Consider the following 44,022-nt stretch of genomic DNA (forward strand, 5'->3'; position numbering starts at 1 on the left):
GTCCGGCTCTGCCCTGTACCTGTTTTTCTTTGCAATGCGGCACAGGATCCCGTAAGGACCCGCATCCACAAATGGAATCGCGGCTTGCGGCTCCGTTGTTGGATTTCTCCACGGGCCTGTGCTGGACGACATCCCGGCCTGCGCCATCCACTTTAACCTCATGAAGGAGACCCCGATGTCGATCACCGCTGAAGAAAAAGCACGCCTGATGAAAGAATTCGCAACCAAAGAAGGCGACACCGGTTCCCCGGAAGTCCAGGTTGCAATCCTGACCTCGCGTATCAACACCCTGACCGAGCACTTCAAAACCCATAAAAAAGATAACCACGGCCGCCGTGGTCTGCTGAAAATGGTTGCTCAGCGTCGGAAGCTTCTGGACTACACCAAAGGCAAAGACGAGGCCCGCTATCAGGATCTCATCAAACGCCTGGGCATCCGTCGCTAAGACACCGCCCGGACTTTGGTTCAAAGAGCGCCCGTTCCCCAGAGGAGCGGGCGTTTCTTTTTGCCCACCGTCCGTGGCATCGGCTTGCCTTTTGGATCGCGCTGTGTTTGCTTTGTTATAACATATCAATAAAGGAGTCACAGATGTCCGATCCCCGCCTCCCCGTCACCGTGCTGTCTGGCTTTCTCGGCGCGGGGAAGACCACGCTGCTCAATCACATTCTGAACAATCGCGAGGGCCGTCGGGGGGCGGTGATTGTCAATGATATGTCCGAGGTGAACATTGATGCGGATCTGATCCGCGAAGGCGGCGCCAGGCTGAGCCAGACCGAAGAAACCCTGGTGGAGCTGTCCAATGGCTGCATCTGCTGCACCCTGCGCGATGACCTGCTGGCAGAGGTGCGCCGCCTCGCGCAGGAGGGTCGATTTGACTACCTGCTGATCGAATCCACCGGCATTTCGGAACCGCTGCCGGTGGCCGCGACATTCGATTTCCGCGATGCCGAGGGCGAGAGCCTGTCGGATGTGGCGCGGCTTGATACGATGGTGACGGTGGTCGATGCGGTGAACCTGCTGGGTGATTTTTCCAGCCATGACCTGCTGGCGGAGCGCGGCGAAACCATGGGGGCGGAGGACGAGCGCAGCCTGGTGCATCTGCTGACCGACCAGATCGAATTTGCCGATGTGGTGGTGCTGAACAAGGTGAGCCTTGCGAGCGCCGAACAACGGGACGCCGCCCGCAAGATCATCCGCAGCCTCAACGCCGATGCCGAGATCATAGAGGCGGATTTCAGCGTTGTGCCAGCGGACAAGATCCTCGACACCGGGCTGTTTGATTTCCAAAAAGCGCATGAACATCCGATGTGGGCCAAGGAGCTTTATGGCTTTGCCGATCACGTGCCGGAAACCGAGGAATACGGCATTGCGTCGTTTGTGTATCGCGCGCGGGCGCCTTTTGAGCCGCAAAAGCTGCATGCAGTGCTGAACGGCCCGCTGCCCGGGGTGATCCGCGCCAAGGGGCATTTCTGGCTTGCGACCCGCCCCGATTGGGTGGCGGAATTCTCGCTCGCCGGGGCGCTGTCGAGCGTCGCGCCGCTGGGCACATGGTGGGCCTCGGTCCCGACAGAACGCTGGCCCAGCCACCAGCAGGCGCAGGACTATATGCAGGCGCATTGGCAGGAGCCCTTTGGCGATCGCCGCCAGGAGCTGGTCTTTATCGGGGCCGGGATCGACTGGCCCGCGCTCAAGGGTAAACTGGACGCCTGTCTGGTACCCGTGGCCACCGCAGAGGATTTGCCGCGCTATTCGGGCCTGCCCGATCCCTTCCCGCGCTGGCGGCGCGGCACCGAGGCGGCGTGATCATAGGGCGGGCGAACATGCAGGCAGGCATGGGGCGGCGGATGCGCAATGCCAACCGGGGGGCGGTGCCCCTGCCCAGCCGGCGCCGGCAGGAGGATCCGATGGCGGCCTATGACCGGCTACCGCCTACGCTCCGGGCCTGGCTGCGCGAGGCCAATCTGCCCTGGTCGCCGCGCTCCTGCCATCGCATCTGGCAGGCGGCGCGCAACTCCGGGATGACGGATGCCGACGCGCTGGCCCGGCTGGACGCGGCCGAGGCCAGGACTCTGGCCCGCACAGGGCAAAGATGAGACGCGAAACGCCTCCTGTTCAGCGAATACTTTCTTTCTGTGCAAAACTCATGTATGGGCGGATCTATCTGAGACGATGTGCCCGGACCCCGGCACGCGAAATAAAGATAGCATAGGGGGTCGGCGGCAATGGGGCCGCCATGAAATAAGGAGACCCGGGATACGCCTGGGAGTGCTCCGACTTAGGATACGATAGATGTTCAACGTAACAACGAAAACGATGCAGTGGGGCGAAGAGACGCTTACGCTGGAAACCGGTAAGGTTGCGCGCCAGGCAGATGGCACCGTGATCGCGACCCTCGGCGAAACCTCGGTCATGGCCAACGTGACCTACGCCCGCGCCCAAAAGCCTGGTCAGGATTTCTTTCCGCTGACCGTGCATTATCAGGAAAAATACTACGCCGCCGGTAAGATTCCGGGCGGCTTTTTCAAACGCGAAGCGCGTCCCACCGAAAAAGAGACACTGACCGCCCGTCTGATCGACCGTCCGATCCGTCCGCTGTTCGTGCCCGGCTTCAAAAACGAAGTTCTGGTGATGTGCACCGTTCTGTCCCACGATCTGGTCAATGACCCCGATATCGTGGCGATGATCGCGGCCTCTGCCGCGCTGACCATTTCCGGCGTGCCCTTCATGGGTCCGATCGCTGGCTGCCGCGTCGGCTATGAGGGTGGCGAATACGTCCTGAACCCGACCGTCGATGACATGCACAACCTGCGTCTGAACCCGGAGCAGCGTCTGGATCTGGTCGTCGCGGGCACCAAAGACGCCGTGATGATGGTGGAATCTGAGGCTTACGAGCTGACCGAAGACGAAATGCTCGGCGCTGTGACCTTCGCCCACGAGCAGATCCAGCCGGTCGTTGACCTGATCGTCTCGCTCGCGGAAGAGACCGCAAAAGAGCCCTTCGACTTCACCCCGCCGGACTATTCCGAGCTCTATGCAGCCGTCAAAGCTGCCGGTGAAGAGAAGATGCGCGCCGCCTATGCGATCTCCGACAAGCAGGAACGTGTGTCCGCTGTTGGCGCCGCCAAGGAAGAGATCATCGCCTCGCTCACCGAGGAACAGCAGGAAGACGGCAACCTCGGCTCCGCGCTGAAGAAGCTGGAATCGGTGGTTCTGCGTGGCGATGTCGTGAAAAACGGCCGCCGCATCGACGGTCGTGCGCTGGATCAGGTGCGCGCCATTGAGGCCGAAACCGGCCTCCTGCCCCGGACCCATGGTTCCGCCCTGTTCACCCGTGGGGAAACCCAGGGTCTGGTTGTGACCACGCTGGGCACCGGCGACGATGAGCAGTTCATCGACGCGCTGCATGGCAACTTCAAATCCAACTTCCTGCTGCATTACAACTTCCCCCCCTATTCGGTTGGTGAAGTTGGCCGCGTGGGCTCCCCCGGTCGTCGTGAAATCGGCCACGGCAAGCTCGCATGGCGCGCGTTGCAGGCGGTTCTGCCGGCTCCGACCGACTTCCCCTACACCATCCGCGTGGTCTCCGAGATCACCGAATCGAACGGCTCTTCCTCCATGGCGTCTGTCTGTGGTGGCTCGCTGTCGATGATGGACGCAGGCGTGCCGCTGAAAGCACCGGTTGCCGGTGTGGCCATGGGCCTCGTGCTGGAAGACGACGGCTCCTACGGCATCCTGACCGACATCCTGGGCGACGAGGATCACCTCGGCGACATGGATTTCAAGGTTGCGGGCACCGAGGCAGGCATCACCTCCTTGCAGATGGACATCAAGGTTGCGGGCATCACGCCTGAAATCATGAAATCCGCGCTGGCCCAGGCCAAAGCGGGCCGTCTGCACATCCTCGGCGAAATGGCCAAGGCGCTGACCGAAGCCTCCGAGTTCTCCGAGCACGCGCCGCGTATCGAGACCATGCAGGTTCCGACCGACAAAATCCGCGAAGTCATCGGCTCCGGCGGTAAGGTCATCCGCGAGATCGTCGAAGTCTCCGGTGCCAAGGTCGACATCAACGACGACGGCATCATCAAGATCGCGTCCTCCAACGGCGAGGCCATCAAGAAGGCCTATGACATGATCTATTCGATCGTGGCAGAGCCGGAAGAAGGCGCAATCTACACCGGTAAAGTCGTGAAGATCGTCGATTTCGGCGCCTTCGTGAACTTCTTCGGCAAGCGCGACGGCCTGGTGCACGTCAGCCAGATCGAAAACCGCCGCCTGAACCACCCCAGCGATGTGCTGAAGGAAGGTCAGGAAGTGAAAGTCAAGCTTCTGGGCTTTGACGATCGCGGCAAGGTTCGCCTGTCCATGAAAATGGTAGATCAGGAAACCGGCGAAGAGATCGTCGAAAAGAAAGAAACCGCAGAGTAATCTGCCGCATCTTTCGCAAACACCAAAGGCCCCGTATTTTCGGGGCCTTTATTGTTGAACCGCAGGCGACCCCATATGATGGCCCGCGCCTGCGGTATTTCCTATAGGACACCATTCATGCCCCGTTTTTCCGTCTCCGACATCACCATCGTCACGGTGAGCTACAACAGCAGCCCGATCCTGCCGGACATGCTGAAGACTGTTCCCGACGGGGTGAAGGTGATCGTGGTCGATAACGGCGGCCATGATCGGCCCGCGCTGGACCGGCTGTCGGCGCAATTTGGTTTTCAGCTGATCAGCTGCGAGCGCAATTTCGGCTTTGGCAGCGCCTGCAACACCGGCGTCGCGGCGGCGCAGAGCGAATATGTCCTGCTGCTGAACCCAGACGCGATGCTGGCGGAAAACACGCTCGATCTGCTGCTGGAGGCGGCCGCGCGCCATGATGGGCAAACCGCCTTTGGCCCGGCCATCCTCTCGCCCGACGGGACACCCGATTTCAAGCGCCGCTCCGTGTTGTTGCCGCGCAAGGACTGGCTGCCCAAGGGGATGCCCACCACGGAGCGCGACGTTCCGGTGCTGACGGGATCGGCGATCTTTGCGACCAGAGCGCTGTTCAGCCGCGTTCCGTTCGATCCGCTCATCTTCATGTATCACGAGGATGATGACTGGTCGTTGCGCCTGCGCAAGAGCGGCGGGCGGCTGGTCTTTGTGCCCGACGCGCAGGTCCCCCATAAGGCCGGACATTCCTCTGGCCGCGATCCCGCTATCGCCCGGTTCAAGGCGTTTCACCTTGCCAAATCGCGCATCCAGACGATGCGCAAGCACAAGCTGCCGGTGCCGCGGCTGCGGGCCTACCTGAAAGGGTTTCTGGGCCTGTTGTCGCCGGAGAACCTTGTCTCCCCCCGCAAGCGCGCAAAGAATGTCGGCTTTCTGATGGGCGCGCACCGTCTGAGCAAGGCGGCCACCAGCCCGAAGGACCTCAAACCCCTGCGAGAGAGCCTGCCGGGGTGGAAAGTGAGACGCGAGCTGATGCGTCTGCTGCGCCAATTGAAGGGCCTGCCCCGCAGCATCTTTGAACGCTACATTGCCTCGCATTGGTATGATGCCTTCAAACGCAAGGAGATCAAGCTGCATGACGGGGAGCTTCCGGCGCAAGACAAGGTCGCCATCTATCTGATCTTTCCCAAGGACGGAGTGCTGGAAAGCCATGTCCGATCGCTCGCTTACATGCGAGAGGCCGGCTATGCGCCCTTTGTCGTGTCCAACTTGCCGCTGAGCGATGCGGACCGGGAGCGCCTGAAATCGCTGAGCTGGCGGGTGATGGAGCGCCCCAACATCGGCTATGATTTTGGCGGCTATCGCGATGGCTGTCGCGTCTTAGGCGATGATGTGAAGATGCTGAAGCGCCTGGTTTTGCTCAACGATTCTTCCTGGTTTCCGATCCCCGGCAGCCAGAACTGGCTGCGCGCGGCAGAAGAGCTGGGGCTTGATTACGTCAGTGCCAACACAAGCTATGGCGTGATGCGGGTGGATCCCGATCATTATCACGCCATCCAATGGAACCACGACACCAGCCTGCGCGATTTTCACTATTGCTCCTATGCGCTCTCGATCGGGCCAAACCTTCTGCAATCTCCGAAGTTTATCCGCTATTGGAAGGCCTATCCGCTCACCGAGAACAAGAACAAGGTGGTGCGGCGTGGCGAGATGGGGTTGAGCCGGCTGGCGGTGGACAACGGATTCAGCCATGGCGCAACCTTCGACATTCCCGCCCTGCCCGCGCTGTTGGATGCCTGCACGGATGAAGAGCTCAACCGCTATGCCCAGGGTCTGGTTTGTCTCGGCGAAGAGCGCATGCGCGACGTGCTGGAGGCTGTTCTACCCGACATGGATGCCCGGCGATCCGCCGGCGACAGGCAGGATGTGATCAACCTCCTGCTGACCACCTCGGCGCGCACCGGCCTCAGCTATACGATGCCGCAGTTCCTCTGGGAAAAACACGGGTTTGATTTCCTGAAGAAATCGCCGGTTTCGATCAGCAAAGAGGACTCCGACGTGATGCTGGCGCTTGCACAGAGGATCGCGGCGCAGCATCCTGCGGCGGGATATATCGTTGAAGAAATGCAAGCCATCCGCAGTCGCAAGAATTTCAGCACCGAAGATGAGCCCACCAACCGCAGCCATATGCAGGGATCCTCATGAGCTATTTCGCCAAGCGACAGCAACGAAAACTGCGGCGCGCCCGGCTTCGTGATATCGACGCAGGCACACCACTCAGCTACCGGGGGCTGACGGTTCCGGTCACCAAGGGCCACATGCCGCTGCCGGTCTATTCGCAGATCGCCGAGGACGCCTATGAGGGACCGGAGATCGCAGCGATTCAAAGCCTTGTTCGCGATGGTGACCGCATATTGGAACTGGGCACCGGCCTGGGGATCGTTTCCGGCCTGACGAGTCGCATGGCGAAGGGGTTGGAAATTCGCTCTTTCGAGGCCAACCCACGGCTCATCGAGCATATCCAAAAGCTGCATGAGTTGAACGGGATCACCGAGGTGACGGTGGAAAACGCCCTTCTGGAGCCGGAGCCGGAGGCCTCGCATCGCCCGTTCCACCTGCATCTCTATTTTCCGCAGGGCTCCATCGTCAGCACCGAGGGCAGCACCGAAACCATTGATCTCCCCGTCAAGGATTTCAATGCGGTGATGCGTGACTTCCGGCCCGACATGTTTGTCTGTGATATCGAAGGCGCCGAGGAGTTCCTGTTCCCCAAGGCGGATCTTTCGGGGCTGCGTGCGCTGGTTCTGGAACTGCATCCGGACATGATTTCGCGCAGCGCCGTAAAAACCATCTACGACACCTGCGCCCGTCATGGGCTTTATCCGCGTATCGAATATTCGTCAGAGCAGGTTGTGGCCTTCGAAAAGATCTAGGGCCTGCCCCGGCGGCTTAGGCTGACCGATGCCTCGGTCAGCCTGTGATCGTCTGAGAGGGTTTCCCCTCGCCCCTTAGCTCGGCGCCTTGGTCTTGCGCAGGTAGGGGAAGATGGTCTCAAACTCGCCGAACTTCGCCTTTGCGTCCTCGTTGGAGACCGACGGCGGGATGATCACGTCTTCGCCCGGGACCCAGTTTGCCGGTGTTGCGACGCCCTTGGCCGACATCTGCAAGCCATCCAGCGCGCGCAGGATTTCGGCAAAGTTGCGGCCCACGGTCATCGGATAGGTCATCGACAGTTTCAGCTGCTTGTCCGGGCCGATAATGAAGACAGACCGCACGGTGGCGCTGTCGGCGGGGGTGCGGCCATCGGGCAGATAGGCTTCGGCGGGCAGCATGTCGAAGGCTTTGGACACTTCCAGCCCGGAATCGGCGATGATCGGGAAACCGGCCTCGGCCTTGCCGTAGGATTCGATGTCGCCCTTCCACTTGCGGTGGTCCTCGGCGCTATCGACCGAAACGCCGATCACCTTGGTGCCGCGCGCTTCCCATTCCTTGCTCAGCTGCGCCACGGCAGAGAACTCGGTGGTGCAGACCGGGGTGAAATCCTTGGGGTGAGAGAACAGGATCGCCCAGCTGTCACCGATCCAGTCGTGGAAAGTGATGGTGCCCTGATCCGTTTCTGCGGTGAAGTTCGGCACCACATCATTAATACGCAATCCCATTTGATCGCTCCTCCTTGTGAATATCCAACAGGTGAGTCCTTGAGAACAAACCTAAGCTCTTTCTTGATCGGTTAAAGCCCATGACCCGGCCCCGACCGAATTTATTCGACGCCAGAGGCAGGAGAGCGAGCCCCCTGCCCGGGCCGAATCACTTGGCGTCGCGTTCCATGATCCATTCCACCTCCGGGGCGGGCACAAAGCGCCATTTCCGCAGCGGGCCTGCCATCACGTTCAGGTAATACATCTCAAACCCATAGGGCGCACCGCAGGGGTGGTGGCCACGCGGCACCAACACCACATCGCCATCGGAGACTGCCATGGTTTCATCCAACTGGCCATCGTCGGTATAGACCCGCTGGATGCCAAAGCCATCCGCCGGGTTCAGACGGTGATAATAGGTCTCCTCCAGATAGGTGATGCGGGGGAAGTCATCCTCGTCGTGGCGGTGGCTGGGGAAGCTGGACCAATGGCCCGCCGGGGTGAAGACCTCGGTCACCAGCAGGCTGTCGCAATAGTCCTCGTTCTCCATCGCGATATTGTTGATGTAGCGGGTGTTGGTGCCGGTGCCGCGCTCGGTCAGGGAGATCCCGTCGGGCCCGATCCGCCGCGCGGCGTGGCCGGATTTCCCCGGCGCGGCGCAGACGGCAAGGGTGCAATCGGTGGTGGCCTCGGCGCTCCAGTCCTGACCATTGGGCACATAGAGACAATGCGGCGGGGTTTTCTCAAAGACGCTCATACGCTCGCCCAGCTCGCCCCAGTCCTGGCCGGCGGCGTGGAATGTCGCCTTGCCTTCGACCATCACCAGGATGACCTCGGTGTCGCCGGTGGCCTCTGTGACCCGTTCGCCGGCGCGCAATTTATAGAGCGAAAAGCCCACATAGCGCCAACCCGCATCCGCCGGGGTGATCTGATGCACCTTGCCATGGGTGCCAAAGGGTTTTTTCAAAAGGTCAGGCATGTGTCACCTCAATCCGTTTAGGTCGGCCCAGAATATGCCCTGTCCCGGGCGTTTCGCCCTTGGTGCCATATACGCATGCGGACGTCTGCATAGATTTACGAAAAATTGCGAAATTGGGCGCAGTCTTGCCCGGCACGCGGGGCGCGTTGTTTCAATTCACCTTAGAAACGCTATGTTAGACCCAGTGCCAGGGAGTTGGGCTATGGATTTTTATGACGCCTTGCATCTGGATTTTTCCGGTCCCGAAAGCGCGGTGGAGGCGATCTCGCGGCTCACCAGCTCGCGGGTGGTGGTTGTGACCGCGATAACCTCGGTGCCGGATCCGGTGCTGATCTGTGAAAAACTGTTCCGGCTGGAGCGCTATTGCAGCAGTGCGACCCGATTGGCGTTGGAAGAGGTCACGGAGACCAGCCTGCGGCTGCGCCCGCTCGCCGCGCCGGTGGCGCGGGAGGTGCCGCTTCGGCTTGCAATTGTTCAGGCGCTGCTCCAGCGGGCCGGATTTCACGGCATCAGCGTCGCGCCGCCAGAGCTGCGCTGGCGGAAGGCACCGGCGCTGCCACGGCTCGCCACCAGCAAATCTGAACGGCTGACGGATCATGTCCATCAACTGATCAAGGCCGATCCCGCCCGCGCCTGGCGGATCGGCGAGGCGGCGGCGCATCTTGATCTGTCCCGCCGCAGCCTGCAACGCTATCTGCTGGCCGAAGGCGGCAGTTTTTCCGAGGTGCTGCGACAGGCTCGCACGGATGTCGCGCAGAGCCTGTTGCGCAAGCCCGGATGTCGGCTCGGCGAGGTCGGCTATTGTTGCGGCTATGCCGACCAGGCCCATTTTCAGCGCGAATTCCGCAGGGTCACCGGGCTCACCCCGCGTCAGTTTCAGACAAGCGCCCGCCGCTGACGCGGGGGGCGAGAGCGTGTTGCCGCCTTGCAGCGCCTAGTCGGAGGTCCCTTGCTGCGGGATCGCATCGACCGAATAGCTGCGCATCAAGACAGGCACCTCAAGCTCCTTGAGGGTCAGGTTGGCGGTATAGTAGTCGCCCTTGTCGATCTGCGCCTTGGCTTCGTTGAGCTGGGTGGTGACGCTGTCGATTGGCAGCAAGGCTGTCTGCACGTTCACGTCAACCGAGGCCAGGCGCAGCACGTTGAGTGCGTCATCGGTCTTTCCCTGTTGCATCAGATCTTGTGCCTTATCCAGCGCCGCCTTGGAGTCGTCGGTGGGTTTATACGTCTCGCTCAGTGACATGGCGGAATCGATCGGCAGGAAACGCGCGGCCAGCTCTGGCTCTTCGGTGTCGCCGATGGTCAGATCGTTGAAGCGTTTCTCGGACATGGTGAACAGCTTGACCGCCTGGTCGATCTTCTCTTTTGCGGCGGGGATGTCATTGTCAAAGAGAGCAATCCGCGCGGCATGAGCATCGCCCAGCGCCTTCACGGCCTCATCCGCGGTTTGCAGCATCTTGGCCTGCGTCGCATAGCCGGGCGCTGCCGCGGTGCTTGCATAGGCGGGCGTCAACGCGCTGGTGGACATGAGGGCCACAACGGCGAGCGTTTTGAGTTTGGTTCCAATCATCTTAGCCTCCTCGGGCTGCTGTGCATGAAACCTATATCGGTCGCGGGTGTTACCCTGACCTGAGGCAAATCATACAATTCTGTGAGGAAGCTCTCGTTTCGGTCTCGCCAGCTCACGCGGCCGTCAGAACGGCGCCTTGGCGCGGAATTTATGCGACACGCCGCCGTCGGGATGTTTGAGCCGCAGTTCTTCGGAGTGCAGCATCATGCGCGGATACTCCAGCGCCGCCCCGCTGGCATAGAGCGGATCACCGAGGATCGGATGGCCCAGCGACAGCATATGCACCCGCAGCTGATGCGACCGGCCGGTCTTGGGCATCAGTCTCACCCGGGTCTCTTGCGGATCGGAGCGCAGCACCTTCCAGTCGGTCTCGGCGGGTTTGCCGGTCTCGTGGCAGACCTTTTGCAGCGGGCGGTTGGGCCAATCGACGATCAGCGGCAGATCCACGGTGCCGGAGCGCGGCTCCAGCTGTCCCGCCAGCCGGGCGACATAGGTTTTCTTGGTCATCCGCTTTTCAAATTGCAGGCCAAGGTGGCGCTGCGCATGGGCGGTCATCGCAAAGACCATGACGCCAGAGGTATCGCGGTCCAGCCGATGCACCAAGAGCGCCTCGGGAAAGGCCGCCTGAATGCGGCTGATCAGGCAATCGGCCAGATGCGCGCCTTTGCCCGGCACCGACAACAGCCCCGCGGGTTTGTTGACCACAAGGAGCTGCGCGTCATGGTGCAGAATGTCGAGCGGGTCGCTCGGGGGGCAGTATTCGCTGGATACGGTCATGAGCGCTGCCTAGCGGGCAACGGCTGCGCTGGCAAGATCCCCGAGCGGGATCAACCGGCCGCCGCCACCGGCACCCGCCCCCTGCGCCGCAGTTGCCGCAACAGCGAGACGGAATAGATCACCAGCGCCGCCCAGATCAGCGGGAAGGCCACCATGCGGGCGCCGCCAAAGGGTTCCTTGAACACAAAGACCGCCACCAGGAAAATCATCGTCGGCGCAATATATTGCAGGATCGCGATGGTAGAGAGCCGCAGCAGCTTGGCGCCATTGGCATAGAGCAGCAACGGCACGGCGGTGACCACGCCACAGCACAGCAGCAACAGCGTATCATAGCGATCAGCGCCAAAATGCCCCTGCCCGGTGGCGCTGAGGTAAGCGATATAGCCCAGCGCCGGGATGGTGAGGATCAGCACCTCCAGCAGGAAGCCCTGATTGGGGCCGATGGGCAGGGATTTCTTGAAGAACGCGTAAAACCCCCAGGAAACGGTCAGCCCCAGGGCCACCACCGGCACGCGGCCGGATTCCACCGTCAGGATGATCACCGCCACCGCTGCCAGCGCCACCGCGAGGACCTGCGCCCGGGTCAGGCGCTCGCCCAGCAGCACCGCGCCCATGGCGATGGAAAACAGCGGGTTGATGTAATAGCCCAGCGCCGCCTCCAGCGCGTAGCCGGCGCCGATGGACCAGACATAGATGCACCAGTTGATCGAAATTAGCAGCGCGGTGACACAGCCCATGGCCAGCACCCGGGGGCTGCGCAGGGCCGCCTTCAGATCGCCCAGCCGCCGCTGCATGACCAGCAAGAGACCGGCGATCGGCAGCGACCAGAGAACCCGATGCGCCACCACTTCGCTGGGCGGGATATGCGACACGAGTTTCATGAAGAGCGGCAGGAATCCCCAGAGGAGATAGGCCGTAATCGCCAGGGCGAGCCCCTGCGGGGTATCCACGTTTTCAGATTTGCTGCTCATGGTCGGCCTCCCTGCCGGCGAATCAAAGGGTCAGACAGATGGCGACAACCACTTAACACATAAAGGAAAATCACTGTCCCGCCCGGATCTCCGGTCCGGCGACATCCGGGAATTAGCAGATTTGTCAGCGCTTTACACGATCAGACGTTAGGTCATACGATACGATGCCCCGCCGCCCGCAGGCCCCGCGCGAGCTCGGCGATATGGTCCGGGCCGACTTCGCAGCAGCCGCCGATAATCGTGGCGCCCCGTGCGACCCAATCCATTGCGTAGCTGGCATAGGCTGCGGGGCCAAGGTCGCTGCGGCGCGCCAAGGCATCCACGGTCGGCGCATCCTGCAAAAACGCCTCGGCGATGCCGTCAAACCCATTGGCAAAAGCCCCGAACGGCAGGCTGGCGCCGGCGATAATCTCCAGCGCGGAGGCCACGACCTCTGGCCGGGAACAGTTGATCAGAACCGCCGCGACCTCATGGCTGGCCAGAAGCGGCAGGACCTCTGCCAGAGGCTCGCCAGAGCGCAGCCGTGTGCCATCGGTATCCATCACCGTAAAGGCGATCCAAACCGGCTTGCCAAGCCCGCAGATCCCGCGCAGCACGCCCTCGGCCTCCTGCACCGAGGACACGGTTTCGGCCAGCAGCAGATCCACATGCGGCAGCATCCACGTTGCGATCTCGGCAAAGGCCCGGGCGGCCAGCGCGGGGTCCGGTTTCAAATCCGGGCGATAGGAGGCATAGAGCGGCCCCAGCGCCCCGGCTATGCGGCCCTCAGGATAGGCATCCCGCGCCGTTTTTGCCTGTGTTAGAGCCACTTCCAGCAGCGCAAACAGCTGATCTTCCTTCTCCACGCGTGCCAGTCGGCTGCGGTGCAGCGCGTAGGTGTTGGTCGTCGCCACCGTTGCCCCGGCGGCGAAATAATCGCGATGCAGGCGGCCAACCAGATCCGGCGCGTCCATCATCACCGATGTGGACCAGAGCGGCGTGGCCGCATCCCCTTTGCGCCGCACCAGCTCCTGGCCGATGGAGCCATCAAGGAGTGTTATATCTGCCATGCCCGTCGCCTCTCTCGTTCTGCGGATCTCAACGCGGGGGACCCCGCCGCAATACAGCCTGCGCTGACGCTGGCCCTCATGATGACCATAGCGGCCTGCCTTGGAAAGCCGGTGAAGCGCCTAACGCCGCTGCCCTACTGGGCGTGCTGCGGCAGCCCGTCGGCGATGTCGTAGTAATCGCCCTTGTCGGCCACAAAGATATGCTTTGCCAGCTTGAGCCCCGTCGGGTTGCTCACCGCGCCAAGGGCAAAGCTGGTGGTGTCCTCGTCCAGCGCCTTCCAGAACAGGAAGGAGCCGCATTTGGCGCAGAATCCGCGTTTGGCCGCCGCGCTGGAGGCGTACCAGGTGACCTCGCCGGTGATGGTCAGATCGCTATCCGCCACATAGGCCGAGGACCAGACGCCGCCGGATTGGCGACGGCATTGGCCGCAATGGCACATGGAGATGCCCCTGGGCTCTGCCCCGGTTTCAAAGTGGATATTGCCGCAAAGACAGTGGCCCTTGATCATGATGTGCCCTCCAGATTGGGTGTGCTGCTGGCCCCGAGAAGGACGCCGTAGACAATGAAACAGATCGCCAGGAGACGGCGGATCCAGACGTTGAACACCGCCGCCAGAGCTGCGCGGCCCATGCCCACGCCCAGCAGAGTAAAGCCGGTATAGCTGAGCGTCGTCAACGTCAGCGCGGTTGGCACGATCACCGCCATCTGCGACCAGATCGGCACATCCGGCTGCACGAACTGGGAAAAGGCGGCGAGATATCCCGCGACGCTCTTGGGGTTGATCGTGGCAACCGCAAGCGCATGCAGATAGACATGCCGCGCCGGGCGTTCGACCGCCGGGGCGGGCTTGGTGGCATTGCGCCAGCCGCGCAGGCCCTGAAAGATCAGAAACCCCGCCCCAACCAGTTTCGCGATAAAGAACCCGGTGGGCGAGGCCGCAATCAGCGCCGTCACCCCCAGCGCCGAGAGCAGCAGAAAGGCGCTCGCCTGTGTCAGGATGGCCAGCACCCCCAGCATCGCCTTGCCAAAGCCGAGGTTCATGCCGTTGGAGATGCAATTCACCGCATTCGGCCCCGGCGTGGTGACAAAGGCGACCCAAAAGAGCGCAAAGAGGAGCCAGGCATCAAAGCTCATGAGGGGGCCTTGGGGCGAGGCTGCAACAGGACAAGCTCACAGCCGCCCAAACACCGCGTCCAGGAGCGCGGCGAGCCGCGTTGCGTCCTCCTGGGTGAAGGCCGCGGGCTGGTTGCTGTCGATATCCAGCACCCCGATCACCGCCCCCGCGCCATTGCGCACCGGCAGCACGATCTCGGATCGGGTGGCGGAGGAACAGGCGATATGGCCGGGAAAGGCCTCGACGTCGTCCACCAGCTGCACCGCGTTCAGGCGGGCCGCCGCGCCGCAGACACCCCGGGCAAAGGGGATCACAAGACAGCCGTGGCCGCCCTGATAGGGGCCGATCTTCAGGAGCTCCGGTTCGGTGACGCGGTAAAACCCGGTCCAGTCAAAGCGATCATCGGCGTGATGCAGCTCGCAGGCCAGCGTGGCCATCAGGGCGATCTCGTCGGTTTCCCCCTCGGTGAGCGCGGCCACGGTTTTGGTCAGATCATCATAGTTCACAAGCATCAAAGTTTCGCTTTTTTGAATATTAAGGGAGGGGGAGGCATCCCCCTCCGCCGTCACCACCCTGCGGGGCGGGACCGAATCAAACCCGCTCGATCGCGATGGCGGTGCCTTCACCACCGCCGATACAAATCGCCGCAACGCCACGGCGCAGGTCGCGTTTTTCCAGCGCGTTCAGCAGCGTCACGATGATGCGCGCGCCAGAAGCCCCGATCGGGTGACCCAGCGCGCAGGCGCCGCCGTTCACGTTGATCCTTTCCCGGGGCACGCCCATCTCGCGCATGAAGGCCATGGGCACCACCGCGAAGGCCTCGTTGACCTCCCAGAGGTCCACGTCCTCCACATCCCAGCCGATCCGGCTGAGCAGCTTGCGCGCGGCGGGCACCGGCGCGGTGGTGAACCAACCCGGCGCCTGCGCATGGCTGGCGTGGCCCAGGATCTCTGCCTTGACCTGCAAGCCCCGCGCGGCTGCCGCATCCTCGGAGGCCAGAACCAGGGCCGCCGCCCCGTCCGAGATCGAGGAGGAGTTCGCCGCCGTCACCGTGCCGCCTTCGCGGAAGGCCGGTTTCAGGGTCGGGATCTTGTCCGGCCGCGCGGTTTTCGGCTGTTCGTCCACATCGGTGACAACCTCGCCTTTGCGCGTCTTTACAATGACTTCGGTGATTTCACCGTCAAAAGCGCCGCTCTCTTGCGCCGCCAACGCATTCGCCAGTGAGCCCAGCGCAAATTCGTCCTGCTCTTCGCGGGTGAAGTGGTAATGTTCGGCGCAGTCTTCGGCGAATGTACCCATCAAACGGCCCCGATCATAGGCGTCTTCCAGCCCGTCGAGGAACATGTGGTCGATCACCTGACCATGGCCGATCCGCGCGCCGCCGCGCATCTTGGGCAGCAAATAGGGCGCGTTTGTCATGCTTTCCATGCCGCCGGCAACGATCACATCCGCGCCGCCAAGCGCCAGACGGTCCATCGCCATCATCGCCGCTTTCATGCCAGAGCCGCACATCTTGTTGAGCGTGGTGGCCGGGACATCCTCGCCAAGCCCGGCGGCAAATCCGGCCTGCCGCGCCGGGGCCTGCCCCTGACCTGCGGGCAGAACGCAGCCCATCAGAACCTCGTCCACGGTCTCGGCGCCGGCCCGTTGCATCGCCGCTTTGATCGCGCTGCCCCCCAGCTCCGCCGCTGGAACGCCGTCATACATGCCCTGAAAGCCGCCCATGGGCGTTCGGGCCGCCCCGCAAATAAATACTCTGCCCATTCTTAATTCCTCCAATTTTCCATGCTATCCATACTGAATAATAACAATTAAGGTCTAGGGTGAGTTCCAGATTTGATGAGCTGAGGAACGTGAAATGAGCCTGACAAGTACGGTAGCAGATGGCGCGCAGGTGGTGACGGTGAACGCCCAGCGCATTGATGCAGCCATGGCCATTCAATTCAAGGAAGACATGCGCAGCGAGACAGAAGATGGCCCGGAACGTGTCATCCTGGACCTGTCGAATGTGGATTTTATCGATTCCAGCGGCCTGGGGGCGATCGTCGCCGCGATGAAGCAGCTGGGCGCGGCACGCAAGCTGGACCTCGCCGGGTTGACTCCGATGGTGGACAAGGTCTTTCGCCTGACCCGCATGGATACTGTTTTCAATCTTTACAGCACGCTTCAGGACGCTCTGGATCCTGAGCAAGTCGAAAATTGAGTCCGCTACAACCGTGCCTGGAGCCTGAACTAAATGGTTGAAACCTTCGCCTGCTCCTTCAGGGCGACCGAGCTAGACGCCCGCCGGGGCATCGTTTCGGTGGTTGAACGCCTGAAGGAAATGGGTATCCCCAATACCCGGGTTGACGAGGTGCAAATCGCCCTCGCCGAGGCCGTGAATAACGTGGTGGAGCATGCCTACGCCGAAACCACCACGGGCGATGTTCTGATCCGCTGCAATCTTTTCCCAGATCGGCTCTGGGTAGAGATCCGCGATGCAGGCGCGCCCTTCCCGGACGCGAAACTGCCAGAGGGCAAAGCGGTGGATGTCGACACCCCGCTGGAGAATCTCCCCGAGGGCGGTTTTGGCTGGCTCCTGATCCGCGAACTCGCCAATGACGTGCAGTACCAGCGCAATCTGGACAACAACCAGCTGTCGCTGTGCTTTGAAATCCAGCTGACCAGTTGAGCGCAGAGCAGGCGCACGACATGCATCAGAGGTATCGCGAGAGTCGCCCGATACGCCACAAATTCGCCGCAAGACCGGCACATCAGCGCCGAATTGGTAAGGAAAAACTCAATCCGTAGCTGCTTGATAGCTTCCCCCGGTGCGATGCGTTCATGCCCCCACCAACAGCGTCGCACCGGGGCGTTCTGCGGGGGCGTCGCGCGCCTGCCGGATCGGTGGCAGATGTCGTTTTGCCATTGCCTCTGCGCGCGGGATATCTAGGCTCGCCCTCAAACCAGGGAGGGCAGCTTATGCGCGATTTTCAATTTCCCGGCCGCTCGGCGGTCTTTGCGCAGAACGGGATCTGCGCCACCTCGCACCCGCTGGCGGCGCAGGCGGCAATCGACATCCTGAAACGCGGCGGCAACGCCATGGACGCGGCCATCACCGGGGCTGTGTTGCTCGGGATTTGCGAACCCCAGATGACCGGGATCGGCGGCGATTGCTTTGTGCTCTATTCCCGCGCGGGCGAGGATCAGGTGCGCGCGCTCAATGGTTCCGGCCGCGCCCCGGCGGCGGCAAGTGCGGCGCGGCTGCGCGAGCAGGGTTTGCAGACCGTGCCGCTCAACACCCCCGATGCGGTGACGATCCCCGGCGCCATCGACGCTTTCTGCCATCTTGCGGAAACCGAAGGACGCCTGGGGCTGGACGCGCTGCTGGCCCCGGCGATCCACTATGCAGAGGCGGGCGTGCCGGTTGCGCCCCGGGTCGCCTTTGACTGGGCCAATGATGCATCCACCCTTCAGGGCGTTGCCCGCGATGCCTATCTGCCATGGGGCAAGCCGCCTAGCGTCGGCGATATTTTCCGCGCGCCGGGTCAGGCGGAGGTTCTGCGGCGGCTGGCGCGCGACGGGCGGGATGCTTTCTACACGGGCGAGATTGCCGAGGATATGATCGCCGCCCTCACCGCGCGGGGCGGGCACCACAGCGCCGAGGATTTCGCCGCGACCCAGGCAACCCCGACCGAGCCGATCCAGGGGCATTACAAAGGGGTCGATCTGCTGGAGCATCCGCCCAACGGTCAGGGCGCAACCGCGATTCTGATGTTGAATATCCTCAAGCATTTCGACATCGCGGGCATGGACCCCTTGGGCGCGCAGCGCGCCCATATCGAGGCCGAAGCGGCAAAGCTCGCCTATGACGCCCGCAACCGTTTCATCGCCGAGCCAGAGCATATGTCGCGTCTGGATCACATGCTGTCAGAGGAGACCGCCGCGCGTCTTGCCGCGCTGATCGACCCGAAACGTGCCATGGCCGCCCCCGCCGCCCTGAGCGAGGCGGTGCATAAGGACACGATCTATATCACCGTGGTGGACAAGGACCGGATGGCGGTATCGCTGATCTATTCGATCTTTCATGGGTTTGGCTCCGGCATCGCATCGGAGAAATTCGGCATCCTGCTTCAGAACCGTGGCGCGGGCTTCTCGCTGACGCCCGGCCACGCCAACGAGATGGCGGGGGGCAAACGGCCCATGCATACGATCATTCCGGCGATGCTGGCAGAAGGCGGGCGCGTCAGTCTGCCCTTTGGCGTCATGGGAGGCGCCTATCAGCCCAATGGCCATGCGCGGTTCGTGTCAAACCTGCGCGATTTTGGCATGGACCCGCAGGCGGCGATGGATGCGCCCCGGGCGTTTTCCGACAGCGGCACCTTCAAGGTCGAGCGCGGCTATTCCGATCAGGTCCGCGCCGAGCTGGCCGAGATGGGACATAAGGTGGTCATTCCCCCCACCGCCATTGGCGGCTCGCAAGCGATCCGTATCCATGACAGCGGTGTGTTGGAGGGGGCGAGCGATCCGCGCAAGGATGGGTGCGCGCTCGGCTACTGAGCGAACAGCCCCCGGTGCCTGCCGCCGGGGGCCAGTACCAGGGATCAAAGCCAGGGATCAGTTCAGCGGATATTGCAGCTCGTAGTTGCCATCGTCAAAACCGGCGAACATCTCGTAGACATCCGGGTGGCTGACCGGCTCGCCGGAGTAGTCGGCGATCAGGTTCTGCTCTGACACATAGGCGATGTAGTAGCTCTGATCGTTTTCCGCGAGCAGGTGGTAATAGGGCTGTTCCTTGGCCGGGCGGCTGTCCTCGGGGATGGATTCATACCATTCCTCGGTGTTTGCAAATTCGGGATCCACATCAAACACAACGCCCCGAAAGGGATGTTTGCGATGGCGCACGACTTGGCCAAGGTTATATTTTGCGCGTGTTTTCAACATGTTTACCGGCCCTCTTCCCCCCGATACTAGCGTTTTCTGCCTCTGATTGTCCAACCTCCGCGGCAATATTTTGCAGAAACAATCTGTCTGCTCGCTATCTACAGTCATCTAAACAAATAAATTTAAACCGAATTTTACTCTTGGGTTGAATGGCTGCGCCTCTGTCAATGGGGATTTCTTCTCTGGCCCAGATTGTCTAAACTGGCAAAAAAAACACAAGGCAGAGGCAAATGAGCAGAATCATATGTGCCCTGGCGCTCCTGTTGGCATTGGCCGCATGCGGTGGCGGACATAAATCCCCGCCGCGGAATTTGGACAATGCGTGCAGCATCATCAACGAGCGCCCGAAATATCTCCGCGCGTTCCGGGCCGCCGAGCGGCGCTGGGGTGTTCCCGTACATGTGCAGATGGCGACGATCCATCAGGAAAGCCGCTTTGACGGCGACGCGCGCACACCGCACAAGTTTGTCCTCGGCATCCTGCCGATGGGGCGGGTTTCCAGCGCCTATGGCTATGGTCAGGCGCTGGACGGGACATGGGATGAGTACCGTGAGGATACCGGTCGCCGCTTTGCCCGTCGGGATCGCATTGACGATGCCACGGATTTCATGGGCTGGTATATGACCCGCAGCTATCAGCGCAACGGCATTCCGCTCAGCGATGCGCGCAACCAATACCTGGCCTATCACGAGGGCCATACCGGATATGCCCGGGGCAGCTATCGCAGCAAGGCTTGGCTGCTGCGGGTTGCCAATAAGGTCGAGGCACGCTCCAACGCCTATAAGGCGCAGCTGGAAGGCTGCCGCCGGTTCCGCTGATCACCGCACGAAGGGCGGCGGCCCCTCACGCTGCGGGCTTTGATACGAGGGGCTCCGCCCCTCGTGCTCCCCGGGATATTTCAGAAAAGATGAAAGCCGTCAGCGGTCTCGCTCTGCGCGGGAGGCGCTGAACAGGCTGGATTTCAGCGACATGCCGGTTTCCATGGCGCCCAGAACCACTGTCGTTTCTTCGCCGCTGCCGCCATGGATAACCCATTTGCGCAGCTGCACGGGGTTGTCGGTGAACATCAGCTCGATGTTGCCATATTCCGGGTTCTTGGGGTCCTGCGCCCGCACCACGGTCGATACCCCGTCAAAATCATGCCCCACCACCATATTGGCGCGGCCCAGATCGACGGTGCGTGCCAGTATCAGCGAGAGCGGCGTGCGCTCCAGCGGGTAGGTTTCAGGGGGCTGGTTGGATTTGGGGTCGAAGATATAGACCGCGCCCGCCTCCGCCAGCACCAGCCCCGCGTCAGGGCCGCCGTATTCAAACCGCACCTTGCCCGGGCGACGGATGTAGAGCTCGCCAGTGGCGAGGCTGCCATCGTCATTGACCTGGGTAAACGCGGCCTTGGCGGTGCGAAAGCTGTTTAGATAGGCCGAGATTTCATTGAGGCTGAGCTTTTCAGCCGCAGAGGCGGCCGTGCTGGCCAGAGCGGATGCGCCGAGCGCGAGGGCGAAGACAAACTGTTTCATGGAACCCAAGATATGCGCCAAATTGGCGATGTGAAGAGGCCGGGCACCCCGCCCGGCCTTTTGTCGCCTATTGTTCGGGAATAAGAATTTCCCTTTTGCCAACGTGGTTTGCGGCGGAAACCAGGCCTTCTTCTTCCATTTGTTCCACCAGCCTCGCGGCTTTGTTATATCCGATGCCGAGTTTGCGCTGGATATAGGAGGTGGAACATTTGCGATCCTTGATGACGATCGCCACCGCCTGATCGTAGAGCGCATCCTCGCCATTGGTGTTGCCGCCGGTATTGAGCCCAAGCACCGCGTCGATGGTATCGGCCTTTTCCTCGTCCGGGCCTTCGACCACGCCGCCGACATAAGCGGGCGGGCCGAATTGCTTGAGGTGGTTGACCACCTCTTCGACTTCCTCATCCGCCACAAAGGGACCGTGGCAGCGGGTGATCCGGGCGCCGCCCGCCATATAGAGCATGTCGCCCATGCCCAGGAGCTGCTCGGCGCCCATTTCGCCCAGGATGGTGCGGCTGTCGATCTTGGAGGTGACCTGGAAGGAAATCCGGGTCGGGAAGTTGGCTTTGATGGTGCCGGTGATCACATCCACCGAGGGGCGTTGCGTGGCCATGATCAGGTGGATGCCCGAGGCCCGCGCCATCTGCGCCAAACGCTGGATGCAGGCCTCGATTTCCTTGCCCGCGACCATCATCAGGTCGGCCATCTCGTCCACGATCACGACGATATAGGGCAGTTTCTTGGGTTCGAACTCTTCCGTTTCGAACACCGGTTCGCCGGTATCATCGTCAAAGCCGGTCTGCACCGTGCGCGAGAACATCTCGCCCCGGGCCAGCGCCTCTTTGACGCGGCCATTGTAGCCGGAGATATTGCGCACGCCCATCTTGGACATCTTGCGATAGCGGTCTTCCATCTCGCCTACGACCCATTTCAGCGCCACAACCGCCTTTTTCGGGTCGGTCACAACCGGGCTGAGCAGATGCGGGATGCCGTCATAGACGGAGAGTTCCAGCATCTTGGGGTCGATCATGATCATGCGGCATTCCTCTGGCGAGAGCTTGTAGAGGAAGGAGAGGATCATGGTGTTGATGGCCACGGATTTACCGGAGCCGGTGGTGCCCGCGATCAGCAGGTGAGGCATTTTGGCGAGGTCGGCGACGATGCTGTCGCCGCCAATGTCCTTGCCCAGCGCCAGCGGCAGGCTCTGATTGCCGTCGCCATAGTCGCGGCTGGAGAGGATTTCGCGCAGCACCACCTTTTCGCGATTGTCGTTGGGCAGCTCGATACCGATCACCGAGCGCCCGGGCACGGTGGACACCCGCGCAGACAGTGCCGACATGGAGCGCGCGATGTCATCGGAAAGGCCAATCACCCGCGATGCCTTGAGACCGGGGGCAGGTTCAAGCTCGTACATGGTGACGACGGGGCCGGGACGCACCGAGACGATCTCGCCCTTGACGCCATAGTCATCCAGCACCGATTCCAGCATGCGGGCGTTTTCTTCCAGCGCCTCGTCGCTCAGGTGGTGCCGTTCGATATGCGACGGGTTGGTCAGCAGCGACAGCGGCGGCAGTTCAAAATCGCTGTCGTCATCGGGGAACAGGGTTGGCTCTGCCTCGGCCTGGGCGCGGGTGGAGGGCTGCATCGGTTTGCGCTGAGGCTGTTCCACCACCGCCTTGCGCGGTTCGGCCACCGGGATGGGCATCGGCGTTGGCGTCGAGGCGGGGGCCTCGGCCCGGGGGGCGATGTGCAGCCGGGGCTTGCTGGGCTGCGCCGTTGCGGTGCTGTTGCTCGGGGTGGCAGAGACCGGCAGATCCTCGGTCGGGACCTCATCGGCCATGAAGTCAAAATCACTCGGGGCCTGTGGCAACGCATGCGTGGGCTCCGGCGCGGCAGGACTCGGGGCTGTCGGGATCGGGGCGGCCGGGATCGGTGCGGAGGGGATCGTCGCAGCCGGGGCCTCGGTCATCGCAGAGAGAGGCGGCTCTGCCTCTGCGGCGAGTTCTTGCGGCGCAGTGGAAAAGATCAGCGGCTCCGGGCGCTTGCCCCGCCCCTTGGTCAGCGGCAGGTTCGGATCGGGCTGCGGCGGCGCGGCCTGGGCGCGACGAATGCGCACCGCATTGGCGATCTTGTTGGCGATCCGTTCGTCGCCGGGCATCTGGGACATATCCGCCCGCGGCTCTGGCTCGACCAGCTCCGGTTCCGGCATCTCCACCGGCTCGGCGCGGCGGATCAGGCTGGTGGCACGGCTGAACAGGCCGCCGCGTTCCTCCACCTGCGGGGCCGGGGCGACAGCGGGGGCCTCCGGGATGTAGGGCGCGGGAGTATGCAGGGCAAATTGCGGCTCGCTGCGGATATAATCCGCTTCATCGAGCGGATCGCTATAGACCAGCATCTCCTCTTCCTCGGCGATGGCTGCGGTGCTGTAGCGGGTTTCCTGACGGCGGTTCTGCCAGTTGCGGGCGGCCTGCACGCCGCCGCTGGCGCTCTTGCCCATCAGGCTGACGATACCGCCATAGGCCAGGATGACGCCGAGGATCAGGAAACGGCCAAGCCGGATCAGCTCTGGCCGGGTGAAGCCAAGCACAAAGGCGCCCATCACCAGCATGCCGAGCGCAGTCACGAAGGAGAGCGATTTCACGATAAAGGCGAGGCTGAACGGCAGGAGCGCCAGAAGCCCGCCCAGCGCGGTGTCACCGATCATACCGCCAAGGCCAAAGCTGTGAAACGCCCGCCAGTCCGCATCCGGCACCAGGGTGCTGAAATGCAGCGCCACCACAATGAGCCAGAACACCAGCATCAGCGCCGGCCACAGCACCCGGTCCTCGCCCTTGTGCAGCGCAAAGCGCGCGCCCCAGGCCAGCGGGAAGATCGCAACCGCCCAGGCGCCATTGCCAAGGAAGGTGATCAGCAGAAAGGCGATCGAGGCGCCGGGCTGGCCCAGCCAGTTCTGCACGGGTGCATCGCTGGAGACCATCCAGTTGCTGTCATCCGGCGTATAGGATCCGATCATTGCAGCCACCAGAAGACCAACGCCAACCAGCGCGAGCCCGATCAGCTCCTTGCCGCGCTTTTCAATGGCCGCCTGCATGTTGCTGTCCAGGAGTGGATCCCTGCTGCGGGTTTGAAATGCCATGCCTACCTCAGTTCGCTCGCGCCGGGCTGTGGCTGTTTCGCTCTTTGGTCAGCCCCGCGGGTGGTGTTTCATCTTGCTATTGGCCTGACCCCAATACGGCGGAGACAGGCGGTCTTGTCTTTTAATAGAGACAGTTGCGCAGTGTTTTAAGCGCCGTTTCCGTCTCTTGTGCGGGCGCCACAAGCGCCACGCGGATATACCCCTGTCCCGGGTTCTCGGCCCCTTCGCCCTGCGCCAGATAGGCACCGGGCAGCACCCGCACGCCGGTCTCTTGCCAGAGCTTCAGCGCCGCTGCCTCGCCATCCTCGACGGGCAGCCAGAGGAAGAATCCCGCCTCGGGGGATCTATAGCCGTTCAACCCGGCAAAGACCTCATCCACAATGCGAAATTTTTCCTGATAGAGCGCGCGGTTCTCGACCACATGCGCCTCGTCGGCCCAGACCCGCGCCGCCGCCGCCTGAAGCGGGGCCGGGATCGGTGCGCCGGAATAGGCGCGCAGCTTCTTGACCTGGACCAGCGTCTCGGGTCCGCCCGCGATCATGCCGGCGCGCAATCCGGGCAGGTTGGAACGTTTGGACAGCGAATTGAACAACACCACCCGCTCCGGGTCGGCACCAAGTTCATCGGCAACGGTCAGCGCGCCCACCGGGGCGATGTCGCGGTAGATCTCGGAATAGCATTCATCCGCGAATATCTTGAAATCGTATTTTTCCGCCAGCCGGATCAGCTGCTCCCAGTAGCTGCGCGAGGCCACTGCGCCCTGCGGGTTGGCGGGCGAGCAGATATAGGCCACGGCGGTGCGGTTCAGCACCTCCTCGGGCAGCGACGCATAATCGGGCAGATGGCCGGTCTCGTCGGTTGCGGGCACAAAGACCGGCTCCGCCGCCACCGAAATCGCCGCGATCATATAGACCTGGTAGAAGGGGTTCGGAATCAGCACCACCGGGCGCTGGCCGTTTTTCTGCTCGGGGCAGAGCGCCATTGCCGCATTATAGAGCCCCTCGCGGGTGCCATTGAGCGCCATCAGCCGGGTCGCGGGATCCAGCGTCACGCCATAGCGCTGCGCCGCCCAATCGGCCATGGCACCGCGCAACTCGTCGGTGCCCTCGTTCTGCGGGTAGCTGTTAAAACCCGCCGCGTTTTCGGTGATCACATCGGTGACCCAGGCGGGGAAGGCGTGTTTGGGTTCGCCAATGGTCAAATGCACCACGTCGCCGCCAGGCGCGTGATGGTCCAGAAGCGCGCGCAAACGCGGAAACGCGTAGGGCGGCAGATGGGCAAACCGCTCGGGAAACTTCATGTTCATGCCTCGATACCGGGATCGTAATCGCCCCGTTTGTCCCGAAAGGTACAGGGCAAAGGGATGTCAGTCCAGCCGCAGATGGCACGGACGCAACAGTGTTGCTTTCAGGCCAATGCCTCTTCGACGCCCGCGCCCACCCGCAACAGGGCCTCTTCGCAGTTGGGTTGGCCGATGACCTGCAAGCCACAGCTGGGGGTGCCGGTGGGCAAGGAGAGCGCGCAGACCCCCATGAGATTGCCGACGCGGGTATTGCGCAGCGCCATCAGGTTGGAGGTGACGTAATAGTCATGGTCGCTCTGGAGCCGGGCGAGGTTGGGCGGCAGGATTGGCGCGCTCGGTGCCAGCACCGCGTCAAACCCGGCAACCGCCTGATCCCATGCCATGCGCAGCTGTTCCAGCCGCGACCAGGCGGCCACGTAATCGGCGCCGGAGAACTCGGCACCAGAGCGGAAGCGGGCGAGGATTTCCGGGAACATCAGCTCCGGCGCGGCTTCGATCACGTCTTTCCACAGCCCGTAAGCCTCTGTGGTGAAAAGGATCGGCGACAGCGACATGGCCTCGGGCAGCTCCGGGACCTCCAGCGGCACGATCTCGGCCCCGGCCTGGCGCAGCTTATCAAGCGCCGCCGCATGGGCCGCCGCAACCTCGGGGGCCAGATTGTCCAGAACCACGGTTTGCAACGCGGCAAAGCGTTTGCCCTCGACGCTGGCGCCGGTCAGATCCGGGGATTTTGCCGAGCCCTCAATCAGCGCCAGCATCAACGCGGCGTCCTCCACCGTGCGCGCAAGCGGGCCGATGGTGTCGAATTTCAGGCAGAGCGGCACCACGCCCTCCAGGCTGACCCGGCCAGAGGTGGTCTTGAGCCCCACCAGATCGTTCCAGGCCGAGGGAATGCGCACCGAACCGCCGGTGTCGGAGCCGATCGCCCCCGCCGCCAGCCCAAAGGCCACCGAGGCCGCCGCCCCGGAAGACGAGCCCCCCGGCACCGCCTCCGCATCATTCACGCAGGGTGGTGTTTCCTTGATCGGGTTTAGCCCCAGCCCGGAGAAGGCCAGCTCGCTCATATGGGTCTTGCCAAGGCAGACCGCGCCCATGGCGGTGGCGTTTTCCAGCACCAGCGCATCGCGGGAGGGCCGCCGCCCCTTGAGCAGGTCAGAGCCGGATTCGGTGGCGACACCGGCGCTGTCGAACAGGTCTTTCCAGCTCAGCGGCACCCCATCCAGCGGCGAACGGCGCAGCCCCGCCTCGGCGCGCGCCTGTGCCGCTTTGGCCTCGGCCAGGGCGCGATCACGGGTCACCTGGGCATAGATGCGCGCGGTCTCCGGGTGGCTGTCGATCGCCGCCAGATAGGTTTCCGTCAGTGCCAGCGGGTCGATTTCCCGCGCTGCAATGCCACGACCCAATTGCGCGGCGCTCATGCTCAGCCATTCCTGCATTGATGTGCTTTCCTGTCGCGGCCCGCAGCGGGCCAGATGTTCTGTTGCCGCCACCCTAACGAGCGGCCCGCAGCGGCACAATCCCGCCAAAGCCCCGCCCCGACTGCGGCACCTTGCCCATGGACATTCTGAGACGGGACCGCATATTGCAGGGCATGACTGATATGCGTGATATTCTGATCGTTGGCGGCGGGCTGAATGGCCCCAGCCTGGCCCTTGCTCTGGCACAGGCCGGACATGGCGTAACCCTGATTGATGCCCTGCCCGCCCCGACCCGGCAGGACGCCGCCTTTGACGGGCGATCCTACGCGCTGGCGCTGGCTTCGTCGCGGTTGCTGCAACAGATCGGGGTCTGGTCGCGCATCGCCGATCAGGCGCAGCCGATGACCGAGATCAAGGTCAGCGATGGGGCCGCCGGACAGGGGCCTTCGCCGTTTTTCCTGCACTTTGAGGAAGGTGATCTCGACGATGGCCCGATGGGCTATATGGTCGAGGACCGTTTCCTGCGCCGTGCCCTGCTGGAGGCGATGGACGAGACACCCGCGATCACCCAGATTTCGGGCCGCAAGGTGGTGGATCAGATGGCCACCCCCGGCGGCGTGAGCGTGACGTTAGACGATGGCAGCACGCTTTCCGGGGGGCTTCTGGTTGGCGCGGATGGCCGTCAAAGCGGCACCGCCCAGCGGGCCGGGATCAAGCGCACCGGCTGGGATTACGGCCAGACCGCGCTGGTCTGTGCCATTTCCCATGAGCGGCCACACAGTGGCATTGCGCATCAGTTCTTCATGCCGCCCGGTCCGCTGGCGATCCTGCCGCTACCGGGCAATCGCAGCTCGATCGTCTGGAGCGAAACCCACGCCGAGGCCGCGCGCATTCAGGCGCTGGACGAGACGGGCTATCTGGCGGCGCTGCGGCCGCGGTTCGGATCGTTCCTTGGCGAGATCGCGCTGGAGGGCAAACGCTTCTGCTATCCGCTGAAGCTGAGCCTTGCCAATGCGTTTTATGGCGAGCGGCTGGCGCTGGTCGGGGATGCTGCCCATGGCATGCATCCGATCGCCGGTCAGGGGCTCAACGCCGGGCTGCGCGATGTGGCCAGCCTTGCCGAGGTGCTGACAGACGCCAGCCGTCGCGGCGAAGACATCGCCAGCCCGCTTGTGCTGGCGCGCTATCAGCAGTGGCGCCGCTTTGACACCACCACGCTGGCGCTGGCGACGGATACGTTCAACAAGCTGTTTTCAAACGACAACCCGATCCTGCGCGCCACCCGTGACCTGGGTCTGGGACTGGCCAACGCCCTGCCCGGGTTGCGGCGCGGATTTGTGCGCGAGGCGGCTGGCCTGTCGGGGGATCTGCCCAAGCTCTTGCAGGGGCGCCCGCTCTGACCGCGGCGCCCCTTGCGCCCTCAGTCCAGCGGGCGCGCTTCATCCGTCAGCATCACCGGGATGCCATTGCGGATCGGAAAGGCGAGATTGGCGGGGCGAGAGATCAGCTCCTGCGCCTCGGCGTCATATTCCAGCACGCTTTGGGTGACCGGACAGACCAGCGCCTCCAGCATGTGGCGATCAAAGGCCGGTGTTGAGATGTCCGTCATTGCAGTTTTTCCTCTAGCGTTCCGCCACGCAGGGCGAATTCCATCAATGTTACCAGCGTTTCCCGGCGGGTGCTCAGGCTCGGCGCTTCTAGCAGCGCCTGTTTGTCCTCGGGGTCAAAATCCAGCAGCATCGAGAGCGAGTTGATCAGAAGCTCATCCCCCGCCTCATCCAAAGCGCCCCAATCCGTGGAGAGGCCACGCGCCGCCAGGTAGCGATCCAGAAGATCCATCAGCGCGGCGCGGTCAAACGCCTCGTCCTGTTCGGTCTGCCCCAGATCGGGGCCAAATCCGGCCCAGCTCACCTGACAACGGCAATAGGGGGTGAAGCCCTCGACCTCGGCCTTCACCCGAAAGCGCGACACGCCACATAGGGTGATAAAATACCGCCCGTCCTCGGTTTCGGAAAACTGCGTGACCCGGCCGGCGCAGCCAATCGCATGCAGGCCCGGCTCTGCGCCATTGCGCGCCCCATTGGGCTGGATCATGCCAATCACCCGCTCCCGCGTCTTGAGCGCGTCCTCCAGCATCTGAAGGTATCGCGGCTCAAAGATATGCAGCGGCAACTTTGCCCGGGGCAGCAACAGCGCCCCGGGCAAAGGAAAGACAGGAATGGTGTCCGGCAGGTCAGCGGCTTTGATCATGACAAGAAACCTAGCGCCGCAATCGCATCAGGCAAATATCAACGAGCTGAGCTTGCGCCGTCCGTTCAAAACCACGGGATCATTGGGCTTCAACGCGTCAAAAATGGTGAAGAGCTGCGCCTTGGCCGCGCCATCGTTCCACTCGCGATCCCGGCGGAACAGCTCCAGAAGCTCGGCCACGGCGGCCTCGGCATCGCCCGCCGCATGCAGGGCCTGCGCCAGATCAAACCGCGCCTGATGATTGTCGGGCTCCGCATCGACCGCAGCGCGCAGCTCGGCCACGGGGCCGGCGTTTTCTGCCTGGCGGGCCAGCTCGATCTGGGCGTGCGCCGCTTCGATCTCGGGCGCGGAGGAGATCTCCGCCGGGGCGCCGTTCAGCACCGCCTCCGCCTGATCTAACTCGCCCAAAGCAATGTGGCAGCGCGCCAGACCGCTATAGGCGGCGGCGTTCTTGTCGTCCTCGCCCAAAATCGCCGCAAAAACCTGTGCCGCGTCGCTGGCGGCGCCTTCGGTCAGCATCTCCTCGGCGGTTTCCAGCGCCTCGCCCAGCCCGCCGTCAGCCGATGTTCCGGCCGCTTCCGCCAGTTTTTGCAGGAAGGCCTCGATTTCGGACTGCGGCAGCGCGCCCTGGAACATGTCCACCGGACGCCCCTGATAGAAGCCCACAACGGTCGGAATGGATTGCAACGGCAGCCCCTGCTGCGCCAGCGCCGCGGCGAGGCGCTGGTTTTCGTCCACGTTGATCTTGGCCATCTTGACCGCGCCTTTGGCCTTGGTCACGGCAGCCTCCAGCATCGGGCCAAGCGTCTTGCAGGGGCCGCACCAGGGTGCCCAGAAATCCACAATCACCGGCACCTGCATGGAGGCGTCGACAACCTCCGCCATAAAGGTTTCCTCGGTCACATCCTTGATGAGATCGCCCGCGGGGGCGGCGGCGCCCGCTGTGCCCAGAATGTCCATCATTGCTCCGCACTCCTTGAGATTTGCTTGAGCCCTATATGCGATTTCACCGCAGGAAAACCAAGGGAGGAGTTCTCCTGCGGTGGCCAAAAGCGCCCGCGCCGCGCCGTCAGGCGCGGCGCCCGGCCCAACAGGAGCGTGCACCCGGCAGGGTGTCTGCCTCCTGGCGGGAGCGCCCCCGGCCCTGCCTCATCCTGTCGATCAGAGATCAAAGGTCGCAAAGACCGGCGCGTGGTCGCTGGGTTTTTCCCACCCCCTCGCATTGCGCAGGACGCGGCTGGAATGGGCGGCGGCGGTGATATCCGAGGTGGTCCAGACGTGATCCAGACGCCGCCCCTTGTCCGCCGCGTCCCAATCCTTGGCGCGATAGCTCCACCAGCTGTAAAGCCGCCCGTCGGGAATATCCTTGCGGGTCACATCCTCCCAGCCGCCGGCCTCCATCACCTGCGCCAGATGCTCCACCTCGATGGGGGTGTGGCTGACCACCTTCAAGAGCTTCTTGTGATCCCAGACGTCATCTTCGCGCGGGGCAATGTTCAGATCCCCAACCAGCACGGATTTTTCCGGCCTCTCGGCGTGGAACCAATCGCGCATCTCGGTGAGGTAATCGAGCTTCTGGCCAAATTTCTCGTTCTTCTCGCGGTTTGGCTCGTCACCGCCTGCGGGGACATAGAAATTATGGATCGTCACTCCGTTTTCCAGCTTAGCCGCGACGTGGCGGGCGTGACCCAGATTGGCAAAATCCTTGTCGCCCACATCCATGATCGGCAGCCGCGACAGGATCGCCACCCCGTTGTAGCCCTTCTGCCCGCGCGCCACCATATGGGTGTAACCAAGCGCCTGGAACGCCTCCATCGGGATCTTGTCCACCGGGCTTTTGCATTCTTGCAGGCAGAGCACATCCGGCCCTTCCTCCTGCAAAAGCTTCACAACAATCGGTTCGCGCAGGCGCACGGAGTTGATGTTCCAGGTGGCGAGGGTAAAGGACATGGGGCTCTCAATCTCTGGCAAGTGTTTGGCCGGATATTGCCCGCGACGGCAGCGGGACGCCAGCCCTCCCCCTTCGGTTTCCTGCACAAAAAAAGGGCCGGGCACGAGGCCCGGCCAGTCCAACAGGGAGGGTGCATATCATAACCCGGATATGCGCGGGAACTCATCCATAGGTTGCTTCGGAATTCCTCCCAAGCCAAGCCTTTTGCCCTTCTCGCTCAGGCGACCAGCCGATACCCGCCTGATTCCGTCACAAGAAGACGCGCATTCGACGGATCCGGCTCAATCTTCTGCCGCAGACGATAGATATGGGTCTCCAGCGTGTGGGTTGTAACCCCTGCGTTGTAACCCCAGACCTCATGCAGCAGAACTTCGCGTGCTACGATACCGTCATTGGAGCGATAGAGGAACTTCAGGATGTTGGTTTCCTTCTCGGTGAGCCGGATCTTGCGCTCATCTTCCGTAACCAAAAGTTTCATCGCAGGTTTGAACGTATAGGGACCAAGCGCAAACACCGCATCCTCGGATTGTTCATGCTGGCGCAACTGCGCGCGAATCCGGGCCAGCAGCACCGGAAACTTGAAGGGTTTGGTGACATAATCATTGGCGCCCGCATCCAGCCCGAGAATGGTGTCGGCATCGCTGTCATGCCCGGTCAGCATCAGGATCGGCGACTTCACCCCCTGCTTGCGCATTAGACGGCAGAGCTCGCGGCCATCGGTATCCGGCAGCCCCACGTCGAGGATGATCAGATCATAGATCGCTTCCTTGGCGCGCTCCATGGCACCCTGCCCGTTGCCCGCCTCGAAGACATCAAAATCTTCTGTCATAACAAGCTGTTCGCTCAGGGCTTCGCGCAGATCCTCGTCGTCATCCACGAGCAGAATTTTCTTCAACTGGGCCATCTCATGTCTCCTGTTGTCTTGCTTCACAGATGTGAGCGCCCTCACGAAAGAACAAGCTTTGCGTCAGATGCTTCACGTCGACGTGTCTCAGAGCATAGAAATATTTCACTTTTGCAGCATTAGAGCGTAGGAAAGGCTCCTGAATGTTACAGCCGGGGCCGATGCCTGATGAGCCTATTGCCAACAATGCTAGAGCGGGTCGCCCGCGCGCGGGTTGACCTGCGGATGGGGCTGCCGGTGGTGCTGACCACCGGGGAGGAGGCCATCCTTGCGCTCTCGGTCGAAAGCCTGAGCAGCACCCGGCTCGCGGATCTGCGCGCGCTTGGCGATGTGGCGCTGGCGCTGACGGCGCGGCGGGCCGCAACGCTAAAGGCGCGGGTCTATGATCAGGATTTGGCGCGCGTGTCCGTCCCCACCGATGTGGGCCTGAGCTGGGTTCAGGCATTGGCCGATCCGGCGGATGATCTGCAAACGCCGATGAAGGGGCCGCTGACCAGCCTGCGCGAGGGCACGGCAGAGCTGCCCCGCCTGGCCATCGCCCTGGTGAAATCCGCGCGTTTGCTGCCAGCGGCGGTCTATATTCCGCTCTCTGACGCCACGAATTTTGCCCAAACCCATGACTTGACGCTCCTGCCCAAGGCGGCCGCGGATCCGCTGCTGAATACCAACTCCCCCTTGCATCCGGTTGCTGCCGCGCGGCTGCCGATGGAAGCATCCGAGGCAGGCAAGCTGCATATTTTCCGCCCCGAAGATGGTGGCGAAGAACATTACGCCATCGAGATCGGTCGCCCGGATCGCAGCGCGCCGGTTCTCGCGCGGCTGCATTCGGCCTGTTTTACCGGCGATGTGCTTGGCTCACTGAAATGCGATTGCGGGCCGCAGCTGCGCGGCGCTCTGGGCCATATGGGCCAGCAGGGCGCGGGCATTCTGCTCTACCTCAACCAAGAGGGGCGCGGCATTGGGCTGGCCAATAAAATGCGCGCCTATTCGCTGCAAGATCAGGGGTTTGATACGGTCGAGGCCAACCATCGGCTCGGCTTTGAGGACGACGAGCGGGATTTCCGCCTCGGCGCCTCCATCCTGCGCAACCTTGGCTTTTCCGCCGTCCGGTTGATGACCAATAACCCCGGCAAGATCGCGATGATGGAGAAAACCGGCATCACCGTCACCGAACGGGTGCCGCTCAAGGTCGGCGAGAACGCCTTCAACCGCCACTATCTGGCCACCAAGGCCGCAAAATCGGGACATATGCTGTGACGCCTGCGGATCTGCTTCTCACCCCCAAGGGGGTCCGGTTCATGGGACGGCTCATTCCCTGTAGCATCGGCAAGGGCGGCATTCGCACCGACAAGCTGGAGGGCGATGGCGCCACCCCGGTCGGCAGCCATCAGATCACCGGCATGCTCTACCGTCCCGACCGCATGACAGCACCACAAGCCTGGGCGCATCCGATTCGGCCCGGGGATCTTTGGTCAGATGATGTTGCTGACCTCAACTACAACCATCTGGTGCGCGCACCCTATCGCTATAGCCACGAACGCATGCGGCGCGCCGATCCGCTCTATGATCTGGTCTTGCTGACGGATTGGAACTGGCCCGATGCGGTCAGCGGGCGCGGCTCGGCGATTTTCCTGCACCAATGGCGCCGCCCCGGCTATCCGACCGAAGGCTGCATCGCCTTTTCCCGCAGCAACCTGCGTTGGATCGCCGAGCGCCTGCAACCGGGCGCGCGGCTGATTGTGCGATCACGCTGAATAGTCGCGCGCCCCAAAGATTGCAGAGCCCACCCGCACATGCGTCGCGCCCAGCGCGATGGCGGTCTCAAAATCGCTGCTCATCCCCATGGAGAGCCCCGAAAGCCCGTTACGCGCGGCAATCTTGGCCAGAAGCGCGAAATGCAGGCTGGGTTCTTCGTCAACCGGCGGGATGCACATCAGCCCCTGCACCGGCAGATCGAGATCCCGGCACTCCTTGATGAAACCGTCGGCATCGGAGGGCAGAACCCCCGCCTTTTGCTCTTCGGCGCCGGTGTTGACCTGAATAAACAGATCCGGGCAGTGGCCCATCTCCTGCGCCAACCGCGCCAGCGTATTTGCAAGCTTGGGCCGATCCACCGCGTGGATCACATCCGCAAGCTCCATTGCCTGGCGGGCCTTGTTGGTCTGCAAGGGGCCGATCAGATGCAGCTTGATGCCGTCGTACTGTTCGCGAAACCCAGGCCATTTGCCCGCGGCCTCCTGCACTTTGTTCTCGCCAAAGACCCGGTGGCCTTCTTTCAGCACAGCCTCGACCCGCTCGTTGGGCTGAACCTTGGACACGGCGATCAGCTCGACCGAGCCGGCGGCACGTCCGGCGGCGGTTTCGGCTGCGGTGATGCGGGATTTAATCTCACTCAGCGACATCTCGGCCTCATTTGCTAGTCTGCGGTTGGCCGGACAAAACACTGTTTCCGCACAAAAGAAAAGGGCGAGCTCCGAAGAGCCCGCCCCAAGAACCATGTGGTTCAGATCAACTTAGAAGTTGAACACAACGCCCAGGTCAGCTTGGGTGTTGCCTGCGGTGTTGGAACCAACGCCGCCTGCCAGGGTCACGCCGCCGCCGAGGCCGTGACGGAAGCCAACGCCGAACGCGGTGTCGGTTGCGTTACCGCCGTCGGAAACCATCGCACGGAGGGAGGTCGCGGAGGACAGTTCGTAGTTGATGGAGCCACCGATTGCGGTGTCAGCGATGTTGTCGCCGTCAGCAACGATCACGGAGTAGCCAACTGCACCTGCAGTGCCGCTCAGACCGATGATCCAGTAGTCGCTGGAAGTGCTTACGCCGGTGGTCGGGTCGGTGCTATCGGTGTTGGAGTATGCTGCTGCAACAGCCATCGCACCGAAGGTGTAGCCTACGCCAACCTGGACTTCTTTCGGATTGGTACCCGCCACTTTGTCTTCTTGATAAGACACAGACGCGGAGAAGTCACCAAAGTTGTAGCGAGCTTTGATGGTGGTGGCGTTCTTTGCTTTTTCGTTGAAACCGGTTGCAGGCGCGGAGAATGCTGCGTTGTGCTCCAGGAAGGAGGTGAAGCCAACACCGTAGCCGTACAGGTCGATTTGGTCGCCGGAGTCGAGAACGTTGGAAACGTTACCAACGTCAACACGCAGGCCGCCGTAGGACACTGCGAAGCCAGCTGCACCCGGGCCAACACCAGCGATGGAGTTGTCAGCCGCGCTGTCGGACTGCAGACGGAAGCGAGCTTCCAGTTTCACACCAGCGTCGGTTTCTGCGATGCCGGTGATGTTGAGACGCATACGCTGTTCAACTTCGGTCTCGTTTGCGTTGCCTTCGTTGTACGACAGACCAACACGACCATAACCGCCGAGCGTGATTTCTGCGGAAGCAACGCCAGCCGTCAGAACCAGTGCGGTCGAAGCGAAGAGAATCTTTTTCATGGTTTTCCCTCGGGTTTAGAATTTCGAAAGAAGCAATCGGCGTCTGCCACTTCGCTCCTCAAGTACGCACATCCTCTCGCTCGTTTTGGGGTCATGAAGCAAGCTTGTGCTGAACTGCAAAAACCTTTCATCAACAAATTGATGCAACCGTGCCACAGTCACTTTCCCCGAAATCCGGCCCAACTCGCGCAGCCGCGAGTCTATAAAAGAATAGGCTTGTTGGCGCATGCGCGCTTGTCTAGGACTAGGACAACCGGAAATTCAGGAACGGGCCCGACCAAAATGCGCGGTATCAAGACCTTCGTCCTTCTTTCGTCCCTTGCTGCCCTGAGCGCATGCGGGGCCCTTCGCTCGCTGGATACAGGAGCGGAGGTCAACGACTCGGATACGATTGTATTGGCGGGCGAAGGCCGGGAGGTCAAAGAAGACAAGACCACCATCTGGGACGCCTTTGCGCCCAAGAAGAACGAACAGCGGGTGCAGGTGAATCGCTACATCTGGGCAGCCTCGCTGGATGTGCTGGACTTCCTGCCGGTGCAATCGGTCGATCCCTTCACCGGTGTGATCATCACCGGATATGGCACCCCGCCCGGCGGCGGTCGCGCGTATCGGGCCACGATTCACATCAAAGACCCGGCGCTGGAAGGGCGCTCGCTGAATGTTGCTCTGCAAAATCGCGGCGGTGGTGCCGTCAACGCCGAGACGACCCGCGCGGTTGAGGATGCGATTCTCTCCCGTGCACGTCAGCTCCGCATCGCCGACAAGAAGATCTGACCCCGCGCACTGGATCACCCAGCCAAATACACGTATCAGACGCGCCGGGCCCCCTTGCCCGGCGTTTTCAGTCAAAGGACCGCTTAGGATGTCGCGTTACCAAGCCTCGGAAATCGAAGCAAAATGGCAAAAGGCCTGGGAAGAGGCCGCCATTTTCCAAGCCAAGACCGATTATGACAAACCCAAGTACTATGTGCTTGAGATGTTCCCCTACCCCTCGGGCAAACTGCACATGGGCCATGTGCGCAACTACACGATGGGCGACGTCATCGCGCGCTACAAGCTGTCGACCGGCCACAACGTTCTGCATCCGATGGGGTTTGACGCCTTTGGCATGCCGGCGGAAAACGCCGCGATGGCCTCGGGCGGGCACCCCAAGGACTGGACCTATTCCAACATCGACACCATGGTCGAACAGATGAAGCCGCTGGGCTTGTCGCTCGACTGGAGCCGGATGTTTGCCACCTGCGACCAGGACTACTATGGCCAGCAGCAGGCCTTGTTCCTTGATTTCCTTGAAAAAGGTCTGGTCTACCGCAAGAACGCCGTGGTCAACTGGGACCCCGTCGACATGACCGTTCTCGCCAACGAGCAGGTCGAGGGCGGTCGCGGCTGGCGCTCCGGTGCGCTGGTGGAACGGCGCGAGCTGACGCAGTGGTTCTTCAAGATCTCCGATTATTCCGACGAGCTGCTGACCGCGCTGGACGGGTTGGACAACTGGCCCGCCAAGGTGCGGCTGATGCAGGAAAACTGGATCGGCAAATCGCGCGGGCTCCAGTTCAAATTCGAGCGCACCGACGGCGGTGAGCCCATCGAGGTCTATACCACCCGCCCCGACACGCTGATGGGCGCGTCTTTTGTCGGCATCTCGCCCGACCACCCGATTGCCAAGCAGCTTGAGGCCGAATCGCCCGAGGTTGCGGGTTTTGTCGCGGAATGCCGCAAGGGCGGCACCACCGAAGAGGCGATCGAGACCGCCGAGAAGCTGGGCTATGACACCGGGTTGCGCGTGAAGCATCCGCTTGATCCCAGCTGGGAGCTGCCGGTATGGATCGCGAACTTCATCCTGATGGATTACGGCACCGGCGCGGTCTTTGCCTGCCCGGCGCATGACCAGCGCGATTTCGAGTTCGCCAGCAAATACGACCTGCCGATCATCCCGACCTTTGAACCGCTTGAAGGCGCAGGCGCACTGACCGAAGCCTTTGTGCCCGCCAAGACCGAGAAAGTCCGCTACATCAAAGGCTTTGCCGGTGCCGAAGAGCAAACCGGCGAAGAGGGCGTCAACGCCACCATCGACAAGGCCGAATCCGAGGGCTGGGGTCAGGGCGTCACCAAATTCCGCCTGCGCGACTGGGGCCTCAGCCGTCAGCGCTACTGGGGCTGCCCTATCCCTGTCGTCCATTGCCCCGATTGCGGCGTGGTGCCGGAGAAGAAAGAAAACCTGCCCATCGCGCTGCCCTATGACGAGGACGGCAAGGCGATTGATTTCTCGGTGCCCGGCAACCCGCTGGACCGTCACCCGAGCTGGCGCAATTGCGCCTGCCCGTCCTGTGGCAAGCCCGCCCAGCGCGAAACGGACACGATGGATACTTTCGTGGACTCCAGCTGGTATTTCGCCCGCTTCACCGCGCCCAAGGCCGACACCCCGACGGATCTGGAGGCGGCCAACTACTGGATGAACGTCGATCAGTATATCGGCGGCATCGAGCATGCGATTCTGCACCTGCTGTATTCGCGCTTCTTCGCCCGTGCGATGCACATCTGCGGCCACCTGCCGGAGAAATCCAAAGAGCCGTTTGATGCGCTGTTCACCCAGGGCATGGTGACCCACGCGATTTATCAGACCGAGGGCGCCAATGGCCGTCCGGTCTATCACTACCCCGAGGACGTGGAGCTGCGCGACGGCAAGGCCTTCCTCAAGGACGGCGGCCAGGAGGTGAAAGTGATCCCCTCGGCCAAGATGTCGAAGTCGAAAAACAACGTGGTCGATCCGCTCAACATCATCTCTGCCTTCGGGGCTGACACCGCGCGCTGGTTCGTGCTGTCCGATTCGCCGCCCGAGCGGGACGTGGAATGGACCGCCTCCGGTGCCGAAGCCGCCTTTAAACATCTGTCGCGCGTCTATCGTCTGGCGGTGGATGCGGCAGCGGTGACGGGCGAGGGCAGCGGTGACGAGGATCTGCGGCGCGAAACCCACAAGGCGATCCGCGATGTGACCCTGGGCGTCGAGAGCTTTGGCTTCAACGCGGCGATCGCCAAGCTTTATGGCTTCACCAATACGCTGGCGAAATCCAAGGCCGGCGCCGAGGCCAGGAAAGATGCCGCCAAAGTGCTGGCACAGCTGATGTCGCCGATGACCCCGCATCTGGCCGAAGCCATGTGGGAGATGCTCGGCGGTGAAGGTCTGATCGCCAATGCGCCCTGGCCGGTCGCGGATGAGGCCCTGCTGGTCGAAGACAGCGTCACCCTGCCCATTCAGGTGAATGGCAAGCGACGCGGCGAAATCACCGTCGCCAAGGATCTCGACAAGGCAGAGGTTGAAAAACTGGCGCTGGCGCATGAAGCTGTACAACGGGTGCTGGAGGGCGCGGCCCCCAAGAAGGTGATCGTAGTGCCCGGGCGGATCGTGAATGTCGTTGCCTGATCGGCGGAAAATCCTGACCTTCGCGCTGGCGCTGCCTTTGGGCGCCAGCCTGTCGGCCTGCGGGTTTGAACCGGTCTACGGGCCAAACGGCGCGGGCACTGCGCTAAAGGGGCAGATCAGCTTTCAGGCGCCGCAGACCATCGCGGCACCCTCGGATACCGATGCCTATTACCTGGTGCGCCAGCTGGAAACCCGGCTTGGGCGCGCCGGTGCGCCGCGCTACCGGATGGATCTGGCGCTGAAAACGCAGGAGGTCGGCCAGGCGATCACCGCCGATGGCGATATCACGCGCTATTCGCTGACCGGCACCGCGGGCTACAGCCTGGTGCGGCTCTCGGATGGTCAGGTGGTCGCCAGTGGCGAGGTGCAGAACTTCTCCGGCTATTCCGCCAGCGGCACCACGGTGCAGACGCTGGCCTCTGAAACCGACGCCCATGAGCGACTGATGGTGATTCTCGCCGATCAGATCGTGACGCGGCTTTATGCGGTGCCCGGTCTGGGCGCGACGACTGGCACATGAAACTCAGCCCGCGCGAGGCCGAGGGCTATTTCGCCCGCCCCGATCCCGGCAAGACCGGGCTGCTCATTTACGGCGCCGATGCCATGCGGGTCTCGCTGAAGCGCCAGCAGATGCTGGCCGCGCTGCTGGGCCCCGGCGCCGAGGAAGAGATGCGTCTTTCGCGCATGCCCGCGGCTGATCTGCGCAAGGATCCGGCGCGGCTCTTGGATGCGGTGAAGGCGGTTGGCTTTTTCCCGGGGATTCGCGCGGTTTTTGTTGAGGACGCCAATGACACCGCCACCCCGGCCATCACTGCCGCCTTGCAGGAATGGCAGCCGGGGGATGCGCAGATCGTGGTCACCGCCGGGCAGCTCAAGGCGACGTCAAAGCTGCGCAAGGCCTTTGAAACGCATAGCAACGCCTGTGCCACCGGGATCTATGACGATCCCCCCTCGCGGGCCGAGATCGAGCGCATTCTGGGCGAGGCCGGCATTCGCAACACCCCGGCAGACAGCATGTCGGCATTGACCGATATCGCCAATGAGATTGGCCCCGGTGATTTCTCTCGCATGATCGAAAAGCTCAGCCTTTATAAATACGGCGATGACAGCGCGCTGACGCTGGGCGATATTGATGCGGTTGCGCCGCAATCCACCGAGGCGGCGCTGGATGATCTTCTGAATGTGGTGGCTGAAGGGCGCAGCGCTGAAATCGGCCCGGTGTTGCGCCGTCTGCAAGCGCAGGGCAGCAATGCGGTGAGCCTTTGCATCGGGGCGACCCGGCATTTTCGCACGCTTTACACCATTGCCGCCCATCCCGGTGGCCCGGCACAGGGCATCGGCGGGCTGCGTCCGCCGCTTTATGGCAAACGCCGCGACCGGATGCTGCGCCAGGCGCAGAACTGGGGGGCACAGAAGCTCCAGAATGCGCTGACCTTGTTGACCGATACCGACCTCCAGCTGCGCTCCGCCGGGCAAAGCGCCCCGGCACAGGCCCTGACCGAACGCGCGCTGATCCGCTTGGCGATGCTGGCACGGGCGCGCTAGCGCCAGGTCCGCAAGGGAAAACAACCTCTCCTTGACCTTCGCGCGAGGGGCAGCAATTCTGCCGCCACCTATCGGAGGATATGACATGTACAAGGTAATCGGCCTGCCAATGACTCGCACCCTGCGGGTTCTCTGGGCGTTGGAAGAACTCGGGCTGCCCTATGAGCTGGACCCGGCCAAGCCGCAAAGCGACGAGGCGCGTGCCTTCAACCCATCCGGCAAGGTGCCCGCCCTGATCGTGGATGGCGAAACCATCACCGATTCTGTCGCCATCATGACCTTCCTCGCCGACAAGCACGGCGGTTTGACCGCGCCAGCCGGCACCCTGGCCCGTGCGCATCAGGACGCGGTGACCAATATGCTGCTGGATGAGATGGATGCGATCCTCTGGATGGCCGCGCGTCACAGCTTCATCCTGCCCGAAGAGCGGCGCGTGCCCGAGATCAAGGACTCGCTGCAATGGGAATTTGCCCGGTCACTGGAGCGGATCGAGGCCAAGCTGACCGGTGATTTCATCGCTGGCGACAGTTTCACGATTGCGGATATCCTGCTGACCCATTGCCTGCGCTGGGCCCACAACGCGAAGTTCGAGATAGAGAGCGCCGCATTGCAAGACTATTTGGCCCGCATGCAGGGTCGGGACGCGTTTCAGCGCCTCTTGGAGACCTACGCCAAGTAACGCGCCGCCGCCTGTCCGGCCCAGCGTCCGGTCGCAAGACAGGCCGTCAACAGGTAGCCCCCGGTGGGGGCTTCCCAATCCAGCATCTCGCCCGCGCAAAAGATGCCGGGCAGCGCTGTCAGCATCAACCCCTCATCCATCGCATCGCGCCGAACCCCGCCCGCGGTCGAAATTGCCTCGTCCAGCGGACAGAGGCCCGCGTGCCGCACCGGCAGAGATTTGATCAGCTGCGCCAGCGGCTTGGCCTCTTGCGGCAGGGGACGGCCGAACTCCTGAAGCAGCGCCAGCTTGACCGTGCTCAGCTTGGTGGCCCGGCGCAGGTGACTGGCCCAGCTCTGCTTGCCACGCGGTTTGGCCAAGCGGGCGGCAAGATCGGCCTCCGAGAGGTCCGGCAGCAGATCCACCACCAGCGGATGCCCCTCGCGCAGGGCCGGTGTCAGCGGATAGATGCCGCCGCCCTCCAGCCCCCGCGCCGAGAGCGTGGCCTCTCCCCGGCCTTGATATGCCCCCGCGCGCCATGCCACGGATTTGATCGGCTCGCCGAAATGCGGCGCCATCTTTCTTCCCCCCCCCACCGACAGCGCGGCGTTGGAGGGCTGAAACGGGGCCAGAGCCACGCCGCGCGCGGCCAGTATCGCCGCCCAGGTGCCATCAGACCCCAACCGCGCCCAGCTTGCACCGCCCAGCGCCAGCACCGTCGCGCGGGCCTGCACCACCTGTGGGCCGTCCGGCGTCTTGAACAAGAGCCCGTCCTCCTGCCAGCCCGCCCAGCGCCAGCCCATCTGACGGCTGACCCCGCGCGCGTCCAGCTCGGCCAGCCAGGATCGCAGCAGCGGGGAGCCTTTCATCACGGTGGGAAACACCCGCCCGGTGGATCCGGTAAACAGCTCCTGCCCCAATCCCCGCGCCCAGGCCTGCACCGCCTGCGCGTCAAAGGCGCGGATCATCGGCGACAGCCAGTCCTGCGCCTGCCCGTAATGTGCCAAAAGCGCATCAACCGGCTCGTCCTTGGTCAGGTTCAGACCGGACTTCCCCGCCATCAGAAATTTGCGGGCGGGGGAGGGCTTGGCCTCGATCAACATAACCCGATGACCCGCCTCAGCAATTTGCGCTGCGGCCATCAGCCCTGCCGGGCCGCCACCAATCACCACCGCATCTGTCTCGTTCATGGGCCTTTGCCTTTTCGCCCTCGCCCTGCGCAAACGCAAAAGGCCGATACTCCGTCACATCTCTGATGACTTAAGCCAGTTTTCACGCAAAGGCGACGAGACTTTTCCGACAGTGGGCGCGCGTCCCCTAGGCGGCGTCTTGCGCGTGGCTGTCAGCCTCCCAATCCTGCGTGGTCGCGCTTGCCTGGTTGGCCCGGTCCGAGAAATAGGACATCAGCTCGGCAAGTGTCGCGGCATCGCGGCTGAGCAATTGCCCCGCCGCGCTGGTTTCTTCCACCATGGCGGCATTCTGCTGTGTGACCTGATCCAGTTGCGACACCGCGATATTGGCCTCGCCAAGGCCCGTTGCCTGCTCACTGGTGGAATCAGCGATGCTGCTCATCAACTGCGAGATCTGGGTGACGCGTTCAGTGATGCTCTTCAACGCGTCGCCGGTGCGGGCCACCAGATCGACGCCGGCGCCAACCTGGTCGGTGCTTTTGGAAATCAGCGTCTTGATTTCACGGGCCGCATCCGTCGTCTTTTGCGACAGCCCGCGGACCTCGGAGGCGACGACCGCAAAGCCGCGCCCGGCTTCGCCAGCGCGCGCCGCTTCGACGCCCGCGTTCAAGGCCAGCAGATTGGTCTGGAAGGCGATATCGTCGATGACCCCGATGATTTGCGAAATCTGCTCCGAGCTGTCTTCGATATCCTTCATCGCCCGGACCGCGCTTTCGACCACCTCGCCGCTTGCGATGGCCTCGTCGCGGGCTTCGCGCGTTGTGGTCTCGGCATCGCGCGACCCTTCGGCCGCCGAGCGCACGCTGGCTGTCAGCTCTTCCAAGGCGGCTGCCGTCTGTTCCAGCGTCGCCGCCTGGCTTTCGGTTCTTTGCGACAGGTCATCGGAGGCCTGGCTGACCTCGGCAGAGCCATTCCTGATCGACTCGGCGACGGCAATGACCTCCTGCACGGTGGTGCTCAGCGTCTGTGCCGTGCTGTTGAAATCATCCTTCAGCTTGGCATAGCCGTCGGTCAGCTCCGCCTCGATACGATAGGACAGGTTGCCCTGCGACAGCTCCGCCAGACCCGTTCCGATCGCCTCGACCGCAGCGGTCTGGCGCGCCTGGTTTTCCGAGCGCTCCATTTCCGCAAGCTCCGACATTTCCTCTTTTTCCACCAGACCGTCGCGGAAAACAGTCAGTGCCTTGGCAATCCGCACGATCTCGTCGCTGGCGCGATCAAACCCGCTGACCGGGCTCATATCCCCCTGCGACAGGCGTTCGGTGGTGGTGATGATGGCATTCAGCGGACGATTGATCAGAAGCTGGTTGAGCACCAGCGCCACCACAAGAAACACCACAGCGCCCCAGCCAAGCAGTTCGAGGCTTTGTTTCACCGATGTTGCGTCCTGCGCGATCACCACTGCCTGCTCTGCCATGCTGTTCTGGCTTTCCACCCCGCGCAGGCTGGCTTGTCCGGCTATCTTCAGCACCACATTCACGGTGGCATTGGCGGCCTCCTCAGAGGCCTGATCCGCGTTCAGGGATTGCACCCGGAAGGAGGCGAGACCCTCGGCGGGATCCGCCAGCGCCACCAGCGCGTCAATCGTCTCGCCCAACTGCCCGTCGGCGAAATCACGATACCCCGCCATCTGTGTCGCGGCGCTGTTCATATCGCCTGCGGCAAGATTGGCCTGCCCGACGTTTTCGGCGCTGACCACCCGCAGTGCCGCGCTTTGAAAGCCGCTCAGCCAGGAATTGATTTCAAGAAGCGTGTTCATATAGGCGACTTCATTGTCCAGCAGCGCCTGAATCGCGTCTCGGTTGCCGGTCGAAGCGTCATCGGCGGCGATGGTCAGCTCGAACACCA

43 protein-coding genes are annotated in these 44,022 nt (G+C 62.7%); 19 read left to right on the forward strand and 24 right to left on the reverse strand.

Annotated elements, in window-relative coordinates:
* Positions 1-175 precede the first annotated feature (175 nt).
* From rpsO to HCZ87_RS05980, 6 genes are all read left to right on the forward strand, one after another.
* Complete coding sequence (gene rpsO, locus HCZ87_RS05955) at positions 176-445, forward strand: 30S ribosomal protein S15 (protein WP_019295116.1); 270 nt, start codon at positions 176-178, stop codon at positions 443-445.
* Positions 446-588: 143 nt separating this feature from the next.
* Positions 589-1,803 carry a GTP-binding protein gene (locus HCZ87_RS05960; RefSeq protein WP_167642859.1) on the forward strand — a complete coding sequence of 405 codons (1,215 nt, stop codon included), beginning with the start codon at positions 589-591 and terminating at the stop codon, positions 1,801-1,803.
* 17 nt (positions 1,804-1,820) lie between these two features.
* Positions 1,821-2,093 carry a DUF6525 family protein gene (locus HCZ87_RS05965; RefSeq protein ID WP_254868538.1) on the forward strand — a complete coding sequence of 91 codons (273 nt, stop codon included), beginning with the start codon at positions 1,821-1,823 and terminating at the stop codon, positions 2,091-2,093.
* Between the two features lie 196 nt (positions 2,094-2,289).
* The gene (pnp, locus tag HCZ87_RS05970; RefSeq protein WP_167642860.1) at positions 2,290-4,425 is read left to right on the forward strand and encodes a polyribonucleotide nucleotidyltransferase; all 2,136 of its coding nucleotides are present in this window, start codon (positions 2,290-2,292) and stop codon (positions 4,423-4,425) included.
* Positions 4,426-4,542: 117 nt separating this feature from the next.
* Positions 4,543-6,627 (forward strand): rhamnan synthesis F family protein, encoded by a 2,085-nt coding sequence (locus HCZ87_RS05975; protein ID WP_167642861.1) that lies wholly within the window; start codon positions 4,543-4,545, stop codon positions 6,625-6,627.
* A complete protein-coding gene (locus tag HCZ87_RS05980; RefSeq protein ID WP_167642862.1) occupies positions 6,624-7,355 on the forward strand; it encodes a hypothetical protein in 732 nt (243 codons plus the stop codon). Before HCZ87_RS05975 ends, HCZ87_RS05980 begins: the two co-directional genes overlap by 4 nt.
* A 75-nt stretch (positions 7,356-7,430) precedes the next feature.
* Here the strand turns inward: HCZ87_RS05980 and HCZ87_RS05985 are convergent, their stop codons facing one another.
* Complete coding sequence (locus HCZ87_RS05985) at positions 7,431-8,081, reverse strand: peroxiredoxin (RefSeq protein ID WP_167642863.1); 651 nt, start codon at positions 8,079-8,081, stop codon at positions 7,431-7,433.
* A 148-nt stretch (positions 8,082-8,229) separates the two neighbouring features.
* Positions 8,230-9,039, reverse strand: coding sequence for a 5-deoxy-glucuronate isomerase (gene iolB, locus HCZ87_RS05990; protein WP_167642864.1), 810 nt, complete (start codon positions 9,037-9,039; stop codon positions 8,230-8,232).
* A gap of 202 nt (positions 9,040-9,241) precedes the next feature.
* Here iolB and HCZ87_RS05995 point away from each other — a divergent pair, with 202 nt between their 5' ends.
* Entirely contained in the window at positions 9,242-9,937 is a 696-nt protein-coding gene (locus HCZ87_RS05995; RefSeq protein WP_167642865.1) for an AraC family transcriptional regulator, read from the forward strand.
* Positions 9,938-9,973: 36 nt separating this feature from the next.
* Here HCZ87_RS05995 and HCZ87_RS06000 read toward each other — a convergent pair whose 3' ends face one another.
* The 8 genes from HCZ87_RS06000 to HCZ87_RS06035 all read right to left on the reverse strand — a co-directional run bounded on the left by HCZ87_RS06000 (position 9,974) and on the right by HCZ87_RS06035 (position 16,285).
* Entirely contained in the window at positions 9,974-10,609 is a 636-nt protein-coding gene (locus HCZ87_RS06000) for a YfdX family protein (RefSeq protein ID WP_167642866.1), read from the reverse strand.
* Positions 10,610-10,732: 123 nt separating this feature from the next.
* Complete coding sequence (locus HCZ87_RS06005; RefSeq protein WP_167642867.1) at positions 10,733-11,386, reverse strand: RluA family pseudouridine synthase; 654 nt, start codon at positions 11,384-11,386, stop codon at positions 10,733-10,735.
* Between the two features lie 50 nt (positions 11,387-11,436).
* Positions 11,437-12,357: an EamA family transporter RarD gene (rarD, locus tag HCZ87_RS06010; RefSeq protein ID WP_167642868.1), complete on the reverse strand. Its 921-nt coding sequence runs from the start codon at positions 12,355-12,357 to the stop codon at positions 11,437-11,439.
* Positions 12,358-12,509: 152 nt separating this feature from the next.
* Complete coding sequence (locus HCZ87_RS06015; protein WP_167642869.1) at positions 12,510-13,406, reverse strand: homocysteine S-methyltransferase family protein; 897 nt, start codon at positions 13,404-13,406, stop codon at positions 12,510-12,512.
* Between the two features lie 134 nt (positions 13,407-13,540).
* Entirely contained in the window at positions 13,541-13,915 is a 375-nt protein-coding gene (locus HCZ87_RS06020; protein ID WP_167642870.1) for a GFA family protein, read from the reverse strand.
* Complete coding sequence (locus HCZ87_RS06025; protein WP_167642871.1) at positions 13,912-14,541, reverse strand: LysE family translocator; 630 nt, start codon at positions 14,539-14,541, stop codon at positions 13,912-13,914. Before HCZ87_RS06025 ends, HCZ87_RS06020 begins: the two co-directional genes overlap by 4 nt.
* Before the next feature lie 36 nt (positions 14,542-14,577).
* Positions 14,578-15,033 (reverse strand): GAF domain-containing protein, encoded by a 456-nt coding sequence (locus tag HCZ87_RS06030; protein WP_167642872.1) that lies wholly within the window; start codon positions 15,031-15,033, stop codon positions 14,578-14,580.
* A gap of 79 nt (positions 15,034-15,112) precedes the next feature.
* A complete protein-coding gene (locus HCZ87_RS06035) occupies positions 15,113-16,285 on the reverse strand; it encodes an acetyl-CoA C-acyltransferase (RefSeq protein WP_167642873.1) in 1,173 nt (390 codons plus the stop codon).
* Between the two features lie 94 nt (positions 16,286-16,379).
* Here HCZ87_RS06035 and HCZ87_RS06040 point away from each other — a divergent pair, with 94 nt between their 5' ends.
* The 3 genes from HCZ87_RS06040 (at position 16,380) to HCZ87_RS06050 (ending at position 19,060) form a co-directional block, all read left to right on the forward strand.
* On the forward strand, positions 16,380-16,724 hold the full coding sequence (locus HCZ87_RS06040; RefSeq protein WP_167642874.1) for an STAS domain-containing protein: 345 nt from the start codon (positions 16,380-16,382) through the stop codon (positions 16,722-16,724).
* A gap of 33 nt (positions 16,725-16,757) precedes the next feature.
* Entirely contained in the window at positions 16,758-17,192 is a 435-nt protein-coding gene (locus HCZ87_RS06045; RefSeq protein ID WP_167642875.1) for an ATP-binding protein, read from the forward strand.
* A 290-nt stretch (positions 17,193-17,482) separates the two neighbouring features.
* Positions 17,483-19,060 (forward strand): gamma-glutamyltransferase family protein, encoded by a 1,578-nt coding sequence (locus HCZ87_RS06050; RefSeq protein ID WP_167642876.1) that lies wholly within the window; start codon positions 17,483-17,485, stop codon positions 19,058-19,060.
* A 57-nt stretch (positions 19,061-19,117) separates the two neighbouring features.
* Here HCZ87_RS06050 and hspQ read toward each other — a convergent pair whose 3' ends face one another.
* Positions 19,118-19,444, reverse strand: coding sequence for a heat shock protein HspQ (gene hspQ, locus HCZ87_RS06055; protein WP_167642877.1), 327 nt, complete (start codon positions 19,442-19,444; stop codon positions 19,118-19,120).
* Positions 19,445-19,674: 230 nt separating this feature from the next.
* Here hspQ and HCZ87_RS06060 point away from each other — a divergent pair, with 230 nt between their 5' ends.
* The gene (locus tag HCZ87_RS06060) at positions 19,675-20,262 is read left to right on the forward strand and encodes a lytic transglycosylase (RefSeq protein ID WP_167642878.1); all 588 of its coding nucleotides are present in this window, start codon (positions 19,675-19,677) and stop codon (positions 20,260-20,262) included.
* A 99-nt stretch (positions 20,263-20,361) separates the two neighbouring features.
* Here HCZ87_RS06060 and HCZ87_RS06065 read toward each other — a convergent pair whose 3' ends face one another.
* From HCZ87_RS06065 to HCZ87_RS06080, 4 genes are all read right to left on the reverse strand, one after another.
* Positions 20,362-20,961: an outer membrane lipoprotein carrier protein LolA gene (locus HCZ87_RS06065; protein ID WP_167642879.1), complete on the reverse strand. Its 600-nt coding sequence runs from the start codon at positions 20,959-20,961 to the stop codon at positions 20,362-20,364.
* A 67-nt stretch (positions 20,962-21,028) separates the two neighbouring features.
* Positions 21,029-24,097 (reverse strand): DNA translocase FtsK, encoded by a 3,069-nt coding sequence (locus HCZ87_RS06070; protein WP_167642880.1) that lies wholly within the window; start codon positions 24,095-24,097, stop codon positions 21,029-21,031.
* A 121-nt stretch (positions 24,098-24,218) separates the two neighbouring features.
* A complete protein-coding gene (locus HCZ87_RS06075) occupies positions 24,219-25,397 on the reverse strand; it encodes an aminotransferase class I/II-fold pyridoxal phosphate-dependent enzyme (RefSeq protein WP_167642900.1) in 1,179 nt (392 codons plus the stop codon).
* 107 nt (positions 25,398-25,504) lie between these two features.
* Positions 25,505-26,836 carry an amidase gene (locus tag HCZ87_RS06080; protein WP_167642881.1) on the reverse strand — a complete coding sequence of 444 codons (1,332 nt, stop codon included), beginning with the start codon at positions 26,834-26,836 and terminating at the stop codon, positions 25,505-25,507.
* A 155-nt stretch (positions 26,837-26,991) separates the two neighbouring features.
* Here HCZ87_RS06080 and HCZ87_RS06085 point away from each other — a divergent pair, with 155 nt between their 5' ends.
* Positions 26,992-28,218, forward strand: a complete 1,227-nt coding sequence (locus HCZ87_RS06085) for an FAD-dependent monooxygenase (RefSeq protein ID WP_167642882.1) — start codon at positions 26,992-26,994, stop codon at positions 28,216-28,218.
* A gap of 20 nt (positions 28,219-28,238) precedes the next feature.
* On the opposite strand, the gene HCZ87_RS06090 is transcribed toward HCZ87_RS06085, so the two are convergent.
* The 5 genes from HCZ87_RS06090 to HCZ87_RS06110 form a co-directional block, all read right to left on the reverse strand.
* The gene (locus HCZ87_RS06090; protein ID WP_167642883.1) at positions 28,239-28,427 is read right to left on the reverse strand and encodes a Trm112 family protein; all 189 of its coding nucleotides are present in this window, start codon (positions 28,425-28,427) and stop codon (positions 28,239-28,241) included.
* A complete protein-coding gene (locus HCZ87_RS06095) occupies positions 28,424-29,068 on the reverse strand; it encodes an LON peptidase substrate-binding domain-containing protein (RefSeq protein WP_167642884.1) in 645 nt (214 codons plus the stop codon). Before HCZ87_RS06095 ends, HCZ87_RS06090 begins: the two co-directional genes overlap by 4 nt.
* A gap of 27 nt (positions 29,069-29,095) precedes the next feature.
* Positions 29,096-30,031: a tetratricopeptide repeat protein gene (locus tag HCZ87_RS06100; RefSeq protein WP_167642885.1), complete on the reverse strand. Its 936-nt coding sequence runs from the start codon at positions 30,029-30,031 to the stop codon at positions 29,096-29,098.
* A 198-nt stretch (positions 30,032-30,229) separates the two neighbouring features.
* Complete coding sequence (xth, locus tag HCZ87_RS06105; protein ID WP_167642886.1) at positions 30,230-31,018, reverse strand: exodeoxyribonuclease III; 789 nt, start codon at positions 31,016-31,018, stop codon at positions 30,230-30,232.
* A 218-nt stretch (positions 31,019-31,236) separates the two neighbouring features.
* A complete protein-coding gene (locus tag HCZ87_RS06110) occupies positions 31,237-31,923 on the reverse strand; it encodes a response regulator transcription factor (protein WP_167642887.1) in 687 nt (228 codons plus the stop codon).
* Between the two features lie 168 nt (positions 31,924-32,091).
* On the opposite strand from HCZ87_RS06110, the gene ribA reads away from it, so the two are divergent.
* On the forward strand, positions 32,092-33,180 hold the full coding sequence (gene ribA, locus HCZ87_RS06115; protein ID WP_167642888.1) for a GTP cyclohydrolase II: 1,089 nt from the start codon (positions 32,092-32,094) through the stop codon (positions 33,178-33,180).
* The gene (locus tag HCZ87_RS06120; RefSeq protein ID WP_167642889.1) at positions 33,177-33,677 is read left to right on the forward strand and encodes a L,D-transpeptidase family protein; all 501 of its coding nucleotides are present in this window, start codon (positions 33,177-33,179) and stop codon (positions 33,675-33,677) included. Before ribA ends, HCZ87_RS06120 begins: the two co-directional genes overlap by 4 nt.
* On the opposite strand, the gene HCZ87_RS06125 is transcribed toward HCZ87_RS06120, so the two are convergent.
* Positions 33,669-34,325, reverse strand: a complete 657-nt coding sequence (locus tag HCZ87_RS06125) for a YggS family pyridoxal phosphate-dependent enzyme (protein WP_167642890.1) — start codon at positions 34,323-34,325, stop codon at positions 33,669-33,671. The two genes, HCZ87_RS06120 and HCZ87_RS06125, sit on opposite strands and share 9 nt — an antisense overlap.
* A 111-nt stretch (positions 34,326-34,436) precedes the next feature.
* A complete protein-coding gene (locus HCZ87_RS06130; RefSeq protein WP_167642891.1) occupies positions 34,437-35,360 on the reverse strand; it encodes a porin in 924 nt (307 codons plus the stop codon).
* A 282-nt stretch (positions 35,361-35,642) separates the two neighbouring features.
* On the opposite strand from HCZ87_RS06130, the gene HCZ87_RS06135 reads away from it, so the two are divergent.
* The 5 genes from HCZ87_RS06135 (at position 35,643) to HCZ87_RS06155 (ending at position 41,005) form a co-directional block, all read left to right on the forward strand.
* Positions 35,643-36,134 carry a DUF3576 domain-containing protein gene (locus tag HCZ87_RS06135; protein ID WP_167642892.1) on the forward strand — a complete coding sequence of 164 codons (492 nt, stop codon included), beginning with the start codon at positions 35,643-35,645 and terminating at the stop codon, positions 36,132-36,134.
* Between the two features lie 88 nt (positions 36,135-36,222).
* Entirely contained in the window at positions 36,223-38,781 is a 2,559-nt protein-coding gene (gene leuS, locus HCZ87_RS06140; protein ID WP_167642893.1) for a leucine--tRNA ligase, read from the forward strand.
* Positions 38,768-39,301, forward strand: coding sequence for an LPS assembly lipoprotein LptE (lptE, locus tag HCZ87_RS06145; protein WP_167642894.1), 534 nt, complete (start codon positions 38,768-38,770; stop codon positions 39,299-39,301). The genes leuS and lptE overlap by 14 nt, the downstream gene beginning before the upstream one ends.
* Positions 39,298-40,326 carry a DNA polymerase III subunit delta gene (holA, locus tag HCZ87_RS06150; RefSeq protein ID WP_167642895.1) on the forward strand — a complete coding sequence of 343 codons (1,029 nt, stop codon included), beginning with the start codon at positions 39,298-39,300 and terminating at the stop codon, positions 40,324-40,326. The genes lptE and holA overlap by 4 nt, the downstream gene beginning before the upstream one ends.
* Before the next feature lie 85 nt (positions 40,327-40,411).
* The gene (locus HCZ87_RS06155) at positions 40,412-41,005 is read left to right on the forward strand and encodes a glutathione S-transferase family protein (RefSeq protein WP_167642896.1); all 594 of its coding nucleotides are present in this window, start codon (positions 40,412-40,414) and stop codon (positions 41,003-41,005) included.
* Here HCZ87_RS06155 and HCZ87_RS06160 read toward each other — a convergent pair.
* Together HCZ87_RS06160 and HCZ87_RS06165 are read right to left on the reverse strand one after the other, a co-directional pair.
* The gene (locus HCZ87_RS06160; RefSeq protein ID WP_167642897.1) at positions 40,993-42,174 is read right to left on the reverse strand and encodes an FAD-dependent monooxygenase; all 1,182 of its coding nucleotides are present in this window, start codon (positions 42,172-42,174) and stop codon (positions 40,993-40,995) included. The genes HCZ87_RS06155 and HCZ87_RS06160 overlap by 13 nt on opposite strands.
* Positions 42,175-42,301: 127 nt before the next feature.
* Positions 42,302-44,022: methyl-accepting chemotaxis protein (locus tag HCZ87_RS06165; RefSeq protein ID WP_167642898.1), on the reverse strand; the 1,721-nt coding region annotated here is incomplete at its 5' end.

Source organism: Phaeobacter sp. HF9A (genome assembly GCF_011806385.1).
In the GTDB taxonomy this organism is placed as follows: Bacteria; Pseudomonadota; Alphaproteobacteria; order Rhodobacterales; family Rhodobacteraceae; genus Epibacterium.

What these genes read in the sequence shown, in the direction of transcription:
- rpsO (WP_019295116.1), top strand. Translation starts at nt 176, where the DNA reads ATGTCGATCACCGCTGAAGAAAAAGCACGCCTGATGAAAGAATTCGCA.
- HCZ87_RS05960 (WP_167642859.1), top strand. Translation starts at nt 589, where the DNA reads ATGTCCGATCCCCGCCTCCCCGTCACCGTGCTGTCTGGCTTTCTCGGC.
- HCZ87_RS05965 (WP_254868538.1), top strand. Translation starts at nt 1,821, where the DNA reads ATGCAGGCAGGCATGGGGCGGCGGATGCGCAATGCCAACCGGGGGGCG.
- pnp (WP_167642860.1), top strand. Translation starts at nt 2,290, where the DNA reads ATGTTCAACGTAACAACGAAAACGATGCAGTGGGGCGAAGAGACGCTT.
- HCZ87_RS05975 (WP_167642861.1), top strand. Translation starts at nt 4,543, where the DNA reads ATGCCCCGTTTTTCCGTCTCCGACATCACCATCGTCACGGTGAGCTAC.
- HCZ87_RS05980 (WP_167642862.1), top strand. Translation starts at nt 6,624, where the DNA reads ATGAGCTATTTCGCCAAGCGACAGCAACGAAAACTGCGGCGCGCCCGG.
- HCZ87_RS05985 (WP_167642863.1), bottom strand. Translation starts at nt 8,081, where the DNA reads ATGGGATTGCGTATTAATGATGTGGTGCCGAACTTCACCGCAGAAACG.
- iolB (WP_167642864.1), bottom strand. Translation starts at nt 9,039, where the DNA reads ATGCCTGACCTTTTGAAAAAACCCTTTGGCACCCATGGCAAGGTGCAT.
- HCZ87_RS05995 (WP_167642865.1), top strand. Translation starts at nt 9,242, where the DNA reads ATGGATTTTTATGACGCCTTGCATCTGGATTTTTCCGGTCCCGAAAGC.
- HCZ87_RS06000 (WP_167642866.1), bottom strand. Translation starts at nt 10,609, where the DNA reads ATGATTGGAACCAAACTCAAAACGCTCGCCGTTGTGGCCCTCATGTCC.
- HCZ87_RS06005 (WP_167642867.1), bottom strand. Translation starts at nt 11,386, where the DNA reads ATGACCGTATCCAGCGAATACTGCCCCCCGAGCGACCCGCTCGACATT.
- rarD (WP_167642868.1), bottom strand. Translation starts at nt 12,357, where the DNA reads ATGAGCAGCAAATCTGAAAACGTGGATACCCCGCAGGGGCTCGCCCTG.
- HCZ87_RS06015 (WP_167642869.1), bottom strand. Translation starts at nt 13,406, where the DNA reads ATGGCAGATATAACACTCCTTGATGGCTCCATCGGCCAGGAGCTGGTG.
- HCZ87_RS06020 (WP_167642870.1), bottom strand. Translation starts at nt 13,915, where the DNA reads ATGATCAAGGGCCACTGTCTTTGCGGCAATATCCACTTTGAAACCGGG.
- HCZ87_RS06025 (WP_167642871.1), bottom strand. Translation starts at nt 14,541, where the DNA reads ATGAGCTTTGATGCCTGGCTCCTCTTTGCGCTCTTTTGGGTCGCCTTT.
- HCZ87_RS06030 (WP_167642872.1), bottom strand. Translation starts at nt 15,033, where the DNA reads ATGCTTGTGAACTATGATGATCTGACCAAAACCGTGGCCGCGCTCACC.
- HCZ87_RS06035 (WP_167642873.1), bottom strand. Translation starts at nt 16,285, where the DNA reads ATGGGCAGAGTATTTATTTGCGGGGCGGCCCGAACGCCCATGGGCGGC.
- HCZ87_RS06040 (WP_167642874.1), top strand. Translation starts at nt 16,380, where the DNA reads ATGAGCCTGACAAGTACGGTAGCAGATGGCGCGCAGGTGGTGACGGTG.
- HCZ87_RS06045 (WP_167642875.1), top strand. Translation starts at nt 16,758, where the DNA reads ATGGTTGAAACCTTCGCCTGCTCCTTCAGGGCGACCGAGCTAGACGCC.
- HCZ87_RS06050 (WP_167642876.1), top strand. Translation starts at nt 17,483, where the DNA reads ATGCGCGATTTTCAATTTCCCGGCCGCTCGGCGGTCTTTGCGCAGAAC.
- hspQ (WP_167642877.1), bottom strand. Translation starts at nt 19,444, where the DNA reads ATGTTGAAAACACGCGCAAAATATAACCTTGGCCAAGTCGTGCGCCAT.
- HCZ87_RS06060 (WP_167642878.1), top strand. Translation starts at nt 19,675, where the DNA reads ATGAGCAGAATCATATGTGCCCTGGCGCTCCTGTTGGCATTGGCCGCA.
- HCZ87_RS06065 (WP_167642879.1), bottom strand. Translation starts at nt 20,961, where the DNA reads ATGAAACAGTTTGTCTTCGCCCTCGCGCTCGGCGCATCCGCTCTGGCC.
- HCZ87_RS06070 (WP_167642880.1), bottom strand. Translation starts at nt 24,097, where the DNA reads ATGGCATTTCAAACCCGCAGCAGGGATCCACTCCTGGACAGCAACATG.
- HCZ87_RS06075 (WP_167642900.1), bottom strand. Translation starts at nt 25,397, where the DNA reads ATGAAGTTTCCCGAGCGGTTTGCCCATCTGCCGCCCTACGCGTTTCCG.
- HCZ87_RS06080 (WP_167642881.1), bottom strand. Translation starts at nt 26,836, where the DNA reads ATGCAGGAATGGCTGAGCATGAGCGCCGCGCAATTGGGTCGTGGCATT.
- HCZ87_RS06085 (WP_167642882.1), top strand. Translation starts at nt 26,992, where the DNA reads ATGACTGATATGCGTGATATTCTGATCGTTGGCGGCGGGCTGAATGGC.
- HCZ87_RS06090 (WP_167642883.1), bottom strand. Translation starts at nt 28,427, where the DNA reads ATGACGGACATCTCAACACCGGCCTTTGATCGCCACATGCTGGAGGCG.
- HCZ87_RS06095 (WP_167642884.1), bottom strand. Translation starts at nt 29,068, where the DNA reads ATGATCAAAGCCGCTGACCTGCCGGACACCATTCCTGTCTTTCCTTTG.
- HCZ87_RS06100 (WP_167642885.1), bottom strand. Translation starts at nt 30,031, where the DNA reads ATGATGGACATTCTGGGCACAGCGGGCGCCGCCGCCCCCGCGGGCGAT.
- xth (WP_167642886.1), bottom strand. Translation starts at nt 31,018, where the DNA reads ATGTCCTTTACCCTCGCCACCTGGAACATCAACTCCGTGCGCCTGCGC.
- HCZ87_RS06110 (WP_167642887.1), bottom strand. Translation starts at nt 31,923, where the DNA reads ATGGCCCAGTTGAAGAAAATTCTGCTCGTGGATGACGACGAGGATCTG.
- ribA (WP_167642888.1), top strand. Translation starts at nt 32,092, where the DNA reads ATGAGCCTATTGCCAACAATGCTAGAGCGGGTCGCCCGCGCGCGGGTT.
- HCZ87_RS06125 (WP_167642890.1), bottom strand. Translation starts at nt 34,325, where the DNA reads ATGTCGCTGAGTGAGATTAAATCCCGCATCACCGCAGCCGAAACCGCC.
- HCZ87_RS06130 (WP_167642891.1), bottom strand. Translation starts at nt 35,360, where the DNA reads ATGAAAAAGATTCTCTTCGCTTCGACCGCACTGGTTCTGACGGCTGGC.
- HCZ87_RS06135 (WP_167642892.1), top strand. Translation starts at nt 35,643, where the DNA reads ATGCGCGGTATCAAGACCTTCGTCCTTCTTTCGTCCCTTGCTGCCCTG.
- leuS (WP_167642893.1), top strand. Translation starts at nt 36,223, where the DNA reads ATGTCGCGTTACCAAGCCTCGGAAATCGAAGCAAAATGGCAAAAGGCC.
- lptE (WP_167642894.1), top strand. Translation starts at nt 38,768, where the DNA reads ATGTCGTTGCCTGATCGGCGGAAAATCCTGACCTTCGCGCTGGCGCTG.
- holA (WP_167642895.1), top strand. Translation starts at nt 39,298, where the DNA reads ATGAAACTCAGCCCGCGCGAGGCCGAGGGCTATTTCGCCCGCCCCGAT.
- HCZ87_RS06155 (WP_167642896.1), top strand. Translation starts at nt 40,412, where the DNA reads ATGTACAAGGTAATCGGCCTGCCAATGACTCGCACCCTGCGGGTTCTC.
- HCZ87_RS06160 (WP_167642897.1), bottom strand. Translation starts at nt 42,174, where the DNA reads ATGAACGAGACAGATGCGGTGGTGATTGGTGGCGGCCCGGCAGGGCTG.